Source organism: Allobosea sp. 10N428 (genome assembly GCF_056394545.1).
This window is the reverse complement of record NZ_JBFTIC010000013.1, coordinates 1-56,204: the sequence shown is the minus strand read 5'-3', so window position 1 is coordinate 56,204 and position 56,204 is coordinate 1. Positions and strand designations below refer to the sequence as shown.

The 56,204-nt window shown below is 62.6% G+C and carries 50 protein-coding genes and 9 pseudogenes; 26 read left to right on the top strand and 33 right to left on the bottom strand.

The features are described from left to right. The first annotated feature begins 28 nt into the window (after positions 1–28). A pseudogene (locus tag AC1DDA_RS25220) lies at positions 29–918 on the top strand (DUF1259 domain-containing protein). An 83-nt stretch (positions 919–1,001) separates the two neighbouring features. After that, positions 1,002–2,056, top strand: a pseudogene (locus AC1DDA_RS25215) (Cj0069 family protein). Positions 2,057–2,400: 344 nt separating this feature from the next. Here the strand turns inward: AC1DDA_RS25215 and AC1DDA_RS25210 are convergent. The 4 genes and pseudogenes from AC1DDA_RS25210 to AC1DDA_RS25195 all read right to left on the bottom strand — a co-directional run bounded on the left by AC1DDA_RS25210 (position 2,401) and on the right by AC1DDA_RS25195 (position 6,553). Then, entirely contained in the window at positions 2,401–2,877 is a 477-nt protein-coding gene (locus AC1DDA_RS25210; RefSeq protein ID WP_476797824.1) for a DUF411 domain-containing protein, read from the bottom strand. A gap of 5 nt (positions 2,878–2,882) precedes the next feature. Beyond that, positions 2,883–3,098 carry a heavy-metal-associated domain-containing protein gene (locus AC1DDA_RS25205; protein WP_441514020.1) on the bottom strand — a complete coding sequence of 72 codons (216 nt, stop codon included), beginning with the start codon at positions 3,096–3,098 and terminating at the stop codon, positions 2,883–2,885. Positions 3,099–3,252: 154 nt separating this feature from the next. After that, entirely contained in the window at positions 3,253–3,666 is a 414-nt protein-coding gene (locus AC1DDA_RS25200; protein ID WP_476797823.1) for a Spy/CpxP family protein refolding chaperone, read from the bottom strand. Positions 3,667–4,155: 489 nt separating this feature from the next. Next, positions 4,156–6,553 (bottom strand): annotated as a pseudogene (locus AC1DDA_RS25195) (heavy metal translocating P-type ATPase). Between AC1DDA_RS25195 and AC1DDA_RS25190 the strand changes: the two are divergent. Beyond that, positions 6,537–6,731, top strand: coding sequence for a hypothetical protein (locus tag AC1DDA_RS25190; protein ID WP_441514022.1), 195 nt, complete (start codon positions 6,537–6,539; stop codon positions 6,729–6,731). The pseudogene AC1DDA_RS25195 and the gene AC1DDA_RS25190 overlap by 17 nt on opposite strands. A gap of 29 nt (positions 6,732–6,760) precedes the next feature. Here AC1DDA_RS25190 and AC1DDA_RS25185 read toward each other — a convergent pair whose 3' ends face one another. The 5 genes from AC1DDA_RS25185 to AC1DDA_RS25165 form a co-directional block, all read right to left on the bottom strand. Then, complete coding sequence (locus AC1DDA_RS25185; RefSeq protein ID WP_476797839.1) at positions 6,761–6,955, bottom strand: copper-binding protein; 195 nt, start codon at positions 6,953–6,955, stop codon at positions 6,761–6,763. Positions 6,956–7,374: 419 nt separating this feature from the next. Then, complete coding sequence (locus AC1DDA_RS25180; RefSeq protein WP_476797822.1) at positions 7,375–7,530, bottom strand: hypothetical protein; 156 nt, start codon at positions 7,528–7,530, stop codon at positions 7,375–7,377. Positions 7,531–7,538: 8 nt separating this feature from the next. Continuing rightward, the gene (locus tag AC1DDA_RS25175; RefSeq protein WP_476797838.1) at positions 7,539–9,098 is read right to left on the bottom strand and encodes a DHA2 family efflux MFS transporter permease subunit; all 1,560 of its coding nucleotides are present in this window, start codon (positions 9,096–9,098) and stop codon (positions 7,539–7,541) included. Beyond that, positions 9,082–9,588: an isoprenylcysteine carboxyl methyltransferase family protein gene (locus tag AC1DDA_RS25170; RefSeq protein ID WP_476797821.1), complete on the bottom strand. Its 507-nt coding sequence runs from the start codon at positions 9,586–9,588 to the stop codon at positions 9,082–9,084. Before AC1DDA_RS25170 ends, AC1DDA_RS25175 begins: the two co-directional genes overlap by 17 nt. Beyond that, complete coding sequence (locus AC1DDA_RS25165; RefSeq protein WP_476797820.1) at positions 9,585–10,637, bottom strand: type III polyketide synthase; 1,053 nt, start codon at positions 10,635–10,637, stop codon at positions 9,585–9,587. The genes AC1DDA_RS25170 and AC1DDA_RS25165 overlap by 4 nt, the downstream gene beginning before the upstream one ends. A gap of 904 nt (positions 10,638–11,541) precedes the next feature. Here AC1DDA_RS25165 and AC1DDA_RS25160 point away from each other — a divergent pair. Continuing rightward, on the top strand, positions 11,542–11,892 hold the full coding sequence (locus AC1DDA_RS25160) for an antitoxin Xre/MbcA/ParS toxin-binding domain-containing protein (protein ID WP_441514040.1): 351 nt from the start codon (positions 11,542–11,544) through the stop codon (positions 11,890–11,892). Positions 11,893–11,900: 8 nt separating this feature from the next. Continuing rightward, positions 11,901–12,398 (top strand): RES family NAD+ phosphorylase, encoded by a 498-nt coding sequence (locus tag AC1DDA_RS25155; RefSeq protein WP_476781021.1) that lies wholly within the window; start codon positions 11,901–11,903, stop codon positions 12,396–12,398. A gap of 113 nt (positions 12,399–12,511) precedes the next feature. Here the strand turns inward: AC1DDA_RS25155 and AC1DDA_RS25150 are convergent. The 6 genes and pseudogenes from AC1DDA_RS25150 to AC1DDA_RS25125 form a co-directional block, all read right to left on the bottom strand. Then, a pseudogene (locus AC1DDA_RS25150) lies at positions 12,512–13,162 on the bottom strand (IS30 family transposase); the annotation flags it as partial. Between the two features lie 108 nt (positions 13,163–13,270). Beyond that, complete coding sequence (gene melA, locus AC1DDA_RS25145) at positions 13,271–14,569, bottom strand: alpha-glucosidase/alpha-galactosidase (RefSeq protein ID WP_441514041.1); 1,299 nt, start codon at positions 14,567–14,569, stop codon at positions 13,271–13,273. Between the two features lie 54 nt (positions 14,570–14,623). After that, positions 14,624–15,469 (bottom strand): carbohydrate ABC transporter permease, encoded by an 846-nt coding sequence (locus AC1DDA_RS25140; RefSeq protein ID WP_476781017.1) that lies wholly within the window; start codon positions 15,467–15,469, stop codon positions 14,624–14,626. Positions 15,470–15,479: 10 nt separating this feature from the next. Next, positions 15,480–16,424 (bottom strand): carbohydrate ABC transporter permease, encoded by a 945-nt coding sequence (locus tag AC1DDA_RS25135; protein ID WP_476781018.1) that lies wholly within the window; start codon positions 16,422–16,424, stop codon positions 15,480–15,482. Between the two features lie 10 nt (positions 16,425–16,434). Further along, positions 16,435–17,718: an ABC transporter substrate-binding protein gene (locus AC1DDA_RS25130; protein ID WP_476797819.1), complete on the bottom strand. Its 1,284-nt coding sequence runs from the start codon at positions 17,716–17,718 to the stop codon at positions 16,435–16,437. A 50-nt stretch (positions 17,719–17,768) separates the two neighbouring features. After that, complete coding sequence (locus tag AC1DDA_RS25125) at positions 17,769–18,833, bottom strand: LacI family DNA-binding transcriptional regulator (RefSeq protein WP_441514045.1); 1,065 nt, start codon at positions 18,831–18,833, stop codon at positions 17,769–17,771. 254 nt (positions 18,834–19,087) lie between these two features. Between AC1DDA_RS25125 and AC1DDA_RS25120 the strand changes: the two genes are divergently transcribed. From AC1DDA_RS25120 to AC1DDA_RS25110, 3 genes and pseudogenes are all read left to right on the top strand, one after another. Further along, entirely contained in the window at positions 19,088–20,014 is a 927-nt protein-coding gene (locus AC1DDA_RS25120; RefSeq protein WP_476797818.1) for a Gfo/Idh/MocA family protein, read from the top strand. After that, a pseudogene (locus tag AC1DDA_RS25115) lies at positions 19,965–21,033 on the top strand (aldose epimerase family protein). Before AC1DDA_RS25120 ends, AC1DDA_RS25115 begins: the two are co-directional and overlap by 50 nt. A 287-nt stretch (positions 21,034–21,320) precedes the next feature. Then, entirely contained in the window at positions 21,321–21,452 is a 132-nt protein-coding gene (locus tag AC1DDA_RS25110; protein WP_476797817.1) for a hypothetical protein, read from the top strand. Between the two features lie 803 nt (positions 21,453–22,255). On the opposite strand, the gene AC1DDA_RS25105 is transcribed toward AC1DDA_RS25110, so the two are convergent. Both AC1DDA_RS25105 and AC1DDA_RS25100 read right to left on the bottom strand, forming a co-directional pair. Further along, positions 22,256–22,408, bottom strand: a complete 153-nt coding sequence (locus AC1DDA_RS25105) for a DUF6894 family protein (protein ID WP_441514050.1) — start codon at positions 22,406–22,408, stop codon at positions 22,256–22,258. Positions 22,409–22,967: 559 nt separating this feature from the next. Next, positions 22,968–23,381, bottom strand: coding sequence for a hypothetical protein (locus AC1DDA_RS25100; RefSeq protein WP_476797816.1), 414 nt, complete (start codon positions 23,379–23,381; stop codon positions 22,968–22,970). Between AC1DDA_RS25100 and AC1DDA_RS25095 the strand changes: the two genes are divergently transcribed. From AC1DDA_RS25095 to AC1DDA_RS25085, 3 genes and pseudogenes are all read left to right on the top strand, one after another. Next, complete coding sequence (locus AC1DDA_RS25095) at positions 23,380–23,874, top strand: YciE/YciF ferroxidase family protein (RefSeq protein ID WP_441514052.1); 495 nt, start codon at positions 23,380–23,382, stop codon at positions 23,872–23,874. The genes AC1DDA_RS25100 and AC1DDA_RS25095 overlap by 2 nt on opposite strands. A 47-nt stretch (positions 23,875–23,921) precedes the next feature. Further along, entirely contained in the window at positions 23,922–24,332 is a 411-nt protein-coding gene (locus AC1DDA_RS25090; RefSeq protein WP_476797815.1) for a low affinity iron permease family protein, read from the top strand. A 178-nt stretch (positions 24,333–24,510) separates the two neighbouring features. Beyond that, a pseudogene (locus AC1DDA_RS25085) lies at positions 24,511–24,806 on the top strand (DDE-type integrase/transposase/recombinase); the annotation flags it as partial. A gap of 315 nt (positions 24,807–25,121) precedes the next feature. Here the strand turns inward: AC1DDA_RS25085 and AC1DDA_RS25080 are convergent. Further along, positions 25,122–26,105 carry an AraC-like ligand-binding domain-containing protein gene (locus tag AC1DDA_RS25080; protein ID WP_476797814.1) on the bottom strand — a complete coding sequence of 328 codons (984 nt, stop codon included), beginning with the start codon at positions 26,103–26,105 and terminating at the stop codon, positions 25,122–25,124. A 111-nt stretch (positions 26,106–26,216) separates the two neighbouring features. Here AC1DDA_RS25080 and AC1DDA_RS25075 point away from each other — a divergent pair, with 111 nt between their 5' ends. Continuing rightward, the gene (locus AC1DDA_RS25075; RefSeq protein WP_441514055.1) at positions 26,217–27,953 is read left to right on the top strand and encodes a putative bifunctional diguanylate cyclase/phosphodiesterase; all 1,737 of its coding nucleotides are present in this window, start codon (positions 26,217–26,219) and stop codon (positions 27,951–27,953) included. Between the two features lie 210 nt (positions 27,954–28,163). Here the strand turns inward: AC1DDA_RS25075 and AC1DDA_RS25070 are convergent, their stop codons facing one another. The 3 genes from AC1DDA_RS25070 to AC1DDA_RS25060 all read right to left on the bottom strand — a co-directional run bounded on the left by AC1DDA_RS25070 (position 28,164) and on the right by AC1DDA_RS25060 (position 30,701). Continuing rightward, positions 28,164–29,600 (bottom strand): NAD(P)/FAD-dependent oxidoreductase, encoded by a 1,437-nt coding sequence (locus AC1DDA_RS25070; protein WP_476797813.1) that lies wholly within the window; start codon positions 29,598–29,600, stop codon positions 28,164–28,166. Positions 29,601–29,681: 81 nt separating this feature from the next. After that, complete coding sequence (locus tag AC1DDA_RS25065) at positions 29,682–30,026, bottom strand: RidA family protein (RefSeq protein WP_441514057.1); 345 nt, start codon at positions 30,024–30,026, stop codon at positions 29,682–29,684. Between the two features lie 57 nt (positions 30,027–30,083). Next, entirely contained in the window at positions 30,084–30,701 is a 618-nt protein-coding gene (locus AC1DDA_RS25060; RefSeq protein WP_441514058.1) for a helix-turn-helix domain-containing protein, read from the bottom strand. Positions 30,702–31,002: 301 nt separating this feature from the next. Between AC1DDA_RS25060 and AC1DDA_RS25055 the strand changes: the two genes are divergently transcribed. From AC1DDA_RS25055 to AC1DDA_RS25045, 3 genes are read left to right on the top strand one after another with little or no spacing between them, the layout of a single operon-like run. Beyond that, positions 31,003–32,679: a peptide ABC transporter substrate-binding protein gene (locus AC1DDA_RS25055; protein ID WP_476797837.1), complete on the top strand. Its 1,677-nt coding sequence runs from the start codon at positions 31,003–31,005 to the stop codon at positions 32,677–32,679. Positions 32,680–32,709: 30 nt separating this feature from the next. Continuing rightward, entirely contained in the window at positions 32,710–33,663 is a 954-nt protein-coding gene (locus AC1DDA_RS25050; RefSeq protein WP_476797812.1) for an ABC transporter permease, read from the top strand. Further along, positions 33,663–34,547 carry an ABC transporter permease gene (locus AC1DDA_RS25045; protein ID WP_476797811.1) on the top strand — a complete coding sequence of 295 codons (885 nt, stop codon included), beginning with the start codon at positions 33,663–33,665 and terminating at the stop codon, positions 34,545–34,547. Before AC1DDA_RS25050 ends, AC1DDA_RS25045 begins: the two co-directional genes overlap by 1 nt. 470 nt (positions 34,548–35,017) lie before the next feature. Here AC1DDA_RS25045 and htpG read toward each other — a convergent pair whose 3' ends face one another. The 5 genes from htpG to groES all read right to left on the bottom strand — a co-directional run bounded on the left by htpG (position 35,018) and on the right by groES (position 39,618). Further along, complete coding sequence (gene htpG, locus AC1DDA_RS25040; protein WP_476797810.1) at positions 35,018–36,907, bottom strand: molecular chaperone HtpG; 1,890 nt, start codon at positions 36,905–36,907, stop codon at positions 35,018–35,020. Positions 36,908–37,012: 105 nt separating this feature from the next. Continuing rightward, the gene (locus AC1DDA_RS25035) at positions 37,013–37,279 is read right to left on the bottom strand and encodes a hypothetical protein (protein WP_441514062.1); all 267 of its coding nucleotides are present in this window, start codon (positions 37,277–37,279) and stop codon (positions 37,013–37,015) included. Positions 37,280–37,335: 56 nt separating this feature from the next. Beyond that, on the bottom strand, positions 37,336–37,536 hold the full coding sequence (locus AC1DDA_RS25030) for a hypothetical protein (RefSeq protein WP_441514063.1): 201 nt from the start codon (positions 37,534–37,536) through the stop codon (positions 37,336–37,338). Between the two features lie 85 nt (positions 37,537–37,621). Further along, positions 37,622–39,247, bottom strand: coding sequence for a chaperonin GroEL (gene groL / locus AC1DDA_RS25025; protein WP_476797809.1), 1,626 nt, complete (start codon positions 39,245–39,247; stop codon positions 37,622–37,624). Positions 39,248–39,303: 56 nt separating this feature from the next. Continuing rightward, a complete protein-coding gene (gene groES / locus AC1DDA_RS25020; protein ID WP_112765056.1) occupies positions 39,304–39,618 on the bottom strand; it encodes a co-chaperone GroES in 315 nt (104 codons plus the stop codon). 262 nt (positions 39,619–39,880) lie between these two features. On the opposite strand from groES, the gene AC1DDA_RS25015 reads away from it, so the two are divergent. Both AC1DDA_RS25015 and AC1DDA_RS25010 read left to right on the top strand, forming a co-directional pair. Then, positions 39,881–40,150, top strand: coding sequence for an usg protein (locus tag AC1DDA_RS25015; RefSeq protein WP_441514065.1), 270 nt, complete (start codon positions 39,881–39,883; stop codon positions 40,148–40,150). A gap of 84 nt (positions 40,151–40,234) precedes the next feature. After that, positions 40,235–40,642 carry a DUF982 domain-containing protein gene (locus AC1DDA_RS25010; RefSeq protein WP_476797808.1) on the top strand — a complete coding sequence of 136 codons (408 nt, stop codon included), beginning with the start codon at positions 40,235–40,237 and terminating at the stop codon, positions 40,640–40,642. A 320-nt stretch (positions 40,643–40,962) separates the two neighbouring features. Here AC1DDA_RS25010 and AC1DDA_RS25005 read toward each other — a convergent pair. Further along, a pseudogene (locus AC1DDA_RS25005) lies at positions 40,963–41,432 on the bottom strand (transposase); the annotation flags it as partial. Between the two features lie 317 nt (positions 41,433–41,749). Between AC1DDA_RS25005 and AC1DDA_RS25000 the strand changes: the two are divergent. Together AC1DDA_RS25000 and AC1DDA_RS24995 are read left to right on the top strand one after the other, a co-directional pair. Next, positions 41,750–42,736, top strand: coding sequence for a GlxA family transcriptional regulator (locus AC1DDA_RS25000; RefSeq protein ID WP_476797807.1), 987 nt, complete (start codon positions 41,750–41,752; stop codon positions 42,734–42,736). 66 nt (positions 42,737–42,802) lie between these two features. Beyond that, positions 42,803–44,644 carry a putative bifunctional diguanylate cyclase/phosphodiesterase gene (locus AC1DDA_RS24995; RefSeq protein WP_476797806.1) on the top strand — a complete coding sequence of 614 codons (1,842 nt, stop codon included), beginning with the start codon at positions 42,803–42,805 and terminating at the stop codon, positions 44,642–44,644. Positions 44,645–44,691: 47 nt separating this feature from the next. Here the strand turns inward: AC1DDA_RS24995 and AC1DDA_RS24990 are convergent, their stop codons facing one another. Further along, entirely contained in the window at positions 44,692–45,645 is a 954-nt protein-coding gene (locus tag AC1DDA_RS24990; RefSeq protein ID WP_476797805.1) for an NAD-dependent epimerase/dehydratase family protein, read from the bottom strand. Between the two features lie 92 nt (positions 45,646–45,737). Between AC1DDA_RS24990 and AC1DDA_RS24985 the strand changes: the two genes are divergently transcribed. After that, positions 45,738–46,658: a LysR family transcriptional regulator gene (locus AC1DDA_RS24985; protein WP_476797804.1), complete on the top strand. Its 921-nt coding sequence runs from the start codon at positions 45,738–45,740 to the stop codon at positions 46,656–46,658. Between the two features lie 185 nt (positions 46,659–46,843). Here the strand turns inward: AC1DDA_RS24985 and AC1DDA_RS24980 are convergent, their stop codons facing one another. Then, the gene (locus tag AC1DDA_RS24980; RefSeq protein ID WP_476797803.1) at positions 46,844–47,419 is read right to left on the bottom strand and encodes a mechanosensitive ion channel family protein; all 576 of its coding nucleotides are present in this window, start codon (positions 47,417–47,419) and stop codon (positions 46,844–46,846) included. Between the two features lie 58 nt (positions 47,420–47,477). Here AC1DDA_RS24980 and AC1DDA_RS24975 point away from each other — a divergent pair, with 58 nt between their 5' ends. After that, positions 47,478–47,663 (top strand): response regulator transcription factor, encoded by a 186-nt coding sequence (locus AC1DDA_RS24975; protein ID WP_476797802.1) that lies wholly within the window; start codon positions 47,478–47,480, stop codon positions 47,661–47,663. Between the two features lie 367 nt (positions 47,664–48,030). Here the strand turns inward: AC1DDA_RS24975 and glnQ are convergent. Next, a pseudogene (glnQ, locus tag AC1DDA_RS24970) lies at positions 48,031–48,130 on the bottom strand (glutamine ABC transporter ATP-binding protein GlnQ); the annotation flags it as partial. A 156-nt stretch (positions 48,131–48,286) separates the two neighbouring features. On the opposite strand from glnQ, the gene AC1DDA_RS24965 reads away from it, so the two are divergent. The 5 genes and pseudogenes from AC1DDA_RS24965 (at position 48,287) to AC1DDA_RS24945 (ending at position 52,092) form a co-directional block, all read left to right on the top strand. Beyond that, complete coding sequence (locus tag AC1DDA_RS24965) at positions 48,287–48,460, top strand: hypothetical protein (protein ID WP_476797801.1); 174 nt, start codon at positions 48,287–48,289, stop codon at positions 48,458–48,460. A 799-nt stretch (positions 48,461–49,259) separates the two neighbouring features. After that, entirely contained in the window at positions 49,260–49,682 is a 423-nt protein-coding gene (locus tag AC1DDA_RS24960) for an ester cyclase (RefSeq protein ID WP_476797800.1), read from the top strand. A 19-nt stretch (positions 49,683–49,701) separates the two neighbouring features. After that, positions 49,702–50,133 (top strand): MarR family winged helix-turn-helix transcriptional regulator, encoded by a 432-nt coding sequence (locus AC1DDA_RS24955; RefSeq protein ID WP_476797799.1) that lies wholly within the window; start codon positions 49,702–49,704, stop codon positions 50,131–50,133. 25 nt (positions 50,134–50,158) lie between these two features. Further along, positions 50,159–50,855 (top strand): annotated as a pseudogene (locus tag AC1DDA_RS24950) (aldehyde dehydrogenase family protein). A 652-nt stretch (positions 50,856–51,507) separates the two neighbouring features. Further along, on the top strand, positions 51,508–52,092 hold the full coding sequence (locus tag AC1DDA_RS24945) for a DUF6647 family protein (RefSeq protein WP_476797798.1): 585 nt from the start codon (positions 51,508–51,510) through the stop codon (positions 52,090–52,092). 371 nt (positions 52,093–52,463) lie between these two features. On the opposite strand, the gene AC1DDA_RS24940 is transcribed toward AC1DDA_RS24945, so the two are convergent. Genes AC1DDA_RS24940 through AC1DDA_RS24930 form a run of 3 tightly spaced genes read right to left on the bottom strand, consistent with a single transcriptional unit; the run spans position 52,464 to position 55,947 of the window. After that, entirely contained in the window at positions 52,464–54,302 is a 1,839-nt protein-coding gene (locus AC1DDA_RS24940; protein WP_476797797.1) for a TniQ family protein, read from the bottom strand. After that, positions 54,299–55,369 (bottom strand): TniB family NTP-binding protein, encoded by a 1,071-nt coding sequence (locus AC1DDA_RS24935; protein WP_476797796.1) that lies wholly within the window; start codon positions 55,367–55,369, stop codon positions 54,299–54,301. The genes AC1DDA_RS24940 and AC1DDA_RS24935 overlap by 4 nt, the downstream gene beginning before the upstream one ends. Before the next feature lie 2 nt (positions 55,370–55,371). Then, positions 55,372–55,947, bottom strand: coding sequence for a Mu transposase C-terminal domain-containing protein (locus AC1DDA_RS24930; protein WP_476797836.1), 576 nt, complete (start codon positions 55,945–55,947; stop codon positions 55,372–55,374). Positions 55,948–56,204 lie beyond the last annotated feature (257 nt).

Here is a 56,204-nt window from a genome sequence, read left to right as displayed (position 1 = left end):
GCGGGGGCGATGGAAATGGAGCATCGTGATGCGAGCATACTTTGCAATTGGAATTGGAATGGCGTTGGCGATCTCAGCGCCCGCGCATGCTGAACCGGATTGGGCCGCAGTCGGTAAGGCGCTCGGGAAGTCCGGTGCGCAGGCTCCGGGCCACATCTATCGCGTCGGGCTCCCTCGATCTGACCTGAAGGTCAGGCTGGACGGAGTGGAGCTGAAACCCGCGCTGGCGTTGGGCTCATGGTTGGCGTTCCTGCCGATGGGCGATCACGACGCCATGGTGATGGCGACCTCGTCCTGACCCAGCCGGAAGTGAACCCGGTCATGAAGAAGCTTGTCGAGGGCGGCCTCGAGGTGACGGCACTTCACAACCATCTCCTGAGGTCGGAGCCCGCGACCATGTACCTGCATGTCAGCGGCCATGGCGATGCCGTGAAGTTGGCGGGAGCGCTGCATGCTGGCTTGCAGGAAAGCGGCACGCCTCTCGGTGAGACGCCACCGGCACCCGCCGCCGCTTCCGCGATCGATCTCGACACGTCGGCCATCGACCAGGCGCTCGGATACAAGGGCAAGGTGAACGGCGGCGTCTATCAGGTCGGCGTCCCGCGTACGGAAAAGATCCGCGATGGCGGCATGGAAGTTCCGGAGGCCATGGGCTCGGCCATCGCCATCAACTTCCAGCCGACGGGGAACGGCAAGGCGGCGATCACCGGGGACTTCGTCCTGATCGCATCGGAAGTGAATCCGGTCCTTCGCACCCTTCGGGAGAATGGGATCGAGGTAACCGCGGTCCACAACCACATGCTCGAGGACACGCCACGGCTGTTCTTCATGCACTTCTGGGCGAATGACGACGCCCTGAAACTGGCCAAGGGCCTGAAGGCCGGGCTCGACAAGACTGCGAGCAGCAAGAAGTCCTAGCGCCCCGTGCGCGCCGATCGATCCCGGCCATCGATCGGCGTCTAGCTCCTCGGGGCCATCCCAATCAGCATCGAGGTGAGATGATGACTACCGCAATGCCCAAGATTGCCGTGGTTTGGCGAGGGGACAGGGAAGCGAGAACCACCGCGACGCCGCAGAACAATCGCTTCCATCTGATCTTCGAGGAGTTGAGCGCGATCGGCATCCAAGCCGAGCCCGCAGTGTATGACGAGGCCTTCTCGGGGGAAGTTCGTGATCAGCTCCTCACTGCGGACGGGGTCCTTGTCTGGGTGGATCCGCTGCATGCGGGCAAGACGCGGCATCAGCTTGATGCCTTGCTTCGAGATGTTGCGGCGAGTGGGCCGTGGGTCAGCGCCCATCCTGACACCATCCTCAAGATGGGGGTGAAGGAGATCCTGCACCGCACGAAACATCTCGGCTGGGGTACCGACAGCCACCTCTACCGGTCCGTGGCTTCCTTCCGGGAGGAGTTCCCGGAGCGATTGCGGACGGCGGGGCCGCGCGTCCTGAAGCAGAACCGCGGCAACGGCGGCCAGGGTGTGTGGAAGGTCGAGGGTCTCGGCGGATCGAATGGCGCGGAGATGGTGTGGATCCTCCACGCACAGAGAGGCAGTATGTCGGAAGAGGTCGCTCTCGCGGACTTCATGGCGAGCTGCGAAGACTACTTCGCTGGCGGGGGCTGCATTGTCGACCAGCCATTCCAGCCTCGTCTGCCCGACGGGATGATCGCTGCTACATGGGCGCGGACAAGGTCGTCGGGTTCGGCCACCAGCTCATTAAGGCACTCATTCCTCCGCCACCCCAGGGGCCGGACTCGGAGGCGGCGCAGCCCGGCCCTCGGATCATGCACGGGCCGTCGGCCGAGGCTTTTCAGAAGTTGCGGACTCTGATGGAAACGGAGTGGACGCCGCAGATGATGGACGTCCTCGGCCTCGACATCGCCTCCTTGCCGATCATCTGGGACGCCGACTTTCTCTATGGCCCGCGTACCGCCGCCGGCGACGACACCTACGTGCTCTGCGAGATCAACGTCAGCTCGGTCTTCGCCATTCCGGATGAGGCGCCGGCCGCCATTGCGGGACTTGTTGCCGCGCGATTGAGGGCCGGCCATCGGTGAGTGAGTAGATGGCGCGATGGGGCGACGCTATTGCCGAGGCGTGGATCGACGTTTCTCCGTCGGCGAAACCACCGTCCGCTGGTACGTGGAATATTGTACGGCCGACATCAGATCCACCTTTGCGGACCGGAGGACCGAGGACGAGGCAGTATCGACAGCGCTGGAGTGGGATCTGCCGTTCATTCCAGTAACTCACTGCCCCTTTTGCCGGAAGCGGTCCCGTCGCGGTGGTATCTCGATCTAGGGAACGATTTCACCGCCCAATGATGGCTTTGGCTCGTATCGATTGCAGAGGAAGCGTTGACGCGGGTCAACCCGCAACCTGAACAAGCTCGCTCCCGAGATCAGACGCGGTTCACACCGCGGTAGCGAGCGAAGGTAGTCTGGCCCGAAGGTCCGAACAGGACGACTTCGTAGCTGTCCGGCGCCTTGCCGGCCACCTCCATGCCGGGAGAGCCCATCGGCATTCCCGGAACGGCGAGGCCTCGAGCCCGAGGCATCTCGGCCAGCAGACGATTGACGGCGTCAGCGGGCACATGGCCCTCGATGACGTAACCGGCCACCTCTGCCGTGTGGCAGGAGGCAAGCTCGTCCGGCACGCCAAGGCGGAGTTTCACTTGGTCGACATTGGAGGATGTAACGACCTCCACGGGAAATCCGGCGGCCTTCATGTGCTCCACCCAGCCGCCGCAGCAGCCGCAGTTCGGATCCTTGATCACGACGACCTTCGGCAGGGCAGACGCAAAGACTTGTCCGGCCATGAGGGCCGCGCCGGAGGTTCCTAGGACAGCGAGGAAGCGGCGGCGGTTGAGCATGAGCATCTCCTTCAGGCGGCGACCGGGGTGTAGCCCGCCTTGGTGACGAGAGCCGAAATGGACGCAAGGTCGCGGCTCCCGCGGACGGATACCAGCTTGGAAGTCGGGTCGGCTTCGACTTGGGTGCCGGGCAGTCCCGTCTCGATCGCGTTCTTGATCGTGCCGGCGCAATGTCCGCAGGTCATGTCCTCGACCCGCAAGGTCAGGGCATTCGGATCACGCTCCACTGCCTGACTCGGTTGGGAGGGGTGATTGTTGCATCCGCACATGGAATTGATCTCCATTTCCTGTCGATGATGCGAGCAGGCTGCACCTTCCCATAAGGGCAAGGTCAAGCGGCGATTTCACCCCGGCGCGCCAATCACCATCCGGGATGGCGTGTCAGTGCTTGTTCGGGGTGCCATTGTCAGCGCCGTCGGATCCGTCGGGCATCATGGCGCCGCCGGAACCCATCATTCCCCGTTCCATCATGCCTTGGCTGCCCATTCGGACGAGTATCGGAAGCCGCCGCTTCTGGGCCTCGTCGAGGGTCGCGTGGAGAGGCGCAGCAGCGTCTGCGAGCTTGCGCATGGCCTCAGCTCCTTGGCTCATATGATCGGCCATGGTGCGGAGCATGCCCACCGGATCGTTTGCCGTCATCCCTTGGGTCTGGCGCATGGCCCGCATATGGCTGAGGTGAAGGGTCGCCAGGTTGCTGAGCGCAGCCTCGACAGGCGGCCATAGCTTTTCCTGGTCGGCGGACAGCTTCAGCCCGGCGTGGATTGCCGCGACGTGGGCATCGATGAAGGCGCTCATCCTCGGACGAGAATCGGCCGATCATTCCCTCGCTCATCATGCCGCCGGGCATGCCTTGACCTTGCATCATCTGACCCATTGGCATCGGCACTCCGGATTGGCCGGGCATTGCCAGAGGTTTTGCCGGAGCTGCGGGTTGGGCCTGCGCCGTGGTGGCGCCACCCGGATGATGCTGATCATGGGAAGTCGGTGCCTGGGCCAAACCGGGTCCAGCAAGGGCAATCAGAATGGTCGCGAGAACGGACGTCTTCATGGCAGGCTCTCCTTTGCGGATCAGTCCAAAAAGGGCGACGGACGGCGTCGACGCTGCTTTCGGGTTATGGGCGAACCATCGCAGCAGCCGAGCATGGTCGCCGGCGTAGACGGGGATTCTTCCCGACGCCACTTCATTGGAAGAAGCCTACCCGGTTTGGCGGACCGAAACATTGCGCCGCATCAAACTGCGGGAAGGGCCGGGTGGCTCCCGATGGGAGCGGCCCAGCCCAACGATCACAGCCGTACCGCCCGCAGGCGGATCGCATTGCCAATCACGCTGACCGAGGACAATGCCATCGCGGCCGCCGCGATGATCGGCGATAGCAGAATCCCGAAGAACGGGAAGAGCACCCCCGCCGCCACCGGCACGCCGAGCGCATTGTAGATGAAGGCGAAGAACAGGTTCTGCCGGATGTTGCGCATCACAGCCTGGGACAGCCGCCGCGCCCGCACGATTCCGGTCAGGTCGCCTTTCAGCAGGGTCACGCCCGCGCTTTCCATCGCCACATCGGTGCCGGTACCCATGGCGATGCCGACATCCGCTGCCGCCAGTGCCGGCGCGTCGTTGACGCCGTCGCCCGCCATGGCGACTACCCGGCCGTCCGCCTTGTACCGCTGGACGACGGCACTCTTCTGGTCGGGTAGAACCTCGGCCTCGACCTCGTCGATTCCGAGCCGCCTGGCGACCGCCCTCGCGGTCGTCCAGTTGTCGCCGGTGAGCATCACGACTCGGATGCCCTCCGCCCTGAGCCCGGCGAGTGCCTCGGGGGTCGAGCTTTTGACCGGATCGGCGATGGCGATGGCACCCGCCACCTTCCCGTCGATGCCGGCGAAGATCACCGTGGCGCCGTCCTCGCGCAACCTGTCCGCTTGCTCTGCCAGGGGGGCGGCGTCGATGCCATGCTCGGCCAGGAAGGCTGTGTTGCCGAGCACGACGCGCCGCCCCTCGACGGTACCCCGCGCGCCCTTTCCGGTAGGCGAGTCGAAATCGGCGACCGGTGCGGTGGCGAGGCCCCGGGCATCGGCGGCCGCGACGATGGCCACGGCCAACGGATGCTCGCTCGCCCGCTCGACGCTGGCTGACAGGCGCAGGATCTCGGTTTCAGCGAAGCCCGGCGCTGGAAGCACGGCAGTCACGGACGGCTTGCCCGCGGTGAGGGTTCCGGTCTTGTCGACCACGAGGGTGTCGACCTTCTCCATGTGTTCCAGTGCCTCGGCGTTCTTGATCAGAACGCCCGCCTGGGCGCCGCGCCCGACTCCCACCATGATCGACATCGGCGTGGCGAGACCGAGCGCGCAGGGGCAGGCGATGATGAGGACCGCGACGGCTGCAACGAGGCCGTAGGAGAGCCGCGGCTCGGGACCCCAGACGGCCCATGCGAAGAAGGCGAGCGCCGCCACACCGATCACGGCGGGCACGAAGTAACCCGAGACCTGGTCGGCCAATCGCTGGATTGGGGCGCGGCTGCGCTGGGCCTCAGCCACGAGCTGGACGATCCGCGACAGCATGGTGTCGTACCCGACCTTCTGCGCCTCGATCACGAGGCCGCCGGACTGGTTCATCGTCCCTCCGATCGCAGTCGCCCCGACTTCCTTGGTAACCGGCATCGACTCGCCCGTGACCATCGACTCGTCGACCGCGCTGTGCCCCTCGACGACGACGCCGTCGACCGGGACCTTCTCGCCCGGCCGCACCCGCAGGCGGTCGCCGACCTGCACGGTGTCGAGCTGGACTTCCTGCTCGGTGCCGTCGGACATGATCCTGCGGGCGGTCTTGGGCGCGAGGTCGAGCAGGGCGCGAATGGCCCCGCTGGTGCTCTCCCTTGCCCGCAATTCGAGCACCTGCCCGAGCAGGACGAGAACCGTGATGACGGAGGCCGCTTCGAAGTACACGGCTACCGATCCGTCATGGCCGTGGATTGCGGCCGGGAAAATCCCGGGCGCCAGCGTCGCCACCATACTGTAGACCCCAGGCCACGCCCGTACCCATGGCGATGAGCGTGAACATGTTGAGGTTGCGCGAAACCAGCGATTGCCCGCCGCGCACGAAGAACGGCCAGCCAGCCCACAGCACGACCGGCGTCGCGAGCAGCATCTGGATCCAGTTCGAGGTCTGCTGGCCGATGTAGTGGCCCAGGCCCGTCAGGTGCCCACCCATTTCCAACGCGACCACGGGCAGGGAGAGCGCCAGTCCGATCCAGAACCGGCGCGTCATGTCGATCAGTTCGTGGCTGGGGCCGGTTTCCGCCGTCGCGAGCACGGGTTCGAGCGCCATCCCGCAGATCGGGCAGGAACCGGGTCCCACCTGCCTGATCTGGGGGTGCATCGGGCAGGTATAGATCGTGCCTTCCGGCGGGGAGGCCGCCTTCCGGGCCGCCGCCCGCTCGACGTAGTAGGCTGGCTCGGCCATGAATTTTGACTGGCAGCCGGAGGAGCAAAAGTAATACGGCTTGCCCTCGTACTGCGCCCGATGCGCGGTTGCGTGCGGGTCGACCGTCATGCCGCAGACCGGATCCTTTACCTTGCCGGCCTCCTCGGCGTGTTCATGATGATCTCCCCCATGGGCGCCATGGTCGTGATGATGGCCATGGCCCTTGCTGGTCGGGGTGTCGGTCATGACGATTCTCCGCATACGCATCGATGAGCTGCGGCAAGACTGGGGCTTCCCATCATGGGAAGGTCAAGCGTTTGCGCTGGAGCCTCTATCCTTCGATGCGATCGAGGCGGCGTTCGATCTTGATGGACCATCCAAACGCTTGTTCTTCCCCAGCGTTCCGAGTGGCCGACCCGGTGCAAACAGTCAGGAATGATATTTACCATCCGGATCGGCCGGGAAGGGCTACTTCGCTTTCTGAAGCTTGGTCACCGTGATCTGCCCGTTGACGCGGTCGGCGTCGAATTTGATCTTGTCGCCGGCCTTCAGCCCTTTGAGCATGGCGGGATCGCCCGCTCGGAACACCATGGTCATCGCGTCCATGTCGAGGAGGCGTGCCCTGGTGAGGTTCACCTTTGGGGCAGTCGCGGGCCGCCACAGCGTCGCCGAGGATGGCCCGGCGCGCGTCCGGACTGTGAGTAGCAAGTCAGATCTGCTGCTGCGACGAAGCCATTGCTTGCTGTTATCGGAGGCGACTCAATTCGCCCGTGACAGGTTGATGGATGCTTCAAGCAGGGAGCCCCGAGCAATTTTTTATCGTGGCGAGGACATCCAAACCGCCATACGACTGCCTTCTCCCGGGCCTGACTTCCTCTCCGGTCCCTAAGCGCACTCCTGGCGTTAGCGATGAGCAACGGCGGCAAGGTCCGCTCCCTCAACTTGATCAGTAGGTAAGGTCAGCCAATGCAACGAGACGTTGGCCGAATGCCAGCGGAACGGACGGCTCGGCGCTTCCCCGGTCGCAAGTCGATTATCCGAGCCGGGATTTCCCGCGCTCGGACACGCTCTCAAGTTTGTGCTCATCGCGCCAGCCGGCCCTGGAACTCGATGTCGATCTGGTCGTCGACGATGTTGACGTCACGACCGATATCGTAGGCAGGGCGTAGGAAGCTGCCGCTGGCGCGGAAGGGCAAATGCGTCGCCGCGCCGGGCTTTTCCGACATATAGCTCGGCACCAAGCCCCTCAGACGCGAAGCTGATCGCCGATGGGCACCTTCCTGGCGAAGGGAACAAATGCCAATGCTGCGATTGTGAGGACAGCAACCAGTCCCCAGGCCTCGTTGATCGACAGGACCAGAGCTGCCTTCTCGACCAGTGGCTGAAGCAGCGCCTGCGCCTGCGCGTCGAGCGGCCCGGGCGGGCGCATTGCCATGAGTCCCACAGGCACGCCGATGAACTTCGCCGTCTCGACATCACCTCTTTGCAGCCGCTCCATGATCGCCGTGCCGTGCAAAGGCGAGCGGCTGTAGATGACGGTGTCGATCAGGGCGAGACCGATCGCGCCGCCAAGGTTTCGCATCAGGTTGAACAGGCCGCTGGCGTCTGGAACGCGCATCGGGGGAAGCTGTCCCAATGCAAGGCGCGTTGGTGGTAGAAGGCAAAACATGATTGACAGGCCACGGACGACCTGCGGCCAGAACATCGCGTCGTAGTCGGTCTGCGGGGTCTGAAGTGCACTCAGTCCCAAGCCGATGGCGAAGAGGGCGAAGCCGATGCCGGTCAACAAGCGGACTTCGACACGACGCTCCAGAGCGACGGCAACCGGCGCGATGGCAAGTTGGGCGACGCCGGTCACCAGCATGATCTTGCCGATCTCAAGGGCGTTGTGATCGCGCACGAAGGCCAGGAAGATCGGCATCAAATAGACCGATCCAAACAGCCCGATGCCGAGAACAAAGCTTAGGATGCTGCCGATCATGAAATTCCGGTCGGCAAACCTTCTGAGATCAACGATCGGATTGTCGGCTTGCAACGTCCGCTTGATGAAGCAGAAACCACTTGCCAGGCTTAGTGCCATGAGCCCCAGGATCAGGCCCGAAATCCATCCACGCTGAGGCGCCTCCTTCACTGCGATCTCGATCGCGGCCAGCGCGATCGCCATCATCACCAGAGACAGGGCATCGAGCTTGCGCGCTTCGGTGAAGTTCGGCTTGTCACGTGGCAGGAGGAAACCAGCAAGTCCTGCTGAGAGGATACCGGGAATGACGTTGATCAAGAACAGCCAATGCCAGGAATAGGTCTGCGTGATCCAACCGCCGACGATCGGCCCGACCGTAGGCGCCAGCACGGCAAAGACGCCAGCCAACGTCGTCGCGATGGGCTGCCTGCTCGGGGGAAAGAGCAAAAAAACAGCCGAAAAAACCGCGGGAATCAGAGTACCACCTGAAAACCCCTGGAGGACGCGCCAAGCGATCAGGGCTGGGAACGACTGACTCGCCGCACAGCCGATGGAAGCTACGGTAAAGATGGCGAGCGCCACGACGAACAGCCAGCGCATCGAGAGAAAGCGCGTCAGGAAACCGGTCAGCGGAATCGCGATGACCTCGGCGATCAAATAGGCGGTCTGGACCCAACTCATCTGGTCGGGCGGAAGGTCCAGTGCGCTCTGGATCGTCGGCAGGGACGTCACGACAACCTGCACGTCGAGGATCGCCATGAACATGCCGATGCACATGGCGGCAAAGCCGATCCATGTCGCCACGCTGACGCGCCTTTCGCCCATCACATCATCCCGGGGCGGCATGACGAACCTCTTCAAGTGCCGTATTCTCCGCGCGAATGCGGATCGTCAGGACGAGGCCGTTGGCGATCGAAAAGACAAGGGCGAACCATGGCAGGCCAAGGCACAGCGGCAAGACAGCGATCTCGCCAATGACGACGATGTAGTTCGGGTGCGACACGAACCGGTAAGGGCCCCGCGCCACGAGCCTTTCGCGGGGTGTTACGATGATGCGAGTCGTCCAACGACCGCCCAGCGTCGCCAGAACCCAAAAGCGCAGCCCTTGAAGCAGGTAGAAAACCGCGAGCCAGCCGAAATGGAGCGCGTGTGCCCAACCAAGCCCCCAGAGCCCGATCAGCCAGGTTGCGTGCAGCAGGACTATCAGCGGATAGTGGCCGGCAGCCTTCTCCACGGCGCCCTTGGCGAGCAAGGCAGACGTGTTTCTCTTCGCGAGCCAGAGTTCTCCGATCCGCTCGGCAGTCACCAGGGCCAGCAAGACGATGGCCGGTGTCATGTCCCTTGCCGCAGCGAGGCGCAGCTCACGGTGAAGCCCGGCCCCATCGCCGTCAGAAGCGTGCGCGAGGGCAGGCCTGCCGCGATCGCACGCTGGAGGACGAAGAGGGCGGTCGGAGCCGACATGTTGCCATAGTCGGAAAGGACGGCACGTTCGTGGTCGAGCGCTCCTTGCCCGAGTGACAACGCGATCTCCAGGGCCTCGATCACCTTCTTCCCGCCGGGATGACAGGCAAATAGATCGACGTCGGAAAGCGATAGCCTTTCACGCTTCAGCATGCCTGTGATGGCCGGGTTGAGCCGCTCCTCCACGAAGGGCGGGATCGCCCGGTCGAAGATCACGCCGAAGCCCTCGGGATCGACAGTCCATCCCATGATATCCAGCGTATCGGGCCACATGTGCTGCCCGGTCATCTCGACCGCGGCGATACCATCCGGTCCTGCCTTCAGGATGCAGGCTGCGGCGCCGTCGCCGAACAAGGCGGTCGCAACAATGTTGGCCTTCGTCAAAACATCAAGTCGGAAAGCCAGCGAGCAGATCTCGACAGCCACGAGGAGGATTGTCGAACCCGGGCGGGACGCGGCCAATCGAGACGCGATCGAGAAACCCGATACGCCGCCGGCACATCCCAGGCCAAACACCGGCACACGTTCGACGTCGCTTCGGAATCCAAGTCTCTCGGCGACACGGGCATCGAGGCTGGGGGTCGCTATGCCCGTCGATGAGACCGTCACGATCGTATCGATCTCGGATGCCTGAAGGCTGGCGACGCCCAGCGCCTTTGTCGTTGCCTCCACGAACAGGTCGCAAGCGCCAGCAATATAGGCGGCGCTGCGCTCGGGCCATCCTAATGGCTGCAAATACCACTCAATCGGCCGGACTGCATATCGGCGGCTGATGCCCGAACTTTCGAAAACGGCCGCAAGGCGCTCGAAATCGGGATAGCGGTCAGCAAAATTCCGATGGGCGGCGGCTGCAACATCGCATTGGCTCAATTCCTGGGGCGGGACAGCCGTCGCGATGGAAACGAGCTTGACCGGGTGAGCCATAGCCACTTCCTGCCATGGCGCGCGGTACCGCCCGATGCGGGCGGACCTGCAACACCATCCCAACTACGTGTCAGTGAGCCCATAAGTTCCTGGACAGGCTGCGTGATTACGGCGCGTGCCCGCGGACTGCTGGCTCGGTCTCGTGCTCACATTCTTCGCCGCCCTATTCTCAGCGTGATGGACCGACGTTGCGACGGCTGCCACGGTCGCGGGAACCTGGGCCTGGCCCTTGCTCCTGGTTACCTGGCTGCTGCTTGGCACCGGATATTCGGGGGTACAGACCCCAACCGGCAGATTGCTGCGGCGTTCCGCCCAGGCTGCCGACAGAACCGCCGTATTCGCGGCGCAGTTCGCGCTCTCATATGCCTGCTGGCTCTTAACCTACCCGCTTGCAGGCTGGCTCGGGGCGACGCTTCCGCTCTCGGTGCGTTGGTCTTCGCTGTGCTAACCTTCGCTGCGCTCGCCACGGCCACTCAGGTCTGGCGGGCGGAGGACGCCGAGAGCCCGGCGCACAGCCATGAAGACCTGCCTCCCGAACATCCGCACCTGGCCGAAGCCAACGGTCAGCCGCTTGATCGCCTTCCTCAAGAAGCCGGTCATCGCTGCCAAAAAGAAAGCCTGCCGCGAGTGCGGTGCGTTGATGCGCCAATAAGGCAAACTATGGTTCCACTCACAACGAGCCCGCCGCTGGTCAGCGGCGGGCTCTTTCTTGGGTGAGGCAGACAAGTACCAATGCGCTGTAGTGTCAAACTCAGCGTCTCTTGAGTCGAGTGAGGCGACGGCTCGGACCGCGTGACCAGATCGCTAAGCACTTCGCGTATGCCTGCTCGTTCAGCCCCTTGCAATGCGCTCATACTGACGCGATATAGCGTCAGTATGAGTGGCGGGCTCGAGGGAGGATATCATGGGTCTCGCGCAATATGCTGATGACGGCATCTTCGCTCCTCGCAAAATCGCGGACGCTTTCCGCACCACCAGCGAAGAGGTCGCCCGGACGGCTGGCCTCGGCAAGGACGCCGTCCAGCGGCGGGATCGGGTTCAGTCGGAGCGGACGCAGCGCCGACTGCGGGAGATGGTCGAGGTAATCAACAAAGTTGAATCGCGCTTCGGATCAGCGCTGATTGCTTATGCTTGGTATCGGTCGGAGCCGCTACCCGGCTTTTCCGGCCAAACTGCTATGCAGCTTGTACGCGCGGGCCGTGCCGAAGATGTGCTCGACTACGTAGACGCAGTTGATGCCGGCGTTCATGCCTGACCATGGCGATCAGCTACCAAGGGAAGCTTTATCGCGCGCTCAATCCGGTTTTTGCCCGCGAGCCGCTCTCAGGGCGCGGAGCTGAGCTGTATGGAGGGCGGTTCAATGCGAAGGGCATGCCGGCGCTTTACACCTCCCTGACTGTCCTGACAGCGCTGCGCGAGGCGAACCAAGTCGGCAACCTCCAGCCGACCACGCTCGTCTCTTATGAAGCGGAGATCGAGCAGATCTTCGACACGCGCGACGTCGACGCAATTGCTGCAGAGGGCATGGACACGGATTTGCTCATGGCGCCAACTTGGCGCGACGAGATGAAGGCGAATGGCGTATCCCAAACGCAATCCTTCGCCCGGCGATTAATGGGAAGCGGTTATCACGGCCTTTTGGTCCGCAGCTTCGCTCCGGGAGCAGGATTGGGTGATCTAAACCTGGTACTCTGGACTTGGAGTGATGCTCCGCCTGCCCGCCTGATCCTGATCGACGACGAGGGGAGGCTGTCGATATAAGTCGAACAATTGCAAGTGTGAGTTCTCGCTGAAGCGCGACTTGCGGCCGTGTGATCCGATCCAACCGACCGCATCTGGGCCCGGAAGACCTCGGCCGGTGTCCTGTAGCCCATTCATTTTCGCGGCGTGGTGTTCAAGCGCTCGCAAATGTCCTTGAGCTCTTGGTCGGCGAGGGAGAGGGGATCGACGTCGCGCGAGAGCCATTTCCTGGCCCGGCCGTTCGTGTTCTCGACGGGACCCTTCTGCCAGGGCGATTGCGGGTCGCAGAACCAGGTCTGAGACCCGATCCCGGCCTGGAGATAGGGCCAGTCGGTGAACTCGGTGCCGTGGTCGAAAGTGATCGAGCGGCGGCGCGATGGGGCAGGGCCTGCAGCACGCCGACGAGCCGCTCTATGATCGGCCGCGATTGCCGATCATTGTTGCGCAAGAGGACGGCGACGCGGCTGACCACCTCGACCAGCGATGTCACATTGGCCTTGCCGAACTTCTGACGGAACTGGATGAGATCGCATTCCCAGTGCCCGAACTGCTTGCGGTCGGCGACGACGTCCGGGCGGCGCAGGATGTTCAGTTCCGGGCTGAAGCGCTGGCCATGCCGGCGCCTGGCGCGGGCGGCGGCGCGCGCGGTGTTCCGGCAGATGCCGCCAGAGCTTGAGGGCCTGACCATCGGCCGAATAGGCGAACTTGTAGATCGTCTCGTGGCTGACCGAGATTGGAGGGCGCTCGAGCCGCATCCGGCCGGCGATCTGCTGTGGCGACCAGCCGTGCTGGATCCGTTCGATCACCGATTGGCCCAAGCGATCAGCCCGCCTTGAAGAGGCTCTTGCCCTGGCGCGCGCTTGGCGTCGGTCCGCTCCGGAAGAGCCGCGCCATCAGGCGGCGTTTCTCCATCTGGGCATGGCGTCGCCGTGAGCAGCCAGGAGTTCGTCGACCATCGCGCGCGTCTCCTTCAGCGACAGGACGCTCGCCGCATGTCGATCGAGAGCGGCGGCGCGGTGTACCCGTTCGCGGTCGCCCTCGAGCGCTGCGCGCACAGTCAGATCCTGAACGAAGACATGCGGGGCGCAATGGGCCGCCAGTTCGGGCGGAAGCGCTCCGGCGTGGCAGGGACGCAGGCCGTTCCGATCGACGATGATCGGCACCTCGACGCAGCAGCCTTCCGGCAAATTGTCGATCAGGTGCTTATTCTCGACATTCCCGTAGATCACGGTCGGCTCGCCGGTGACCATGGCCCGGATGATCAGCGATCCGTATTCGTCGCTGCGCTCCAGCGGGAAGGTCTCGTCGGCCAGAAGCTTGCGACGCGTCTCGGAATAGCGATCGAGATTGCGCAGGCTCCTGCGGACATATTCATCGACCGGCACGTCGTATTCGGCAATCTGGTCGTCGCGACGCAGGAAGTACGGCGTGTACTCGGCATTGTGCTCGCTCGACTCGCTGACGAACCAGCCGAGCGTACGCATCAGCTCGAAGCGAACCTTGTCCTTGGCGTAGATGTTCGGGTCCGCCATCGCCTGCCGCAGGGCTGGGTAGGCATCCCGGCCGTCGATTTGGAGCTTGAGGAACCAGGTCATGTGGTTGATGCCGGCGCAATCATAGCTCAGCTGCGGAAGCTCGACCCCGAGATAGGATGCGAGATCACGCGCCGTGTGCTGGACGTTGTGGCACAGCCCGACGACGCACTGTTCGGGGAAGGCGCGGTAGACCGCCCAGGTCAGGATGCTCATCGGATTGGTGTAGTTCAGCAGCACAGCATCCGGGCAGAGTTCGCGCATCTCCCCGACGAGATCGAGCATGAACGGGATCGTGCGCAATCCGCGGAAGATGCCGCCTATGCCGACGGTGTCGGCGATGGTCTGCTTTAGCCCGTATTTCCGCGGGATGTCGAAGTCGATCATGGTCGCTTCGTGCATGCCGATCTGGACCATGTTGATGACGAAGTCGCAGCCCGCGAGCGCACGCTTGCGGTCGAGATGCTCTTCGATGACGGCATCGGCGCCGAACTGCCTGGCGGTCCAGCGCGCCATCATGCCGCCGGTCTCGAGGCGCTCGGGATCGATGTCGTGCAGTGAGATCACGACGCGCCCGAGCTCGGTGAAGTTCAGGATGTCGGTCAGCAGGTTCTTGACGAAAACGGCGCTGCCCGCACCGATCATGGCAATCTTGACCACCGGACTTTCCTTTTCGACACGTCGGTTTGACTGCGCCCGCCGGCGGCGGACGGTTCACTTGAGCCCGGAGCCGGAAATGCCCTGGACGAAATAGCGCTGGAAGAACATGAAGATGATCAGCATCGGCACCAGCGAAAGCAGCGCGATGGCCATGATCATGGTCCATTCGGTATTGAACTGGCCGCGCAGCAGGTTCAGCCCGAGCTGGACGGTGTACATGTCCTGCTTGATCAGCACGATCAGCGGCAGTGCGAAGTCGTTCCAGCGCCACATGAAGGTGAAGATCACGAGCACCGCGATGATCGGCTTCGAGAGCGGCACGACGATCTTGAAGAAGATCGTCAGTTCGCTTGCGCCGTCGATCCGCGCGGCCTCGATGAGCTCGTCGGGGATCGAGACCATGAACTGGCGCACCATGAAAATGCCGAAGGCCTCTGCCGCGCGCGGCAGGATGACGCCCCAATAATCGCTGAGCAGACCGAATTCGGAGACCACCAGGAAGAGCGGCACGATGATGACCTGGAACGGGATCATCAGCGCGGAGAGCACCGCCAGGAACATGATGTCGCGGCCGACGAAGCGAAATTTCGCGAAGGCATAGCCGCAGAGGAGGTTGATGATCACGGTGATCACCACGGCGATCACCGTGATCACCAGCGAGTTCATCGCCCAATGAAGGAAGGGCACGCGCTCGATCGCCTCGGCGAAGTTGCTCCAGACGAAGCGCGAGGGCACCAGGCCGGCGGCGCCACTGAAGACCTCGTCCTTCGGCCGCACGGCGGTGGCGAACATCCAGTAGACCGGAAAGGCCATGACGCCGGCGCCGGCGACCAGGAGCAGCCAGATGCCCGTGGCCTCGAGGCGCCGGGGCAGGGCGCGCGGGTTCGTTCCTGCGATCATGCCCGGGCCCTCATGCGACATCTTCGACCCGCCGGTTCACCCGCCATTGCAGCAGGGTGAAAAGCAGGATCACGACGAAAAGGACCACGCCCATCGCGCTGGCATAGCCCATCTCGGAACTGACGAACGCGGCCTGATAGATGTACTGGACGATCATCGTCGTCGAAAAGCCGGGGCCGCCGCCGGTCATGACGTAGATCAGGTCGAAGACCTGGAAGGAGTGGATGACGCCCAGGATCAGCAGGAGGAAGGTGGCCGGGCGCAGCAGCGGCCAGGTCACGAAGCGGAACTGCTGCCACCGGCTGGCGCCATCCATCCGCGCCGCATCGTAATAGGTCGGTGAGATCGACTGGAGCGCCGCCAGGTAGACCAGCATGCAGAAGCCGATCCGGGTCCAGAGCGTGGTGACGATCAGGGAAAACAGCGCCCAGCGGGGCGATGACAGCCAGGCCACCGGCCTCAGACCGACATGCTGCAGCAGCATGTTGATTACGCCGTAATTGTCGTTGAAGAGCCAGGCGGCGATGACCGCCGTCGCGACATTGGAGATCACGACGGGCAGAAAGAAGATGCTGCGCAGGATCGTGCGGCCGAGGAGGTCGCGATTGAGCGCGACGGCGAGCAAAAGGCCGATGGCGAGGCTCATCGGCACCGTCGCGATCGAATAGACCACGGTGTTCTGCAGCGACTGCCAGAACAGCGCGTCATTGGCCAGGCGCCCGTAGTTCTCGAGCCCGACGTAGCGCGGCGTGTCGATCAGGCTCCATTCCCGCAGGCTGATGTAGAAGGCGTAGAGCAGCGGGAAGAAGACGAAGACCGAAAACAGCGCCATGTTCGGGGCGATGAACATGTACGGCGTCAGCTGGCTCCGCTTGGCCTGGAGCCAGTAGCGCAGGGGCGCGGCCGTCGCGGGCTGGGCTCGGTCCAGTCCGTTCAGCCTTTCCGCGACAGCCATCCTCCTGCCCTCAGACGAGTAGCGCCGAACGGACATGCCGCTCGATATTCGCGACCGTCGCGGCCGGGTCCTGGCCGGAGGTGAAGGCGAGTTCCAGCTCATCCGCCAGCCTGGCATTGAACCTGTCCCAGCTCGGCATAACGATGGTGCTGACGAGGTGTTCGGGCACGGTTGCCGACTGCTCGAGAAAGACCTTCATCTCCTCGTTGCGCAGGTCGTAGTTCAAGCCCTTGTCCTTCAGCGATTTGCGCACCGGCAGGAACTGGGCCTTCGTTACGAAGCTGCGCATCGCCTCTTCCTCGACCATGAACTTGACGAAGTCGGCCGCCGTATCGGCGCTCTTGGAGTCGCGGGAAACCGCGAGAGCGTTCCCGCCGAGATCGGCCGCCATGGCGACGTCGCGCGGCAGATAGGTGACGCCCCATTTGAACTTGGCCTGGTCTTGGATGAACGGAATCTGCCAGTCGCCATGCAGCAGCATGCCGATCTTCCCGGTGGCGAACAGATTCTGGACCGGCTCGGAGCTCTTCAGCGAGGTGTTGGGCGGCACCAGGGCCTCCTTGAACCAGCTCTGGGTCCAGGCGACGGTCTCGGTCGCTTCCTTGGTGTTGATCTGCGGAGCTTTGAGATCGGAGTCGAGTAGCTGGCCGCCATGCTGGTAGAGATACATCAGCCAGCGATAGGCGTTGGAGTTCTGCCAGTTCATGGCGAAGGCGTAGTTCAGCCCGGCCTTTTCCTTGATCAGCTTGGCGGCGGCGATGAATTGCTGCCAGGTCATCGCCCTGTCGAGGCTCTTCGGCGCGTCGATCCCGAGCTTCTCGAAGATCTCGGCGTTGTAGAACAGCGCGAAGGTATCGGTGTGATGCGGCAGTGCGTGAGGCTTTCCCTTGAAAGTCGAGGCGCGCCAGACCGAGGCGAGGAAATCCTGCCCGTACCCGGCATCGAGATATTGCGAGAGGTCGGTGGCAGCGCCGCTCTGCGCGTAGCGGCCGATCCGCTGATACTGCGCGCGGAAGATGTCGGGCGCCTGTTTGCCGGCGAAGCGGGTGTCGAGTTGCTGGTAGTATTGCCCGCTCGGCACGACCTCCAGCTTGATCGAGACATTGGGCTTCCGCGCCTTGTATTGCTCGATCAGCGCGTTGAACGCTGCGATTTCCGCATTCGAGCCCCAGGACGTCATGGTCAGGTTGACGGCACTCTGGGCGCTGGCTGCGCCCCAATACATGCCTGTGCTCGCGCCGGCCGCTGCTCCGAGGCCGGACAAGACGAAGTCACGTCTATTGATGCTTTTCATTGTCTTCTACCCTCCCTTGATTTTGTCGTGCACGGCTTCTGCGCGCGCTTTCAGGCACTCTCCTGGCGAAGCCCTCCATTCAGCATTCGGCCGCATGATTCCCGGACCAGGAGGCGCACCGGCAGGATCTGCTCGCGCGCAGCCTCCATGCGGCCTTCCAGGCGCTCGATCACCGCCTCGACCGACAGCCGGCCGATATCGGCGCGGGAATAGTCGACCGTCGTCAGCTCCGGCGTGACGAAGCCGCCCAGCCCGATGCCGTCGAAGCCGACGATCGCCATCTCCTCCGGGACGCGTATTCCGCGCTTGCGCAAAGCGTGCAGCGCGCCGATCGCCATCTGATCGCTGTAGACGAAGACGCCGGTGGGGGGGCTGCGCAGGGCCAGCAGCTCCTCCATTCCCGCGAAACCTCCGGCCAGGCTGGGCTCGGCCATGACCATGAGCTCCGGATCGACGGGCAGCCCGGCTTCGGCGAGCGCCCGCGCATAGCCGTCCGAGCGCTCCTTGCGTTTCAGCAGGCGCTGCGAGGCGCTCCCGATATGGCCGATCCGGCGATGGCCGAGCGCGATCAGATGGCGCGTCGCAACATGCCCTCCCATCTCCAGATCGACGCGCACGGCCTGAATGGCAGCATCAGGGCTGTGGTGCTGCATCACCACGATCGGCATGCCGATATCGGCAAGCCGCTTCAGATCGGCGGCGAGGTCGGCAGGCGGCGCGGCGACGATGACGCCGTCGGCGATGCCGCCCGACAGCAGGGAATAGGCGCGGCGCTGCACCTCGTCGAACTTGGCCGACATGATGTTCAGCGAGTAGCCGCGCTCCAGCGCTGCGGCATGGGCCGCGCCGATGATTTCGGCGTTGTAGAAGCTGTCGAGCGTGTAGAGCAGCAGCGCGATGACGTTCGTGCGCCAGCGCCGCAACGAGCGCGCCGCGTGGCTCGGCTGATAGCCGAGGCTGGTCGCGACATCGATGACGCGGGATCGCGTCTCGGGCGAGATGCCGATCTCGCCGCTGCGGTTGTTGAGAACGAGAGAAACCGTCGTCCGCGATACGCCGGCAAGCTTGGCGACTTCCGCGCTCGTCGTCCTCGCTCTGTCTCGCCGCGTCGCCACTCTGCGTCTTCACTCCCGCGAGTTTTTCTCTAAAATCGGAATCTAACACGAGTTAGTGAGAGGTTATTCGTGTTTCTGCCGGTGTCAATACGGCTCGTCGATCGTGCGCCGCCTGTGCGTTTGCGGTTGCGGTCACAGCCCGAAGCTCCCAGTGTCGCGCGCCTCATTCGGCATCCTCGGCAAGTGGGGGTGCCGGCGGCTGCCAAGGCCGGGCTGCCCCTGCGATCCGTTTCGATTGGGAGAGTGCCGAAGTGGTGACGCCGATACGCCTTGCGATCGTAGGTCTGGGCAAGATCGCCCAGGCGCAGCATCTGCCAGCCATCGCGGCGACAGCTGGCATCGAGGTGGTGGCCGTCGCCAGCCGCCATGCCAGTCTCAATGGCGTCGCGCATTTCGCGACGCTGGAGGAGCTTCTGGAGCGGGCTCCGGACATCGAGGCCGTCGCACTTTGCACGCCGCCGCAACCGCGTCGCGCTCAAGCGATTGCGGCGCTCGCCGCCGGCAAGCATGTGCTGCTCGAAAAGCCGCCCGGAGCCACGACGGGCGAGCTCGCCCCGATGCTGGCGAGGGCAGGCGAGAGCGGGCGGACGCTCTTCGCCATATGGCACTCGCGCTTTGCCCCGGCCGTCGTGCCGGCACGACGGCTGCTGACGCAGCACAAGGCACGCGCCGTGAAGATCACCTGGAAGGAGGACGTGCGGGTCTGGCATTCCGGGCAGGGCTGGATCTTCGAACCCGGCGGCCTCGGCGTCTTCGACCCCGGCATCAACGCGTTCTCGATCCTGACGGAAATTCTGCCGGAGCCGGTTTTCGCGACGGGAGCGGAGCTTTCGTTTCCGGCCAATCGACAGGCGCCGATCGCCGCCGACATCGAATTGGCGAGTCCCTCGAGCCTTCCGATCCGCGCCGCATTCGATTTCCGCCAGAGCGGCGAGCAAACCTGGTCGATCGAGATCGAGACAGATGCTGGGGTGCTGCTGCTCTCCTCGGGCGCAGCGAGGCTGAGTTTTGCAGGGGACCTGCTCGTCGACGAGCCTGAGCAGGAATATCGCGGCATCTATCGCCGTTTCGTCGAACTGATCCGCGCAGGCCGCAGCGAAGTCGACCTCACGCCGTTGGCGCTTGTTGCCGATGCCTTCATGCTCGGCCGCCGCCATATCGTGGAGCCGTTCGATGACTGAGCGCAGCCCGCCAATTCGCAGCGTGACGCTGCGCTCGCCCTCCGGCATGGAGGCCGAGATCATCGACAACGGCGCCAGCTTGCGCGATCTGCGCGTGCCGGCAGCGGATGGCTCTTGCCGGCGAGCGGTCCTTGGCTTGCAGAGCCTCGAGGATTATCCAGCACATTCGCCCCATATGGGCGCCGTCGCCGGCCGATTTGCCAATCGCATCGCGCATGGGCGCTTCTCACTGGGCGGCCAGGATTATCAGCTGCCCCTCAATGAGAATGGTCGTCACTCGCTGCACGGAGGCCATGACGGCTTCGGCAAGCAGCGCTGGACCTTCGTCGAAATCGGCGAGCGGTCCGCAACTGGCGCTGGTTTCGCCGGACGGCGATGCCGGATATCCGGGGACGGTCCGTGTCTGGTGTCGGTACAGCCTCAACGACGGCGCGACGCTGCGCATCGAATTTTCGGCCACGACCGATGCTCCGACGATCCTCAACCTGGCGCATCATCCCTATTTCAAGCTCGACGATGAGGCAGACGTGCTGAGCCATCGCCTGCAGATCGACAGCGATCTGGTCCTGACGACCGATGCCGAGCTCATCCCGGACGGATCGATTGCGTATGTGGGCGGCACGCCGTTCGATTTCCGGCAGTTCCGATCGATCGGAGCTGCATCTGCCGGGGCAGCGCAACCCCGCTACGATTGCTGCTTCCTGCTTCGGCGCGATGCCATGGAACGCGACGCCGCCTCGGGGCTGGAACTCGCGCGGGCAGCGACGCTGACCTCCGAGGTCAGCGGTGTGACGCTGGAAATCTGGACGACGCAGCCATGCCTGCAGCTCTATGACGGTGCCAAGCTCGCGCTCTCGGTGCCGGCACTTGGCGGGGCGAACTATGGCGCCTTCGCTGGCGTCGCGCTCGAACCGCAGCACGCGCCGAATTCGCCCAATCTGCGGCACTTGCCTTCGACCGTGCTTTCGCCGGGGATCGTTTACCGGCAAGTCAACGAGTACCGCCTGTTCCAACGCTAGCCACGCCGACCCGCGCCAGCCTGCGCTCTCTCGACGCGCGGGGGATGGCCGATGTCAGAACTCGTTAGACAAGTCTCTTTCTGTGCTCATTAGAAATGTCGCCTGCGGACTTAGGGTTGGAGGTCGCTCATCCGCGCTTCAGCGGGATATCGGTGGCGGCAGGCGGCACCGTCATCAAGACTAGCGGAAGCGAGATGAGAAGCTGGATGGCCGCGCGGCCGGAGCGATGTTGAACTCCCACGGCGAGAACAAGCTGACATGTCCCCAGACGATGGGCACCTGCCTCCTTGGCAGCCTCATATACCTCGGGCGGCGCCACCGGGGTTTGCGAGGACGGCACCGAGGTCCGCTTCGTCGTGACCCATTTCAGCGACCGCTACTTGGCAGTCTCCGGGCGTACCCAGGCGCTCGCGGCCTAAGAGCCTTTGATGTTTAGGCCAACGGCGTGGCTTGCTAGGAACATTAAAAGGTTCCGGGCGTTCCTTGACGTTGGAGCGCCGGGGTCATCGAATGTCCAGTGTGCTAAGCATACATCGCGTCGGCCTTGAATGGGCAGCACGAGATGTCACCGGCGCCAACTACGGACAGTCTCCCGAGCTGTTCGAGGCCATCGAGGCTGCAGAGCGCTTGGCAAGGCGTAACGGTGCTCAGGTGGTACTGAGCCGCGAAGCTCAGAACTACCTTCTCACGGAGCGGAAGGCGAAGCCCAAACGCTAAAAACCTCTGTCCCCCGCGCTTGATCGCGGTGGCTCCTCACTTCTCGCGTCGCACGCGAACGATTGGCCCTCAAGTGAAACCGACAGTCGAGACGTACACGGCAGTCTTGCCGTGGTACGAGCGCGCTGATTTTCAGCGCATGTGGGAGCTCGCCGACGATCATGACGACATGCCAAGCGATTATGAAGTCTGGTATGCGTCAGCGCTAGAAGTCATGAACGCCTGGCTCGCTCACGGGCGAGCGCTTCAGATTGTCACGATCCGTCCGGACGAATTTCTGGATTGGCTACGGGCTCGTGGGCTCCCGAACACCGCCGCGACCCGACTGAAGTACGTGGAGGAAAAAGCGAGAGGCGGCGCCGGCGATTTGGCGGGCTTGGCCGCGGCATCAGGAGCGAGCACGGCGTCTGAAGGAAATCCGCGCGCTTAGTCGCTCTCTTTTTTGAACTTCAGAGAGGCGCGGTAAACTTCCTGGCCGGCCTCATTCTCGACCCGCGCTCTCAGATCAAAGCGATTGCCATCCGGCAACTTGTCCTTGGCTATCGGCGAGGGCTCGCTGAGCATCCTCCTTGGCCGCTTTTTCATTCGGAAAATCCAGGGGCTTCTCGTCGCGGTCCACCCGGTTCCCCTCTTCGGTGGTGAAACGATATTTCGGCATGGGATTCCTCGCATTTTTGGAGGAATACAGAATCGGCCGGGGGTTCCTGTTCCCGACTCGCATATCATATAACGATGGCCAAGATTGCTGCGATGATAGAGCGGCACTGGAGCTTGGGAACTCCGCATGCACGCGGTCCGTACAGCGTCTAGCGTCCCTGTTGTGTGAGGCGTCTCATGGTTGCCGTGCGAAAGCCGGCCGAACTGCCGCCCCGCCGCCATAGCCCTATCAAGCGCGAGCTGTATCGGGAGATGCAAGGATAACGACGGCAACCGAGTGCTACTTCCTGATTGAGTCGGCCCGTCAATTGCTAACGCGGTGCGACGACTGACGTGCTTCGGTGCCTAGGAATTTTGCGCTCGCAGGATCGCGAGGCGCTTCGTGCGAACCATTTGCGACCGCCTCTTAAGCGCAGGGAACCATCATCCGCTTTGCCGGATTCTCGGGCTGGAGCGCATCGAGCAACTAACCGGCACCCCGGAAGGCATGCCCGAGGAGCGCGCTAATCCAGCTTGTTCTCGATGTCGAGATATGGCGGGCGACGCATCGTCTGTAAAGCTCAGGTTCGGCGGTAAGGCTTTTTCTGAAATCGTCGCATCACTCGATGCGCCAATTCGGTCGCATCATCTCCGCCATCAAGCGCAAGCGATATCACAACAAACTGCATACGCCGACGGTGCCACACTTTGTCAGCCGGTGCGATGCCTACTTCCACGTAGTTCCATGCAATTTCCAAAGCCATCTCCGCTCGCGATATAGCCTGCGTGTCTTCGAGAATGGCGAATGGGTCTGCATCGGGCATTTGTTCGCTTCGATTCGAGACTTTGCCTAAGCAGGACGCGCCACTGCGGAAGGCGCCATCAGTCATTAAAAAAAGACGGTTTGAGCTGTGATATTTCGTTAGAGACGGACTGCGGGAACTCGCGGTGCCCGAGATGGTTTGACGGCCATCATCAACCCGGAGGAAGATCATGGCCGCTCAAGAAAAGACCCTGGACGACCTGTTTTTGGACACGCTCAAGGACATCTATTACGCCGAGAAGCAGATCCTGAAGACGCTGCCAAAGATGGCGAAGGCAGCGCAGTCTCCGGAACTCAAGAAGGCGTTCGAAACTCATCGCGACGAGACCGAAGGGCATGTCGAGCGCCTCACCGAGGTATTCGATCTCATCGGCAAGGCTCCGCGCGGCAAGACCTGCGACGCCATCCTCGGCATCATCGAGGAAGGCAAGAGCATCATCGAGGAGTTTGAGGGCAGCCCGGCACTCGATGCCGGCCTGGTTGCCGCAGCCCAGGCGGTCGAGCACTACGAGATGGCCCGCTATGGAACGCTGAAGGCATGGGCGCAGCAGCTGGGCCACAAGGACGCGGTGACCTTGCTCGATCAGACGCTTAGCGAGGAAACGAAGACGGATAAGGTCCTCTCGCAGCTCGGCATCACGGCGACGAATAAAAAGGCCGCGTGAACGCGGAGGCGCCGGGCTCAGCGCGGCGCCTCTTTTCGGGGGTACTCATGACCACAAAGTATGAACATCGTCCCAGCAAGCACAATCGTGCTTCGCTCTTCACACGTTTAGCTCAGGCGGTTGCGACCTGGACCGGGAAACCTGTGACGTTCTTCGCTGCCGTCGCCATCATCTTGGTTTGGGCTGTCTCTGGCCCAATCTTCGGCTTCAACGACACCTGGCAGCTCGTCATCAACACCTCGACCACAATCATTACATTCCTGATGGTCTTCATCATACAGAACAGCCAAAACCGCGACACGGCGGCGATGCAGATCAAACTCGACGAGCTGATCATTCGGCTCGAAGGAGCGCGCGAGGAACTGCTGGACCTCGAGGAGCTTGATGAAAAGGACCTAGCCCTGATTCGCAAGGATTTCTGCGAGCGAGCATCAAAGGCCCGGAGCCGATCGGCTTAAGTGGCGGCTTCGGACCTATGGTGCAACCGGTATTCCAAGCCGAAGGCTGAGCTTCGACAAGCATGACGCATCCTGGCCTGCTGCCGGTCGTGGACACCGAGATTGGGTGTTTTATGAAGCGGGAGATGGCGTATGCGGCGAAGACAATTTGGGCGTGAGTTCAAGATCGAGGCGGTCCGCCTGGCCGCGTCGGCGCAGCCAGCCCAAGGATGACGGCCAGATGTCGACGTTCGCGCAGAATACGCTCGGCCGGGAGTTCCACGCCGAACGGCCCAACCAGCGCTGGATCGCCGACTTCACCTACATCTGGACCGCAGAGGGATGGCTTTACGTTGCAGCCGTCATCGACCTCTTCTCCCGCCGGGGGGTGGGCTGGTCGATGAAGGCCGCGATGACCGCCGGGCTCGTGACCGATGCGCTGATGATGACGATCTGGCGCCGGGAAAGCCGGATGCCCTGCTGCACCATTCGGACAGTAAATAGATCGAGGCCAGTTCCCGGGCGGTCTGTCTCAAATACCGATCGACCGTTTGGTAGGCTGGCGCCGCAAGGTGCCCCGTGCGGTCTGACCCGCATTCCGATCGACCCGCCAGTGTCTTTCCCTGGACCTGTCGGTGGGGAGACCATCGAATGTCGTTGCGCGCCAATTCCGGACATGGGGTGCCTGCCCGAAACCTGACATCAACCAAACGGCAACGAAAAGGCACCTCACGATCCAGGTGCTAAAAATAACGCGGGTGCGTTTTCCAGAACAGCGGCCGGTTTTTTTCCAAAACGCGATGGCGCGCCTCACGTCGCGTCGGTTGTCTTCGGCCCACCCGCCTCGCTCAACGAGCGGCGATATTCGCTGGGCAGTTGGCCAAAAGCTGCCTTGAACTTGCGGCCGAAATGGGTCATGTCCGAGAATCCCCAATTGTAAGCAATATCACTCACGGTCCGGTGCGATTGTGCAAGGTCTTCGAGGGCTTTCCTACAGCGCGCCAGCCGCCTTTCCTGGATGATGCGCGAGATCGACGTGTTTTCATCTGACAGCGCAGCATTGGCGTACCGCACGCTCACACCGGCCGCCGCCGCGACCGATGCCAGATCTATCTTCGGATCAGGCAGGCGCGCTTCAATTGCGGCACGTACTTTCATACGGACCAGCGCACGCGCTGACGAGGCGCTCCTCCCGTTCACGCCCCCCGCTTTTTCCAGCGACAGTGTCATCAGTTCCAGCGTCTGGTTCCGAATGGTTTCTTGGGCCAATGGGTTCAAGCTGGCGACGAACGATGGCAGCATTGCCAGAAAACTCGAGGTCAATCCGACCTCGGCTTCAACCGGCCGAAGGGTGCGGGCAGTGATCGCTCGTAAGGAGCCCAAGTGCGCTTCCAGTTGTCGCCTCGGCACTTTGACTACCAGCAGTCGCGAACCGGCCGAGAACTCCCCCGTGTAGGGCAGGCACGGATCGAGGACTGTTATGTCTCCAGGATGAAGCAAGGCATCTCGCCCCTCCTGTTCCAGGATCAAACGACCCGCGGCTTGGCGGCAGATCAGGACTTCATCGGAATTCGCATTTGCAGCGTGTGCGGCGCTGTGAACGACCGTCATCGCCGCATTGCTGAATTCGACTAAGCCGAGGTCAGCGAGAGCGCTCGACCGAAGCTCTGCATGAAATTCCGGCAGGCAGCGCGGCTTTGAATCGTGATGGATCACGTTCTGGCACGCGACGCTATGCCAGTAGTCAAACCGGTTGCGACGAGGAACGTCCGCCGTCGAGAATATCAACTCCACTTCAGCCTCCCGACTGGCGACGACGGCCGATCATTAATGCCCGCAGAGCCGATCGCCCGGCGTACAAATCGACTAAGGTTCTTGAAATCACAAACATGGCTTCAGTTCGACATGAACGAGATTCACGAACCAGACTTGGATAAATCCGACCTCCAGAATGAGCAGCGTGGATGTGGCTATGATCACATCGCCCTCAAACCGGATTTGACGAGCCTGCTTGACCTATCGACAGATGGAGTGCTCGTTGGCGATCTTCGGGAAAGGGATTGTCCACTGATATATGTAAATCCAGCGTTTGAGCGTATAACTGGGTATACCGAGAGCGAAGCAATTGGAAAAAACTGTCGCTACCTTCAGGGACGAGATAGGCTTCAGCCCGAAATTAAATATCTTCGAGAAGCGATAGATAGCGGACGCAGCGTTTGCGTAACGCTTAGAAATTATCGAAAAGACGGAGAAATGTTTTGGAATGAACTTAGGATCGAACCAATCAATATTGTTGATGGCCGGCCTGCTCACTACCTTGGCCTGATGCGTGACGTAACAGTGCGGAAATGCGCCCTGGATCGCGTCGAACAAAATGCACGTCTCGATCATTTAACCGGCGCGCTCAATCGCAATGCGTTCGCGGATGAGCTCAATCGTCTTGCAGTGGTGAAATCAGAGTCTCTGCTGGTCGCCAAGCTCGATGTTGCCGGGTTTCATGATATCAACTCTGGCTATGGTTACGATGCCGGTGATGAGGTTTTGACACAAATTGCCAAGCGCATCCGGAGCGTGGGTTTCTCGATCGTTTCACGAACGGGATCCAATGAATTCGCGATCGCGCAGCCGCTAGGGCACCAAAATAACACCCCAGAAACGATCAATTTGATCCGCTCTGCTCTAGCGCCAGAATTCCTCGTAGCGGGAGCGACAATCAATATTCGCTTTGCCATTGGCTTTGTCGTCGGCCTTTCGACTTTGGACGCGACGAAGCTGATGCGCCAGGCCGACTCCGCCCTGCGACGCTCCAAGTCCAGCAACTTTCTCGAGGCGTCTGAGTTCAAAGCCGAGGATGAGATGCGCAGTCGCAATCGCATCCGGATGACCAGCGAGATGCAGCATGCGCTGACAAACGACGAATTCGGATTTCAATATCAGCCCAAGATTGATCTCTCGACAGGGGCCATCGCGGGGGCCGAGGCCTTGCTGCGCTGGCGCCACGGCCTATTCGGCACGCAGATGCCCGGTAGCTTCATCACCCATGCGGAGGACACGGGGCTTATCCTCGAGATTAGCAGGCGTGGTCTCCACGCCGTAGCAGACTTCGCCGCCCGAATTAATCGAGCGCGCAGTCGTGCGCTCAACGTGTCAATCAACGTGTCAGCCATAGAGTTCAGGCATCGGGACATGCCTGGATTCGTGAACGAGGTTATTTCGGCGAGCGGCGTCGATCCTCGCTGGATCACGCTTGAGCTAACGGAGAGCAACATGGCGGAGAGCTCGCCCGCGATGATAGCTATCATGACGCGCCTGCGGGACCTTGGCGTTGGCCTCTCGATCGATGATTTTGGAACCGGATACGCCAATCTGCGCTATTTGGAGGAGTTTCCCATCACGGAACTCAAGATCGATCGCAGCTTCATCCGCGGACTTGAGCAGAGCCGATCGAAAACGATCATTATCGAAGCAATTGTTCGCCTGTCCAATGAGCTTGGTTTCCAGGTCGTTGCGGAAGGCATAGAGACGCCAGAGGAATGCGCGCGGCTGCAAGATCTGGGATGCCACTTGGGGCAGGGCTTCTTGTTCGGCAAGGCGATCGATCCGGAGGCTTTCGCAGAAGTCGTCGCGCAAGCGGTAGCATGAGCATTCGAGCCAAACCACGAGAGCGCAGAGTCCGAGAATGCCCCCTTCGCGCGTTGGCATCGCGCCCAGACTGCCCCCGGAACCGGACATTCTTGAGTTCAGGAAATGGCGCCAGACCTCGAACACCCTTGGGAAGGCTTGCTACCTGGCAGGCCCGGTTGGCAACGCCGACACCAGCCCTGCAGGGGGAGGTCGGGCTTCATTTGCGAGCTAACGCGTGCCGATCCGAAGGCCGAATACCTTCGGGACCGCGGCGGCCACGCGCATCATGACGCCTGCCCGATTGCCACGCTCCTCTGCCTCCTCGCAACCGATAATACCCCAGCGCACGAGCCTACCGCCAACAGCTCTGAAGGGTTCGGGTGGCAATTTAGGGACGTCGCGCGTGCACAGGGGCAGCGTCGACCATTCATCCTTCACGCCTAGTACAAGCGAGGCCAAGCATTGTCCGCCCATGTAGCTCGGGTTGACGCCGTGGCCGGAGTAGCCTGCTCCATAGTGGATGCGTGCACCTGCCACTGTCCGGAAGAAAGGCAGCCGGTCGGACGAAACGTCGATGCCGCCGCCCCACACCTTTTCAACGGGGACATCAGCCAAACCAGGCAACAGCCTGCGCAGTCCTTTCTCGGCTCGCGCCGCCGAACCGCGGTCAGTGGTCAATGCAGGATTCCTGGTGTTTCCGGCGAAGCTGATCGGCCCGGAACCGGATCCCATCAGGATGCGGCTATCTACGGTCTTTCGGAAGTAGTGGACGAACATGCGTAAGTCCGCGAGCCCCTGGTCGCGGTTCCAGCCCATCGCAGCTAGCTTCTCGGGCGCCGGCGCGGTCATCAGCGCGTAAGACGAGAACACGCTGACATGCGGGCTTACCTCTGGGCGCTTCGCCAATTCGATGTTCGTCGCGAGGACGACTTCGCGAGCGATGATCTCGCCGGCCGGCGTAGAGATCCGGTTTGGCGAACCGGGGTCGAGCCCGGTCATCGGCGTGTTCTCGTAAATTGCGACGCCAGCCTCAATGGCAGCTTTCCGCAGCGCCCGCGCCAACCGAGCAGGATGCACGTTAGCGCCTTCCGGCAGGTATAGGCCACCGCGGAATACCGGCGAGCGGCAATAGTCGGCCACCTGCTCTGGCGTCAGCGCCTGCGCGCTGTCGGGCACGCCGAGACGCTTTGCCGTTCCGACATAAAGCTGGATCTTCGCATCCTGCGCAGGGGCAGCTGACACACGAACATTGCCCGACTCGCGCCACCAGACATCGCGCCCGGGAGCTGTAGCAAAGGCCCGTATCGCGTCCTGGGCACGCGTACCGGCTCGTGCAACAGCAAGAGCGCCATCAGCGCCGATGTTGGCCGCCATGCCGGCAAGCGAGGCCCAGTATCCATGGACCTTCCCACCGTTCTTGCCGCTGGCGCCGGAGCCACAAAGAGAGGCCTCGATCAGCGCGATCGAGAGCTTCGGCGCGCGCTCGCGCAAAGCCAGAGCCGTCCAAAGCCCGGTGAACCCTCCGCCCACAATTGCGATGTCGACAGTGATCTGGCCGGAAAGCGAAGGCGAGGGCTTCTCGCCGCCCTCCGCGCGAAGCGCGTCGCTGAACCACCAGGAAGGATCCCCGGGGGAAACCGATGGATAGACGGATGGCTGCGACATGGCTGTGCACCGAATGGCGAGGCGAATTGAAGCGGAAGGTCGATGCCCTCCACCGTGCGACACGGCGAAGGGCTTATGAGCTCAGACGAGCGCCTGAACCTGGATTTCGACGAGGATGTCGTCGGCAGCCAGCTTCGACTCCACCGTGGCGCGAGCCGGGGGCTGCTTGGGGTCGACCCAGGCTTCCCATGCCGCGTTCATTTCATTGAAGGTGCTCACGTCCTTGAGCCAGATGTTGGCGACAACGATGCGCGTTTTGTCGGTGCCGGCCATCGCCAGGTAGTTGTCGATCTGGGCGAGGATGTCGGCGGTCTGTTCCTTGACGCCGCCGCTGCGGTCCTTGGCGGTCAGGCCGGACAGGAAAGCGAACCCGTTCGCAACCAGCACCTTGCTGAGGCGGCCGGTGACTTCGTGACGCGTAATCATGATTCCTCGTGACAGTTTAGAAGAATGGGCAGCCTCACGCGGCCCGACGCTATCGCCCTAAAGGTGCGATTCTCGGATGTTGATGATCCAAATCAGCCTTGCCTCACTGCCCGAGCGGTTGGTGAGGTAGTGTGGGATCGTGCTCGGAAACTGGAAGCTGTCGCCTTCTGCGAGCTGAAAGACTTCTTCTCCCACCGTCAGATCGACGTTGCCCGACGTCACGTAGCCGGCCTTGTCGCCCGGCCCAGTGAGCACATCCATGCTCTGGGCTCCGGGCGGCACAGTGAGGATCATGAAGCGGAGCTGATTGTTGTCGCGGGGCGAAAGCAGTTCTTTGGTGAAATGGCTCCCGCCGACGACGATCTTAGGTCGCTCGCCAGGACGTCGAACATAGGGGTTCTCGCGCGGAGCTTCGGCCTCGCTCTCAAGGAATGACCACAGCGTCACGCCAAGCGCGGCACGAAGCTTCTGCAATGTGCTGATTGAGGGGTTAGTTGCACCGCGCTCGATCTGGCTGATGCTGCCTGCCGAAACCCCAGCCTTCGCCGCCATCTCAAGAATGGTCATGCCACGCTCCGTGCGCAGAGCGCGAAGGCGGCGGCCGATCCTTTGATTTTCCAACTGCTCTTCGGTCTCGGATTCGAGGCTTTCGGCAGTCTGAATGGCATCCGACATGGGGGCTCACGGCTAAGAGTGATCAGAAGACGATATGATGAGGAGTGAACGGGCGCAACCATTATACTGAATTTATGCGACCTAGCGATTAAAGCTGTTTGGTATCATCACTTTAGAGATAATTCGGTCGCCTCACCGCCGCTGCGCTGCCCAGAATATGCTTGACGCCAGGCATCGATGATGAAAATTTTCGTCCAAAGTGAACCAGGTCGACAACGTTTTGGCCACTAGGTTCAGTATTCTGATGCTCGATCATCAGCCGGAAGCGACCGCCGGGCGCTTTGGAAGGGGAGATAAAAATATGACGATCAACCGGGCTGGCTGGCCATTTGACCTCAATCGCCGTGATCTATTCGGGCTTGGCGCCGGAGCACTCGCTGCTGCCACTAGCTTCGGCGCGCAGGCTCAGACTTCAGGCAAGCCCAATCCCCCGCCCCCCGCGAAGCCGAAAGGGGTGGTCGTCGTCGGCCTTTCGCAGGAGCCAGTCGCGTTCAATCCTCTGATGCCTGGCGTGGAAGTCGACGAGGTCGTCTGGACGAGCGTGTTCAACTCGCTCTGGGTCGCAGAGCCGGATGGCAGCCTCAAGCCGGATCTTGCGGTCGAAGTTCCGAGCGAAGCGAATGGCGGCATTGCTGAGGGCGGTCTCGCCTGGACGGTGAAACTACGCAATGACGTAAAGTGGCACGATGGCACGCCGTTTACCGCCGAGGACGTCAAGTACTCGCTCGAACTGATCAACACTCCCGGCTTCAAGGCCCGCACGCGCGTCGGCCACGCCTTCGTGAAGGACATCGTGGTCAAGGGGCCGCACGAGATCGCCTGGCGAATGGAGAAAGCCTACGCGCCATACCTGGCGATGCTCGCCAACACGCACATCGTGCCCAAGCATATTCTCGGGAAGGCAGGGGATCCGAACACGGCGGCGTTCAACAACGCCCCCGTAGGAACCGGCCCTTTTCGCTGGGGCACGCGCCAACCCGGCGACAACATCACGCTCGTCGCAAACGAGAGTTATCACGGCGACGGACCCTATCTCGAAAAGGCCGTACTGAAATACGTACCGGACATGACGGCGCTCTACGCCCAGTTCCGCACCGGTCAGGTCGACCTCGTCATCATCTCGGGCATTCCCGCCAACTTCTACCAGGAGGCGATCAAGCTTCCGGGGCGAAACGTGGCGGTCGCGCCCAGCGGCAACCTCGAAATCATCATGCCGAACCTCGGCAACAAGGCCTTTGCCGAGAAAGCGGTGCGCCAGGCGCTCTACGCTGCGATGGACAAACAGGCCATCATCGACGCGATCTATTACGGCGTTCCGAAGCCGACAGAGTCGTTCGCGCCGCGGGAGTCCTGGGCTTTCAACCCGAACCTGCCGGCTCAGAAGCGCGACCTCGACAAGGCCAACAAGCTTCTTGATGACGCGGGCTGGAAACGTTCCGGCTCGGGCACGCGGATGAAGAATGGCGTGCCACTCGAATTCGCCGTTTCGACGACGACGGGCAATCAGCTCCGTGAACAGTGCCAGCAGCTCATGCAGCAGGATTGGCAGCAGATCGGCGCCAAGATGACGATCAACAACATGCCCGCGGCCGTCATCTGGGGCGAGTTCTACGTTCGATCGAAGTTCGAGTCCTTGCTGGTCGGGACGACCTTCCGGACCGGCGTCGATCCCGACCCGGCCTCGCGCTTCGCTTCCGACGCCATCCCGGTCAAGGGCGGCAGCGGCGGCAACTACATGCAGTGGGAGAACGCCGAGGCCGACGCTCTGATGAAGCAGGGCCAGGAAACGTTCGATCAAGAGAAGCGCAAAGCAATCTACCTGAAGCTTCAGGAGATCGTCCGCGAGGAGCTGCCGATCCTGCCGATCTTCCAGTACGCGCCGATCGAGGGCGTCAAGGAAGGCCTCATCGGCTATCGCCCCAACATCAACCAACGCCAGAACGCCTGGAACATGGGCAGCTGGTACTGGGCGAAATGACCTGATGAGCAAAGCTGGGAGAGCGGTGTCTTGATCGGATTTCTCATCCGTCGCCTGGGCCAATCGCTGTTGCTGCTGCTCATCGTCTCGATGATCGGCTTCGCAATCTTGCATCTGGCGCCCGGTGGCCCGCTGTCCCAGTTCGCCGCAGGCGGCGAGATGACCCAGGCCGATCTGGACCGCATCGCGGAACAGCTCGGCCTGAACCGCCCTCTGCCGGTTCAATATGCGGAATGGCTATGGCGCATGCTGAGTGGCGATTGGGGGCGCTCTTACCGCGATCAGCAATCCGTGCTCCATGTGATCACCTCCCACCTGGGCGCGACGCTCGAATTGATGCTGACGTCAACGTTGCTCGCGATGGCGATCGGGGCCTGGGTCGGCATCCTTGGAGCGATCAAGCGCTATTCGTTGTTCGACGCGATGGCGACCGTCGGGGCGATGGTCGCCCTCTCGATCCCGACCTTCTGGTTCGGCCTCGTCGTGATCTACGTCTTTTCTGTCGGTCTCGGCTGGCTCCCGGCCGGCAACCGCTACACGGTCGGCGACGGCTCTCTGCTCAACCAGCTGCATCACCTGATCGGGCCCTGCATCGTGCTGGCCCTGGTTTCAACGGCGGTCTGGAGCCGATACATGCGCTCCTCGATGCTGGATGTCGTCAACCAGGACTACATCCGCACGGCTCGTGCCAAAGGCGTTCCCGAGCGTCAGATCCTGGTGCGGCACGCACTCCGGAACGCGTTGCTCCCGATGATCACCATCACCGGTCTGCACGTTCCAACGTTGCTATCAGGCGCCCTGGTGACGGAGACCGTCTTCGCCTGGCCTGGCATGGGGCGCCTGTTCCTCGATTCCATCAGCTATCGCGACTACCCCGTCGTAATGGGCATTCTGATGTTCTCAGCGGTTCTGGTGCTCCTGGGTTCATTGATCGCTGATCTGCTTTACGGGGTCGCTGACCCCCGTATTTCCGGGAGCCGGTGATGAGCGGCGCGCCATTCGTGAGCGAGGTTTCGCTCGGCCCGGCCCCGGGTTTCTGGACCAGCCCTGGTTTCCGGCGGTTCCGTCGTCACAAGCTGGCCGTCTTCGGTACCGTCACGATCGTCTTGCTGACGCTCGCCTGCGTGTTCGGTCCCATGCTTCTGCCTTATACGGACACCTTCATCGACATTCGCTCGCGCTTCGCAGTGCCTTTCTCAGGTCCGCACATTCTGGGAACCGACCCGCTCGGTCGCGACATTCTCGCCCGTCTCCTGATGGCAGGCCGCATCTCGCTCGCGGTCGGCTTCTCCGCCATGCTCATCGCAATGTGCATCGGCATTGTCGTCGGAATGGTCGCCGGCTTCTATGAGGGGGCCGTTGGCGCAGTCCTCATGCGCTTCGTCGACGCGATGCTGTGCTTTCCATCGATCTTCCTGCTGCTGGCGATTTCGGCGCTGGTCTCGCCTTCGGTGCCGTCAATCGTCCTCCTGATCGCCATGACATCCTGGATGGAGGTCGCGCGCGTCGTCGAGGCTCAGATCCGATCCCTCAAGACCCGCGAGTTCGCCCAGGCTGCCGTCTCCTTCGGCGCCAGCAGCCGGCGCATCATGCTGCGGGAGTTGCTGCCCAATGCCGTGGCGCCCATCGTCGTTGCAGCCACGCTGAATGTCGCACACGCGATCCTTGCCGAGAGCTATATCTCGTTTCTGGGCTTCGGCATCCAGCCGCCGACTCCGAGTTGGGGTAACATGCTTGAAAGCGCACAGAGCTATCTGACCAGCGCCCCTTGGCTCGCGATCATCCCCGGTGCCGCAATCACGCTCGCGGTGACATCGTTCAATTTTATTGGCGACGGACTACGGGACGCTTTGGATCCGAAACTTTAAGTTCGAACTCGCGCGGCCTGCCGACGCGGCTAACGTCCGCTTTCCAGCGGCAGCCCAATGTCAGGAAGCGGCGCAGCGTCGACATGACTTAAGCACGCCCCCTCTTCCGATGCTGTCGCGGTGCAACGCCGAAGCGCCTCAGACGTACGGGTCGATGATCGAATCCTCGTCGAGACAATCATCCGTCATTCCTTCCAGGGAAAGACGGACTGCTTCGGTCTCCTCTGCAGGCCAGCATTCGCCGCAGCTGCAGCAAAGACACCACGAGCGAGCAACTGCCACCAATCCTCGCTGGCAACTGCCAATGCCGCTAGGAGCTAGCCAGCACTCAGCGCCAAGAGCCGACTTCAACTCAGCGCCAGGAAGCGGACTATGCACGCGCTAGCAGCGCAGCGGAAAGCTCCCCCGCTCGCCGCGCTGCTAGACCGAAGAAAGTAGGTAGGACCTGTCCGCGCTCATCTCAAATTGCATCATTCAGCCTTTGCCGTGGCTCTCGCGACCACTCTGCCAACCCGTTCGGCGAAACCGCTCGCATCGGCGGGGGGCTCGCCATCGAGCACGCGGGCGGTGTCGAGGAGAAGATGAGCGATGTCAGCGCGCAGGGCACCATCTTCGATAGACGCGACGGCCGAGACCATCGCATGGCGCGGGTTGACCTCGAGGATCGGCTTGGCCGCGCTTTCGACACGGCCCGCGGCGCTGAGCAGGCGTTCGAATTGGCGATCCGGCCCCTTGTCCGACGCAACAAGGCAGACCGCGCTCTCGGTCAATCGGTCTGAGGATCGGACATCCGCGACCTCCTCGGCCAGAATCTCCTTCATCGACGTGAGAAGAGAGGTGATCTTCTCGTTCGTTTCTGCGGAAGGAGGCGCCGCGCCGTCGAGCAGCGGGATGAGACCGAGATCGGCGGCACCTTGCGTCACCGACTTGAACGGCTTGCCTTCGAAATCCGGCGCGGCCGACGCCCAGAAGCTGTCGATCGGATCGGAGAGAAGCAGCACCTCGATACCGCGCGCCCGGAAGCCTTCGAGCTGCGGGGAGCTGGCGATCCGGGAGGCATTGTCGCCGGCGATGTAATAGATCGCCGTCTGGTTCTCTTTCAGCGCACCGACATAGTCCTTCAGACTACGCCAGCTTTCACCTGAAGCCGTCGTGCGGAAGCGCGCGAGGCTTAGAATTTGATCCCGGCGAGCGAAATCCTCATAGAGCCCTTCCTTGATGACGACGCCGAAATTTTCCCAGATCAGCCGGAACGTGTCCGGATCCTGCTCGGCCAGCTTCGCGAGATCGGAGAGGACACGGTTGGTGACGCCCTTTTTGATCGCGCCGAGCAGCGGGCTGTCCTGGATCATCTCGCGGGAGACGTTGAGCGGCAGGTCGGCGGTGTCGACGATGCCGCGTACGAAGCGCAGGTAGCGCGGCAGGAGTTCGGCCTCGTCCGTGATGAAGACGCGCTTCACATAGAGCTTGATCCGCCCCTTGCGGTCGGCGTCGAAGAGGTCGAAGGGGCGCGCACCCGGGACGAAGGCCAGCGCTGTATATTCGTGCAGGCCTTCAGCGCGAAAATGGATCGTAGCGGCCGGCTCGTCATATTGCCCCGCAACGCTGCGGTAGAAATCGGCGTATTCGTCCTTGGTGATCTCGCTCTTGGGCTTGGTCCAAAGCGCGGCCCCGTCGGAGAGGGCGACGGCGTCTGCTCCCGGCTCCGTAATGAGTGAAATCGGGATGGGCACATGGCCGGACTGTTCTTTGACGATGCGCTCCAGCGTCCAGCGCTCGGCATAGGACTTGGCATCCTCCATCAGGTGAAGCGTCACGCGCGTCCCGCGAGACGGAGCCTCGTCCAGCGCCGCTGGCGCCACCGTGAACTCGCCCTTGCCGTCCGAGGACCAAGTCCAGGCTTCGGCGCTGTCGGCCCGGCGGCTGACGACCTCGACCTTCGCGGCGACCATGAAGGCGGAATAGAAGCCGACGCCGAACTGGCCGATGAGCTGCGCGCCGTCCTTGCCATCGGCGGTCGCGACCCGCTCCATGAAGCTACGCGTGCCGGAACGGGCGATCGTGCCGAGGGCCTCGATCATCTCGTCATGGCTCATGCCGATGCCGTTGTCGGCAATGGTCAGCTTGCCGGCCTCCGGTTCGGCCGAGATGGTGATCGCAAGCTTAGGCTCTTCTCCCAGAAGCTCGGGCTTGCCGATCGCTTCGTAGCGCAGCTTCTCGCAAGCGTCGGCTGCGTTCGAGATCAGCTCGCGCAGGAAAACGTCCCGGTCGGAATAGACCGAATGCACCATCATATGGAGCAGGCGAGAGACGTCGGCTTCGAAGCTGCGATGCTCGGCTGTGGTGGCGGTCGTTGTCATCGGGGTTTCTCGAAGAGACGGGGCGGCAGGGAGTTCCTGGCAGAGAGCGATATCCCGCGGAAACGCGGCAAGCTAGCCGGTCGGGGCGACGATTGGGAGCGGAACTCATCGGCTCCCCGACGCTTGTCGGTTGGAAAGCGTCCTGATCAGAGCAAGTATGGCGTTCAACCGCGCGGTCGCGAACTCGCCCGCGCCGGGCAATTGGGCCTCGACATGGGCGGCGACGGTCTGCCAACTTGCCGATCCATCCCGTGTCATGACGGCCAAGAGGTTATCCTTCAATCCATATGTCGCGCTTTCGGCGTTGGTGATGAGAGCCTTGAAGTGGTCGGAAGGGGCGATGTCCTTAGGTTGCTGCGGGCCGTCGGTCATGTCGGATGCCAGATGCGATTGAGACGAATGCAGGGGCTTTCCCGGGGGGCTCTCGACTAGGCTTTCTCGCGAAACCGATCGATCGCACGCTCTGCGAGATCATCCTCGTCGAGCGCCAGAGGAACCAGCGAAGCAACGATATATGCGAGGTTGTTTCGCTCGTGTTCGCGAGAGCCTTCCGGAAGCGACGGCTTGAGTTCGGCCCATGCCTTTTCGAGTGCGGCCTCGGCACGGGCCAGATCGACGGGATCGGTCAACGTTGAAAAGGGCATGGCTTTGCCTCGGCGTGCCGGGAGATCGCGGCGCTGGAAGAGGGCGCCGCCGAAGCGGCGCCCTCCATGCTCAATAGTCCATGCCACCGGCGGGCATGGCCGGCGCCGGATCCTTCTTCGGCGCCTCGGCGATCATCGCCTCGGTGGTGATCAGCAAGCCCGCGACCGATGCCGCATCCTGGATCGCCGTGCGCACGACCTTGGTCGGGTCGATGATGCCGGCTTTGACCAGATCGCCATATTCGCCGGTCTGGGCATCGTAGCCCCAGGCGTAATCCGTAGACTCCAGCAGCTTGCCGACCACGACCGCGCCATCCCCGCCGGCATTCTCGACGATCTGGCGGGCCGGGGCAGTGATCGCCTTGCGGACGATCTCGATGCCGGTCTTCTGGTCTTCATTGCTGGGCACGACACCTTCGAGCGCCTTGACCGCGCGCAGGAGCGCGACGCCGCCGCCGGGCAGAATGCCTTCTTCCACCGCAGCGCGGGTCGCGTTCAGGGCATCGTCGACGCGATCCTTCTTCTCCTTGACCTCGACCTCGGTCGCGCCGCCGACGCGGATCACCGCGACGCCGCCGGCGAGCTTGGCCAGACGCTCCTGCAGCTTTTCGCGGTCGTAGTCCGAGGTGGTATCCTCGATCTGGGCCTTGATCTGGGCTACGCGGGCGTCGATCTCGACCTTCGCGCCGGCCCCGTCAACGATGGTCGTGTTCTCCTTCTCGATGCGGACCTTCTTGGCCCGGCCGAGCATGTCGAGTGTGACGGTCTCCAGCTTGACGCCGAGATCCTCGCTGATCGCGGTGCCGCCGGTCAGGATCGCGATGTCCTCCAGCATGGCCTTGCGGCGGTCGCCGAAACCCGGAGCCTTGACGGCAGCGATCTTGAGGCCGCCGCGGAGCTTGTTGACGACGAGCGTGGCCAGGGCCTCGCCCTCGACATCCTCCGCCACGATCAGCAGCGGCTTGCCAGTCTGCACCACCGCTTCCAGTAGCGGCAGCATCGTCTGGAGTCCCGAGAGCTTCTTCTCGTGGATCAGGATGAAGGGGTCTTCCAGTTCCGCGACCATCTTCTCCGTGTTGGTCACGAAGTAAGGCGAGAGATAGCCGCGATCGAACTGCATGCCTTCGACGACGTCGAGCTCGGTCTCGGCTGTCTTGGCTTCCTCGACGGTGATGACACCCTCGCTGCCGACCTTCTTCATCGCCTCGGCGATCATCTCGCCGATCGTCCGGTCGCCATTGGCGGAGATGGTACCGACCTGCGCGACCTCCTCCGAACCGGTGATGGTCTTCGAGTGCTCGCCGAGCGACTTCGTAATCGCTTCGACGGCTAAATCGATGCCGCGCTTCAGGTCCATCGGATTGATGCCGGCGGCCACCGCCTTGGCGCCTTCGCGAACGATCGCCTGGGCGAGCACGGTCGCCGTCGTCGTGCCGTCGCCAGCCGCGTCGTTCTGCTTCGATGCCACCTCGCGGACCATCTGGGCGCCCATGTTTTCGAACTTGTCGGAAAGCTCGATCTCCTTGGCGACGGTGACGCCGTCCTTTGTGATCCGAGGCGCCCCGAACGACTTCTCGATCACGACGTTGCGGCCCTTGGGACCCAGCGTGACCTTCACGGCATTCGCCAGCGTGTCGACGCCGCGCAGCATCCGCTCGCGCGCGTCCTGCGAAAACTTCACGTCCTTCGCAGCCATGATTCCTCACTCCTTCAGACTTGAGGTTTCAGGTTGATGATGGGGATGAGGCCCCGTCAGGCGGCCTTCTTGAGGGCGGCAGTCGTCTCGACGACGCCCATGATGTCGGATTCCTTCATGATCAGAAGGTCCTGGCCATCGATCTTGACCTCGGTGCCGCTCCATTTGCCGAAGAGCACGCGGTCGCCGACCTTGACGTCGGGCGGCACGAGCTTGCCGGTCTCGTCGCGTGCGCCGGCGCCGACGGCGACGACCTCGCCCTCCTGCGGCTTCTCCTTGGCGGTGTCGGGGATGATGATCCCGCCCTTGGTCTTCTCCTCGGCGTCGATGCGCTTCACGACGACGCGGTCATGCAGTGGCCGAAACTTCATGAGTTCCTCCGGTTTCCATGTCGGTCACATGTCAAAGCGGGTCGGCCCTGTTCGGGTCTCGCGGCGAGGTTCCGCGCGCCCCTGAGGCGCCGTGCCCGCGCGATGATTTGGGTTGCCCGATTTTTGCCTTCAAGAGGCCGGCAGCACTTTTTTTGATTGAGTGCTAACAGGCTGAAAAGGCAGCGCAAACGCAACTTTTTGGCTTGCCAAGGCGTTGGAAACGCGCTGCCATCGGGACAGTGAAACCTGGGAGCTGAAAGGAATGGTTTCGACAGACTTCGCCCGCCAGATCGCCGGCTACGGATTGACCACCGCCGGGATCCTATACCGCTTGCCCGACCACCCTTCGATCCTGCAGGAGTACATCTGGCAGGACTACGACCTCGCCCCGCGCTTCCCCGAGCTCAACAAGTTCCTCGCCTTCTGGCAGACCAAGCTCGACGGCAAGCTGTTCCGCATCACCGTCGCGCACAAGGACCTGATCGGCCCGGCCGACCTCAGTGCGGTGAGCGGCGAATTCCGGCTCCAGTAGCGACGAGTTGCGCTTCGTCCCGATCGATCGCTGCAAGGGCTTGATCTGAGCAAAACCCTCACCAGAATCAGGGAGCCGCCGATCATGACAATCGGCTCGATGCGGGCGGCAATCAACCAAACCGGATCCATGTTGCTTCCAGGAGGATATGGCTATGGCAACGTTGGCAATCGCTCCTCGTTCGGGGAGGACTGCATGATGACATCAGACGACTTCGAGAGGCCGGTCGTGATCCTGACCGGGCTCGGGTATCCGGCGGCAATCGCCTCTGCGATGGAGGCCTACATGTTCCTGGCCGACTTGCCGATCAGCAGGCGAGATGCGGTCCACGGCTTTGCGCTGAAGGCTTGCCTGGCGGCGATCCGCGGCGAGATCGAACCGGATACGGCGCGCGGCTTGTTCGCGTCATGGGCGGAAAAGCACGAGCTTCTCGCGCCCGACGTCGCCGCATTCGCCGGCAGCCGGAGGGAAGGCTCGCGCGGCCACGCCTGATTAAGGGCCCGACCTCGCTTTAGCGAGGCCGGGCTCTTCGTAAGCTGGGTCTCCGCAGGCGCCCGCCGGTTTGTGTACGCCATGCGCCGATACCGTTCTCTAACGGGTCAAGGTCTGGCAGCTTTGTCATGAGCGGTTGATGCCGTTGGGTGCCTGCGTTCTCTGCGTACTCTTTGGCACTCGATGGGGTCAGCTGGGCGCAAAATTGGCTAGTTGAAAGCGCAGTCGGCCGACATTGGGCAGCGGCATGCTACGGAATCGGCGCCATCATCTGCTCCCTCCCTCGGACGTCGCTCCTTGGGAGCTCGTAGCGACTTAGCCTCGACATCGACGATGACGGCATGGTCGAGATCGATCAGATAGTTGGTGCATAGGCGAACCGTCCATTGCGCCGGCGGATCGGAGCGCGGAACTTCGGATCAGCCCTTCCGCGATGCAGCGCGGGACGGTCTTCTCGAACAGCTCGTTTAGGAGATCGTTCTCACGAAAGCGGCCATGCCGGTTCTTCGAGAAAGTTCGAGTGGTCGGGAACATCGCCCTCCAGCCCAAGTCGCCAAAACCAGCGATAGGCCAGGTTCAGATGGACCTCGTCACAGAGCCGACGCTCCGAGCGGATCCCGAAGCAGTGCCGATGAGCAGCATCCGGATCATCGGCTCGGGATCGACCGAAGGCCGGCCCATCTCGCTGTAGAACGGGCGCAGATGCGCGCGAATCTCCGAAAGTTCGACGAAGCGATCGATAGCGCGCACCCAATGCTCACGCGGCGTAAAACAGAGCTTCTTGCGCCACCCGCCGCTCGCCCCTCGTCGCGCCGCCCTCCGTTAGGACGACTGAATCAGGATTTCACAGCCGCAGCAAAGCCACCATTCCAAGTTTGCCGAAAGCGACAATTCCTGAGAGGATGACAGCATGACGGCAAGAGGATGATCACCTGCGTACGTGAGTGTCAATCGCGGGGGGGCCTCTGATTTTCTTGAGCAGCCCCGCTTAGCCGGAATTGGCCGGCGCCATCGCAGCATGCGTCAGAAGCCACCACGTAGACCGACTGGCTGCTGCGGGCTGGCATATCGCCATATCCCAGTCAGCGCTTCTCGAGGAATATCCACGTGCGGGTCATCATCTTCGCGCCTTCCGACGTTCACTCGCTGGAACTCGCGGGCTTGATGGACGTGTTTGCCGAAGCGAACGCGCGTGTTGCCGAAGGTTTCTACGAGGTCGGTATCGTTGCGGAAGAAAACCGCCCGCTCCGCTGCGGGTCGGGACTGAGAGTTTTGCCCGACTCAGACTACCTTATGTGTCCGAAGGATCCCGACACCCTTCTTGTGGCTGGAAGCGTGGGCATACCCAATGCCCCCGGCAAGGGCATGATCGACTGGCTCTCACGCGCAGCCCCGCAGACGCGACGTTACGGCTCGGTCTGCACGGGAGCTTTCCTGCTTGGTGACGCAGGACTTCTCGGCGGACGCCACGTCGCAACGCACTGGCAGTATGCGCCTCTCCTCGCCCAACGCTTCCCAGAAGCGAAGGTGGACGGAGACCGGGTCTTCATCCGGGATGGCCCCATGGTCACGTCCGCCGGATCGAGCGCGGCGATCGATCTCGGCCTTTCGCTCGTCGAAGAGGATCTTGGCCGGGACGTTGCGCTTTATGTCGCCCGCCGTCTGGTTGTGTTTCTGAAGAGGCCGGGGGATCAGTCTCAATTCAGCATGCATCTGGCGGCGCAAGGTGTCGACCGCAGTCGCCTCTACAAGGTCCTGCAGTACATCCTGAACCACCCGGCTGCTGATCTGTCCGTCAACGCCTTGGCGAAGATCGCGGCAATGAGCCCGCGCAACTTCACGCGGGTCTTCACCCAGGAAGTGGGAACCTCGCCGGCCGAGTATGTCGATCTCACACGGATCGATGTCGCGCGCTTTCTGCTCGAAGGCAGCCGATTATCGATCGATTCTATCGCCGCGAAATGCGGTTTCGGCTCGGCGCGGGCGATGCGTCGCGCCTTTCTTGCGCATCTCGGAGCGATGCCCTCGGACTACCGCGATCGGTTCCGGACATCTGGAGACGGGTCGAGACCCACTATGTCCGAAATCGGCTGACGGTTGTCTCGAAACCGCCGTGCCCGCGGATTGCCCGGCTACGGGCAACAGCGCCATTGCTTGGGTATGAAGGAGTTCAAGGGACTGAAGCCGTTGGAGTTCATGAAGTTCGCGCCGGGACCCTGCGCTGGGAATGGGGATCTCGGCTCGGACGCGCTGCTCCGCTCGATTCTGCCGCCGCTCGTCGAGGAATTCTCCGACGGTGTGGCGATCGCCCGGGTTTCCGGGGGGAACGGACCGCTTCTCTACGTCAACCGGGCCTTCGAACGTCTAACGGGGTATGCGCGTCACGAAGTGCTCGGGAAGGATTGCCGGTATCTACAGGGCAATGAACGCCATCAACCGGAAGTCGCCCGCATCGGAGAGGCCATCAGGGCCACCGAACCGGTGGACGTCACGCTTCGCAATCATCGTAAAGACGGGTCGGTCTTCTGGAACAACCTCAGCCTTAGACCTTTCACCGTCGGTGGCGAACTGCTCTACCTTGGTATTCTTCGCGACGTGTCGGCGACGCGCCAGACAGAGATCGCCCTCGATCGCGCTGCAAACCTCGACGTTGCAACAGGCTGCCTCAACCGTCAGTCGTTCATCGTTAGCGTAGAAAGGCACTTCGCGACATGTGCCGGCCCAGTGCTGTTCGTGAAGTGCGACATCATCGGCTTCCACGACATCAACGCCGGGTACGGCTATGACGTCGGGGACGCCCTGCTGATGGAAACCGGCCGCCGGCTGCGCGGGACCGGGGCTGCTCTGGTCGCTCGGATCGGCGCCAACGAATTCGTCCTGGCCTTCGAACTGACCGATGAGGCCAGCGGGCCACCGATCGTGGCCGAGGTTTGGGCCGCTCTCGCCCCCGATTTTGTGATCCCTGGGGCACATGTTTCCCTGCGTTTCGCCATCGGCTATGCGCTCGGCCAACCCGACGGCAACTTGATCACCTTGATCCGGAATGCCGGCGCAGCGCTGCACGCGGCAAAGGCAGCTCCGCTGAGCGGGCCTCGCCGGTTTCAGCACGCCGATGAAGAGGAGGCGCGCAATCGGGTCCGAATGACCCGCGAGTTGAGAGCCTCTCTCGCAAAGGATGAGTTCATCCATCACTTCCAGCCCCAGGTCGATCTCGCGACAGGCCAATACGTAGGTGCGGAAGCCTTGATAAGGTGGAATCACCCCCTGTTTGGTATCGTCCCGCCAGGCCGATTCATCGAAGCGGCGGAGCGCAGCGGCGTGTTGCTCGACCTCGGCGAACGTGGGCTTGCCGCCGTTGCCGCCTTTGCGCGCAGGATCAACGAACACCGGGATAAACCGCTGCGCTTTTCCGTGAATGTGTCCGCGACCGAGTTTTTGCATCGCGACATGGCGGAAGTTGTCGACCGTGTTTTACGACAGTCCGGCGTCCGGCCGGACTTGCTGACACTCGAAATCACCGAAAGTATGTTTCTCAATGACACGCCCGGCGTGCTGGAGGCGTTCCGCCGGCTGCGGAATCTCGGCGTCGGCCTCTCCGTCGATGATTTCGGGACCGGATATTCCAACCTTCGGTCCCTTGAGGCGTTTCCTGTGACCGAGATCAAGATCGACCGGAGCTTTGTCGGAGGCCTGACCGCCAGCCCTTCGAAGACGGTCATCGTCCGGGCCATCATTGACTTGGGGCGCGCCCTTGGACTCACCGTCGTAGCGGAGGGCGTAGAGACGGAAGCTCAGCGAGTGCTGTTGAAGGGCATGGGCTGTCCAATCGGCCAGGGCTTTTTATTCGGTCGCCCTGAGGGCGGCGAAGGTTTTGCCGCGAACCTGCGTCGGGAATCTCCCGACGACTCGACACATCGCGCAATGAGCGATGGCTCCTTTCGAGCCAAGACATCATTCGGCTCTCTGGGCACCCTTCATTCCCCACGCGGCGACAAATCCTGACGGAGCGCGCCAGGAGTAGACGTTGGCATGCTGCCCGAAACCGGACGTCAGCGCGGACCAGCCAATGCCTCCGAAAGGCAGCCTACAGCCACCAGTGTTGTGCGAAGAGCGTCTTCAAGTGGCGTGTGCGGCTCGGGGCCGATCGTCTCGATGAGGCTCTGGTTGTCGAGGCGCACGCCGTGTGTCCAGAAGGGGCGCATCTCGAACAGTTCGCGCATCGTGACATCGAACAGGCCCGCGATGGGAAGCACTGGCCACGGGAAGGGCCAGATCCGCGCCGAAGTCCTCCCTGCTGCGCGAAGTACCGCCCGAGCGAAGGAGCGGCCGTCGGCATCCCAGTACCCCGCGAAGTGGTAACGCGCGAAGGGCGGCAGCATGTCCTGCCGATGGAGAAGCCGCGCGAAGGTCTCCGCAACGTCCGGCAGATAGGCCCAGGCGTGCCCGGCACCGCGGCGCGAGGGTGTCATCACGCGATTGACCGGCTTGCCGGGCTGGATCATCCCCTGCGAGAGCCAACTGTTGCCGGGTCGAGGTCCGAAGAAGTCGCCAGCGCGCAGAATGAGCGCTCGCAGCCCCGGCGTCCTCCGCATCCGTTCCTCCATCTCGCGCCGGATCGCACCCTTGCGGGTCTGGGGCCGCTGCGGCGCATCCGGATAGGCGACCGGCATTTCGGCCGGATCATAGTTGTAGATCGTGCCCGGCAGGGTCAGCCGCGCGCCGTTGGCGAGGGCGGCGGCGATGCTGTTGTCGAGCATCGGCATGACCAACTTGTCCCAGTCACGATAGCCGGGCGGGTTTACGGCATGCACGATGGCCTCGACATCCTCGGCGGCCGCGAGAACGGTGGCCGGATCCAGCGCGTCGCCGACCCGCCAGTCGATCCCGTCGCCGTGACGGGGCGTGCGGCTGAGGCCGCGCACCTCCCAACCGTGGGCGATCAGGGCCCGTGCCGTCTCGCCGCCGATCCCGCCGCTTGCGCCGAGTACCAAAGCCTTCCGCATGGGTCATCTCCCTTCGAGTTCCGGAAGAGAGATGCGCTGTCTGAGGTCGGAAGGAAATTGCCGAACTTTGACGGTCAGCCTATCATAGTTTGATGAGCTGGGATGACGTGCAAGCCTTTCTCGCCGTGTTTCGAGAAGGCAGTTTGACGGGTGGAGCCCGCGCACTCGCGCTTGCTCAACCGACTGTACGACACAGGATCGAGGCGTTGGAGCGCCAGGTCGGCACGGCACTTTTCACCCGAACTCCTACAGGCCTGACGCCAACGGAGACCGCTTTGACGCTCTTTGGCCATGCCGAGGCGATGAGCCATGCAGCAGAAGCCCTGCTGCGCACCGCATCCGGCTCAGCCCGTGAGATAGCCGGCGTGGTGCGGGTCTCCGCCAGTGAGGTGATCGCGATTGAGGTGCTGCCACCTATCGTCGCCCGGTTGCGCGAGGCCTATCCGGAGCTGGTCATCGCGTTAAGCCCGAGTAACCGCAACGAGGACGTGCTGCGGCGAGAGGCCGATATCGCCGTGCGGATGGCGCCGACGGCGCAGGACGGCCTGGTCGCCCGTCGCATTGGGGCCATCGCGATCGGCTTGCACGCTCACCGCGACTATCTGGACCGGACCGGATGGCCACGCGACCTCGCCGATGTGATCGCGACCGGCCTGATCGGGCTTGAGCATGACGATGCCATCTTGAAAGCATTACGTGCTGCCGGCTCGCCGCTCGCGATGGCTAGAACCGTCTTTCGCAGTGACAATCATCTGGCGCATCTCGCAGCGATCCGGGCAGGCGTCGGCTACGGCTTGTGCCAGGTGCCGCTCGCGGCACGTGACGGCGCTCTCGTTCGCCTATTCCCTGACGACGCCACCTTCGACCTGGAGACCTGGATTGTCACGCACGAGGACCTTCGCTCAATCCCACGGATCAGCGCCGTGATGGAAGCAATACGGGATGGGTTGAGACACTACATCCGCGGCGGTGAGCCGGCGGCGTGCGTGTCGTCACGACCGACATGCCCGTAACCATATGTCTCGAACGTTGAAATGGCCCACGACCGCCCGCTTTCACCATGAAGCAACCGAGCCGCCGGATTGGGCGGCGTGCGCAGATCGGGCGAAATTGCCTTGCGGCTGGCTGGGGCGCTGCCTGCGTCGGGCCGCGGCCGGATACGTACTGAGCTTCTCGGGCGCCTCCAGCCGCACCAAGATCAGTCTCTATCGACGACCGTTGAGCCAGACTCAGATCGCGGCATCGTGCCAAAGCCCTGCGTCGTAGCTGCCACTGCTCCGGCGGCGGCATCCGCATGACCCGTTGCGCCATGCACCACCACCGAGTGCGACGCAAAGGCGATGCCGCGCTCGCCGAACACTTTTACGATCCTCTTCAAGGCCTCTCGCTGGATCACGGTTGGTTTTCCCGGCCGAACCGTGAATTTGAAGCGCACCACAAGAGCCGCCTCCTGAATGTCGACGACACCCTGCATCTTGAGCGGTTCGAGGAATTCGGGCGCGAACTCCGGATCGGCCAGCAGCTCTTCGCCGATCTTCTTGACGGTCTTGCGCACCACCTCGGGATCGACATCGCGTGCCAGGCGCAAATTGAATTTGACCATCAGCCAGTCGCGGCTGCTGTTCGTCACGGAGCCGAGCTGGCCGAACGGAACCGTATGCACCTGGCCGTGCTGGTGGCGGAGGCGGACGGATCGAAGTGAGATGCTCTCCACCGTCCCCTTGAGTTGTCCGGCCTGGATGTATTCGCCGATACGGAAGGCGTCATCCGCCATGTAGGTCCTGCGAGATGCCGGTCGCGCAACAAAGCTTGCTCGGACGCACGTTGCCCAAATGACGCATCGCGAGCGAGAGGTTATGCTCGGCTTGGTAGCTGGCGAGACGAACAAGGAAATCGCACGACGTCTGGGCATTAGCCCCCGGACAGTGGAAACTCACCGTGCACATGTCATGGAGCGGCTGGGCGCAAGAACTCTGTCGCAAGCGGTGTTGCTGGCTGCCTCCACCGGCCTCCTATAGGCACGAACCTCCAGATGAGGCCGATCTCCGTTTGCGCCCAACCGGGATAGCGACCTGATTTGCAAATGAAGCTCGCTACAGGTGCCCGTCCGTATTGCTGTGTTGACCTTCGTCTGGAACTCGATCCGACGCGGTTGTCGCGATCCATTCGGGACCGCGCGCGTATATCTCCGGACATCGAGGTTGGCCCCGCGCAAAACGCCTGCCTATCATGGCGGCCGCGCTTCACTTGAGTTCGGTCGACTTCGCTCGGCGAGCCTCGCTTATCGAACGGCGGTATTCGCTCGGCAATCTCGCGCTTCGACATCGGCACACTGGGCTATGTCTTCGACATCGTGCTCAATCGTCGTCCCTTCGGAGCAAAGCAGCCGCATGGTGTCCAGCACTTCGCCCACGAGCTGAGGGTCGAGAGCGGACGTCACTTCGTCGAGCGGCATATAGTCCGGCGACATGGCGAGCGCGCGTGCTCGTGAAATGTACATTTCAGTCAGGAAGAGGCCTTTTTCCGTCATTGTAAGAGAGCCCGTCATCAGGTCAGCGGCGATGAGGGCGCGCCCCCCTTCCGCTTCGCCCCTTGACCACGCGTCCAGCGTGCGCTCCGCTAGGGCATCTGGGAGGAATCGATGGCAGACGAGACCCCCGAACATCAGCTAGCCAGAATAATAGCTGGGCCGCTTACGCCAGCGATGCAAAAGGTCGTCGACGAGCAAAACGCGAAGATGCGGCAGCTGACGAAGGATGCGCTCGCGAAGACCGTCAAGGACATAGAGAAGCGCCCCAGCAGCAAGTTCAAATAACCGGCCCGCACCGCAGCCGGGCCGGGGGGTATGCGAGCGTCAGCGCGCGAATTGACCCGCGATCGAGCCAAGCAGTGCGAGCGCTCCAAGCGGGGACAGGCTTCTGCCTGTTGATTGGCGGATCGTAGGTATGGATCATGCGCCGCTCAGCCCGAAGCTGATGGGATCCCCCAGCGTCGGGCGGTGAATCCACACCTCGATGGCGCTTCGGGTTGGCGATGAGAAGTCGCCCGAGCCGGAATGGACGTTGCCGGAAGGCGCGTATGTCAGGACCAGGCCGAAGCGACACCCTTTGACCGCGCCGCAGCGGGGTTCGGCGTTCGTTCACGAAAATGACGTAACGTCATGGCGTTTCCTGGACGAAAAGCGCGACTCAGTGCCGCCCGCCGCGTCCTCTCCGTTGTACGCGGCGGGCAGTACTCCTACCAATCGTGCCGCTCGCCGCCGAACTGGGCTTGAAAGGCCCAAGCATGAGCCTCGTTGCGAAAGCTAGTGCGCACGCGGCGCGAGTGCGGGTCCATGGTAATGCGCACCTGGTGAGGAATCTTCCACTCGATCAGGTAGTCCAGTCCAGACCGGTCTCGTCATCAGGGCGATGCGGTCCGCACCGTTCACGCTTCCTCATACGCGGCCTTCACATGGGAGGCGCTGAAATAGCTGCAAATCCATTGCCGATGTCGCGTATGGCGGGATCACTGTCGCGAAAAATGACCTTTGTCGTTGGCCGGGCAAACCGGCGTCCCCAGCCTATTGCGATTATACAGTATATCTGTATAATTATGACATGCAGGAGGATCGCATGTTGCTGGATTATGCAAAGACTGTGGTGCGGCGCTTCAACGAGCAGGTGATAATGGGTGGGGATCGTCAGGTTTTTGAAGCACTGATCGCGCCTGCCTTCATAAACCGCTCCGCGCCTCCGGGCTCTCCGAACGGGCCAGAGAGCATGTGGAACACCTTCCAGAACATACTGCGCCCGGCATTGGCGGGACTTTCCGTCACGATCCACGATCAGGTTGCTGAGGGCGACAAGGTGACCACGCGCAAGACCATCTCAGGCACGCATGTCGGTCCGCTGCTGGGCGTCTTGGCGACAGGCAAAGAGGTCAGCATCGAGGTTATTGACATCGTGCGTGTCGAAGACGGCCGCTATGCCGAGCACTGGGGCATCAATAACCTTCCAGCAGTGCTCTCCAGTCTGAAGCAGGCGAGGACGGATTGAAAACTGTGGGAATGATGCGGTGAGCGAGACCGAGGCACACCGGTTAGCGGAAGAATTGCGGCGAAGCGTCGGTAGCTTTGTTCGCGCAATCCGTCAGGGGGCCGGAACCAGGAAATCGGCGCAGTCTGAGACACTCGACATGCTCGGCCGGCTCGGACCGATGAACGTCGCGAAACTAGCGGAGACGCGCGGTGTCACCCACCAAACGATGCGGATCGTCGTTGCGCAGTTGCAAGAGGCCGGGCTGGTGACCCTAGAATTCGATCCATCCGATCGCCGCAGCCGATTGGTGTCAGTGTCCTCCGTTGGCCGTGACGCACTCGTGGAGGAGAGGCGATCGCGCACATCGCATATCGCTGGTTTGATACAACGTCGTCTCTCTGCCGAAGAGCGCGACGTCCTTCGCGCCGCAACGGCGATCCTTAATCGCTTGGCTGCGCCTATGTCGTAAGTCGGTCCGTGAGCGACATTTCGCAATGAGTGGTGCTGCATCGCCTGGCCAGGGGCCACTTCGCGTGAGGCAGGTACTGAACATCGTCTGGGGCGAGCCGGCGGCCATCTCGGACGTGCTGATCCGGCATCCGCTGGTCAAGAAGATCTCCTTCACCGGCTCGGTCGCGGTGGGCAAGCAACTGGCTGCGCGGGCCGGCCAGTACATGAAACGCACGACGATGGAGTTGGGTGGCCGCGGCCGCGGCCGTTTTGGCTGCGCAGAAAGTTCGGAATGCCGGGCAGGTCTGCATCTCGCCGACACGGTTTTATGTGCAACGCAAGGTGCATGACCGCTTTCTGTCGCAGCTTGTCGACGGCATGGCGATGGCGAAGACACGTGTCGGAGCCGGCTTCGAGGACGGAACCCAGATGGGTCCGCTTTGCCATGAGCGCAGGCTGAACGAGATGGAGACGCTGGTCGAGGACGCGCGCCAGAAAGGCGCCACCATCGCGCTCGGCGGCGAGCGGACGAGCAATCGCGGCTTCTTCTTCGCGCCCACAATCGTGGCTGGAGAAACGGAAGACATCCGCCTGATGAAGGAGGAGCCCTTCGGGCCGATAGCGGTGGTGTTGCCGTTCGAGGATTTTGAGGACGTTATCTCGCGTGCGAACGGCCTTCCGTTCGGTCTGGCATCCTACGTCAACACCGGATCGCATGCCCATGGTGAGGTGGCCGCATGAGCCTCGTCGAGCGCTTCGCGCCGGGCGCGGCCCCGCGAAGCATCGTCGCCGTCAGGATCGACACCTCATGGCGATGGCGCCGCGGCGGCAACCTGAGGAAGCAATGCCGGTCTCTGCCAGAGAGCGGGCGATCCTGTTCGGCCCGATGGCGGAAAGGGAGATTGCGGCGGTCCCGGATCCATTCATGCCCAGCCAGCAGCCCGGCCCCGGGCATCTCGATCGGAGCATCGCGCCGCCGTCCCGCGCCTCGCACGATCCCGCAGACCACGCCGCGCCCCGAAATACCCATAGCACGGCCCCGGACCGCGGGTTCCCCCCCAGGAGGCTCTCAGACGCGGGCCCACGAGGCTCGCCATCAACGCTGCGCAAGGGCCCGCATCTGAGACCCTTCACGAGGGCGGACGTTGGCTCTCTGCCGGAGAGCGGACATTCCGTGAGCAAGGCTTCCGCCGCCGAACGCCGACCAGCCGACCAGTCGCCTGGCACAGAGGAGCCGAGGGCGTTTGCTTGGATGACGAACCAGGGGCACAAGTCAATAGGGTTCCCCAGCGAGCCATGTTACCTTACGAAACCGCCGGCTTTGCCCAAGCCGAGCATGTGGCGGTGTCGACGGGCAGTTCGCAATTGACGGCATTTGCTGCGGACGAATGCCATGAAGTTCATCAGTCAGCGTTCGGTCGCGGTTGCCGCGTTGCTCATGGTTGCCGTGATCTTTGAAGCGCAGGCACGCGACGAGACGATCGAACGCCTGCGCCTAGGCTCAGGCTTCGAGATCGTCATCGGTGAGAGGCAACCCGATCCGGAAGGACCGCTGCTGGAGGCTCTTGCAATCTGGGTCGGTGCGAAGCTGAGGCAACCGGTGCCCGCCGCCTTGCCTAGGCTCGTATTCAAACCGAATAGCCAGGTCGCAGCATTGCGTCTCAAGCAATATGCGTCCGAGCTCGTGCAGCAGCGGGGGCGGCCGAGCATCATCTCAATCTACGACGCTCGCGAGAAAATCATCTACCTCGAAGAGGCGTGGAGCGGCGCAACGGCAGCGGATTTGTCCGTTCTTGTTCACGAGTTGGTTCATCACTTTCAAGAGGCACAACAGACCAAATTTGAGTGTGATGCTGCGCGGGAGGCGAAGGCCTTCGAACTGCAGGAAAAGTGGCTGAGATTATTCGGGGAATCTCTTGAAGAGGCATTCCAGATCGATCCATTCACACTCCTAGTCAGGACTTCCTGCGGAATGTGAGGATGTTTCAACCGAGCCTGACGCCATCGATCGGCTTTGTCTCCATTCGGTTTCGCGCCAGGTGCGGAATCTCCGGGCTCTAGCCGGGTTTGATCCGCCCGGTCTCGTCCTGAACAATAGGAAAGAGCTTAGAGCGCCGCTCGCCCGTTCGTCAGCGGGGAGTGTGCCTGCACCCATAGTTTGCCGCAAAATGGAAAATCGACTTTGAAATCATTGATGAATTTCTAGACCATGACAACGGCGATACCGCGATTGACGCAACAGCCTGCCGCAGTTTCAGGGACACTCGGGAGCCTGGCGCGACGCCGAAACGAAAAATGCCCCGAGGGAGGTCCCTCGGGGCATTGGCTTCTTGAGCAGAGTGCGAACGGCTAGGTCGGCAAATCGGCGCGACGGTAGAAGTGCCCCTCGAGGATATCGGGATCGAAGGCGAACCCGACACCGGCTTCGCGCAGAATCCGCATCAGCCCGCGCGACGCCACTCCGCGGTCTTTCGCAAGCTGGCTCAGGCTGACGAAGGTCGACTGAAAATCAGCAAGGTCGCCGGGCATAACGATCGTCTGCGGGCATCGGTTCGTCGGGTTGATTGCTTCCCGGGCGGGCAGGTGGCCATCACGGAGGAGGGCCTTCACCGCGTTCGTCCCCGTCAGGAGACGCTTCTCGACCTGCCTGAGGGAAATGCCACCATGGTCATCGAGGCGGACGCAGCTCCTGACCTCGTCGACGTTGACGATGGCCGAGAGATAGCCGGTCTCGCCTTCCAGCTTGCCCACCCATCGCAACCTGCCGTCCAAGATCAGCTTCACGATCTCGGCCGCTGAGCAGCAAGCGTGCCGTCCGGCATCGGGAAGGTTCGCTTGGTCGGACGAGAGCACTGCGACGGGTTCCGCGCCATCCAGCAAGCGGGAGAGGAAGGTGTCGAGTTCGGCACGGGAAAACGCGTGAGTGTGGACCGTCTCGTTCCCGCCCTCCACGAACGGCTCGATGAAGCCCTGCTCGAAGAGCATGCGGATCTGTACCCGGGGTGCGTTCAGGTATTCACCGGCCGCCTTGAGTGACATTGAACTCGCCGCTTCGCCCAGCCAGTCGGCCGCGAGCTCGGCAGGAAAAACGATGCGGTCGTCCGTCAGAGCCAGATCGTCATCGTTGATCACGCCCAGCTTCCAAAGGAGCTTACGGAGGCGCTTCGGATGACATCCGGTTTCACGCCAGGCAGACCGGATCGAGTGGATCCGCCGAACGGCGACGGGTTCGCCGAAGATGACATCGCCGGGCCCCAGCGGCATCGTCTCGATGCAGCGTTCTCGAAAGATCGTCCGAAAGCGATCGTAGACCGGATCGTCGTCCTCGTGAGCGAGCCACTCGTAGAAGCGGCCATATGTGGCCCGCAGGCCCCAGTCATGAGCCGTTGACGCCCTCCGCAGGTCATCGATCAGATCGACGAACGTCGCGGCTCCGCCGATCAAGATCTCATAGCCCGCACCGCCGGCCTTCGACCATTCGCTGGCCGACATCGCTTCTGCGCGAAAGCGAGGACCGAACAGGGCTACGGCTCCGAGCATCTCGCTGATGCGCGCCGCCGCGTACCAGGGCAGGTCGTCCGCTGACGCTGTCGGCTCGCGGTCCTTCGCCCAGAGCCGCTCCAGCAGATAGCGCTCCAGAGGGGTCTCCGGCAGAGCCGGTGCGGTTTCAACCAATTGATCAAGATCCGGAGCGGTTTCAACGATCGCGCGGGCGAAGTCGTAAGCGCGAACTCCGGCGCGGGTCCCCTCAAGGCAGACGAGGGCAATCCCATGCCTCGAGCAGGACCGAACCGACGCGAGTGACCAAGCGGCCCGGGCGAACATCCGCAAGGCCGGCGGCCCACCATGCTGCGCGGCATCCTCCTGAAGGCAGGCGGGGCATACGTGAATCCGCTCGCGCCGCAAGCTCGCCTTGCGCAGCGTCTGACCGTTCAGGAAGAAATCATCCCTGGTGCGAACCAGGGCGTAGGGAGAGAGGGCCCCCTCCGGCAGGTCGCCCAATCGCTCGAGGCGGCTCAGCCCTTCCGGCTTGCCATGTGCGAGATCGTACACATCGAAGTTCATGTCGTGGCAGAAGTCACGGAGCGACGGGCAGCCATGGAGAGCCGCAAGGCGCGACGCAAAGCTGGTTGGCGTCTCAGCCTGGCCGAGAGGGAGATTCATCGCGAGTTGATGGTGCATGTTCATTTCGCCCTCCTTTTGCGGGTTTCAGACTGGTCGGGAACGTCTGCGGTGGAGTCGGCCGGGGCGGGCACGGCGATCCCCGTCGGCACGAATTCCCAGTCACGGACCAAGAAAATGTTGGCGTCGTCGGCGCAGCCGGTTGCCGCGCGGATCGCGAGCGCAAAGTGCTCCGAGCTGAGGCTGCGCGACTGAGAAACGATGGCCTCTTCCGCGGCCGAGCGGCAGATCTGCACGATGCGACCAAACTGTCCCTCTGCCGCCCGGCAGAGGCGAGCGAGGAACTCGTCGCTGTCCAGCCCTTCCGTCGGAAGGCAAGCGCCGTTCGTCGCGATCTTGTCGACGATGTAGCGCAGGCGCTTGACGCCCCGGGGGAAGGTCACGGCATCGAAGCTGTAGAAGCGGCAGCGCCTTCCGAGCTGGACGTCGCGGTGGGCGAATTGAACGAGAGAAGGGAGGCCGGACAGAACCAGGCAGACCGGCCAATCCGGTTGTTGCATGACGTTCTTGAACGTGTCGCTCAGCTTCTGAATATCGGGTTCATTCATGAGGTGCACGGCATGCTGCGCTTCATCGATGTGCACGATCCGGACCTTGCGAAGGCGAAGCTGCTCGCGAACCCTGTTCCACGCGACGTTTTCGCGGACGTCCCGCTCGATCGGATAGCCGAGCACCCGCAGCAGCTCGACGCCGAGCTGCTTCAGAGTACAGGGGGAGGGCGCGGTGATCGACACGATCGGCATCGACCTGCCGATAGGCAGGTTCTCCGGCAGCAGCTCACGTCGACCTTCGATGATCCTGCGGAGGGCTTGGCTTTTCCCCGCGCCGCTTTCGCCGACAAGGACGAGCGCGCGCCCTTCGGCGCGGCGACCGTTGAGCATGAGCGACGACGTGTCGATCAGGCGCTCGAACTCGGCCTCCAGGGCGGTGTCGCGCGCCGACCGCAGATAGCCGCGATGCAGCCGCTCGAGTGCGGCGAGGCGGCGTGCGCGCTGCTCGGCAGCGGAGTGCTGGGAGAGCGCGATGTCGTCGTCGGGAAAATCGTCGTCGATGTCCTCAAAGGAATCCGTCATGGTCAGTCCTCCAAATCCATGTCGCCGTCGTCGGCGAAGTCATCGTCCTGCTCGTCGCTCTCGCCGGGGTCGTCATGGCCGAGGGCGGAATCGGTGAAATCGCCATCACCGGCGACGCCGAGCACGTCGTCATCGGTTGCGGGGGGCGCGGCCTCTTCCCGGATCCGGAAAGTGCGGAGCAGGTTCTGTTCGGCCGTCTTGAAATCGCTTTCCGTGATGACGGTCGGCTTCAGCTTCGCAGACCGGTGCGCGTTGCGAGCGATTTCGCGGATCGCCACGATCGCCTCGATGAGCGCGGGACGGGCGATGGCCGCCTGCGCGGCGAAGCGCTGGCGCAGCCGGGTGTTGGCCGCGATCCATTCGTCCGCGCTCACGCCCTTGGCAAAGTCCTCGACGCACTTGACCGAAACCCAGCCCGCCTTGGTCTGGATCGAGATTTCCCCGAGATCCTGCGGGTCGACGCGGATCTGAGCCTCGCGCTGATTGATCGTCCGCCGAAGCTCCTGGACGTCCCGGGACTGGTAATGCAGGCCAAGGAAACGCACCCCGCGTCCGCTGATCCGGCGGGCGGTGCGGATGCCGAAGACATTGCGCGCTTCGCTGGGGCTGGGGGCAGGGCGGACCGAGCATTCGCGAGCCAGGCGCTTCCAGGCGTCGAGAGGCGTTTCCCGGCCGAGACTGTGTTTCGGCGTGCAAGTTTGGGTCTGACGCAGTTCTGCTGACGCTTTGGGTCAWTGCGCGCCGATCAGACGGGCTTGGAGAAGATCGATCTTGCCGCGGCCGTACATTTGGCGTTTGACGAGCTTGAGCCGGGTGATCTGGCCCCTGGCCCTCG

Excerpts from the sequence above, each read along its gene's own strand:
- AC1DDA_RS25210 (WP_476797824.1), bottom strand. The coding sequence starts at position 2,877 with ATGCTCATGCTCAACCGCCGCCGCTTCCTCGCTGTCCTAGGAACCTCC.
- AC1DDA_RS25200 (WP_476797823.1), bottom strand. The coding sequence starts at position 3,666 with ATGAGCGCCTTCATCGATGCCCACGTCGCGGCAATCCACGCCGGGCTG.
- AC1DDA_RS25190 (WP_441514022.1), top strand. The coding sequence starts at position 6,537 with ATGACGATTCTCCGCATACGCATCGATGAGCTGCGGCAAGACTGGGGC.
- AC1DDA_RS25175 (WP_476797838.1), bottom strand. The coding sequence starts at position 9,098 with ATGCCGCCCCGGGATGATGTGATGGGCGAAAGGCGCGTCAGCGTGGCG.
- AC1DDA_RS25170 (WP_476797821.1), bottom strand. The coding sequence starts at position 9,588 with ATGACACCGGCCATCGTCTTGCTGGCCCTGGTGACTGCCGAGCGGATC.
- AC1DDA_RS25165 (WP_476797820.1), bottom strand. The coding sequence starts at position 10,637 with ATGGCTCACCCGGTCAAGCTCGTTTCCATCGCGACGGCTGTCCCGCCC.
- AC1DDA_RS25160 (WP_441514040.1), top strand. The coding sequence starts at position 11,542 with ATGGGTCTCGCGCAATATGCTGATGACGGCATCTTCGCTCCTCGCAAA.
- AC1DDA_RS25140 (WP_476781017.1), bottom strand. The coding sequence starts at position 15,469 with ATGATCGCAGGAACGAACCCGCGCGCCCTGCCCCGGCGCCTCGAGGCC.
- AC1DDA_RS25135 (WP_476781018.1), bottom strand. The coding sequence starts at position 16,424 with ATGGCTGTCGCGGAAAGGCTGAACGGACTGGACCGAGCCCAGCCCGCG.
- AC1DDA_RS25130 (WP_476797819.1), bottom strand. The coding sequence starts at position 17,718 with ATGAAAAGCATCAATAGACGTGACTTCGTCTTGTCCGGCCTCGGAGCA.
- AC1DDA_RS25105 (WP_441514050.1), bottom strand. The coding sequence starts at position 22,408 with ATGCCGAAATATCGTTTCACCACCGAAGAGGGGAACCGGGTGGACCGC.
- AC1DDA_RS25095 (WP_441514052.1), top strand. The coding sequence starts at position 23,380 with ATGGCCGCTCAAGAAAAGACCCTGGACGACCTGTTTTTGGACACGCTC.
- AC1DDA_RS25100 (WP_476797816.1), bottom strand. The coding sequence starts at position 23,381 with ATGATCTTCCTCCGGGTTGATGATGGCCGTCAAACCATCTCGGGCACC.
- AC1DDA_RS25090 (WP_476797815.1), top strand. The coding sequence starts at position 23,922 with ATGACCACAAAGTATGAACATCGTCCCAGCAAGCACAATCGTGCTTCG.
- AC1DDA_RS25075 (WP_441514055.1), top strand. The coding sequence starts at position 26,217 with ATGAACGAGATTCACGAACCAGACTTGGATAAATCCGACCTCCAGAAT.
- AC1DDA_RS25070 (WP_476797813.1), bottom strand. The coding sequence starts at position 29,600 with ATGTCGCAGCCATCCGTCTATCCATCGGTTTCCCCCGGGGATCCTTCC.
- AC1DDA_RS25065 (WP_441514057.1), bottom strand. The coding sequence starts at position 30,026 with ATGATTACGCGTCACGAAGTCACCGGCCGCCTCAGCAAGGTGCTGGTT.
- AC1DDA_RS25060 (WP_441514058.1), bottom strand. The coding sequence starts at position 30,701 with ATGTCGGATGCCATTCAGACTGCCGAAAGCCTCGAATCCGAGACCGAA.
- AC1DDA_RS25055 (WP_476797837.1), top strand. The coding sequence starts at position 31,003 with ATGACGATCAACCGGGCTGGCTGGCCATTTGACCTCAATCGCCGTGAT.
- AC1DDA_RS25045 (WP_476797811.1), top strand. The coding sequence starts at position 33,663 with ATGAGCGGCGCGCCATTCGTGAGCGAGGTTTCGCTCGGCCCGGCCCCG.
- htpG (WP_476797810.1), bottom strand. The coding sequence starts at position 36,907 with ATGACAACGACCGCCACCACAGCCGAGCATCGCAGCTTCGAAGCCGAC.
- AC1DDA_RS25035 (WP_441514062.1), bottom strand. The coding sequence starts at position 37,279 with ATGACCGACGGCCCGCAGCAACCTAAGGACATCGCCCCTTCCGACCAC.
- groL (WP_476797809.1), bottom strand. The coding sequence starts at position 39,247 with ATGGCTGCGAAGGACGTGAAGTTTTCGCAGGACGCGCGCGAGCGGATG.
- groES (WP_112765056.1), bottom strand. The coding sequence starts at position 39,618 with ATGAAGTTTCGGCCACTGCATGACCGCGTCGTCGTGAAGCGCATCGAC.
- AC1DDA_RS25015 (WP_441514065.1), top strand. The coding sequence starts at position 39,881 with ATGGTTTCGACAGACTTCGCCCGCCAGATCGCCGGCTACGGATTGACC.
- AC1DDA_RS25010 (WP_476797808.1), top strand. The coding sequence starts at position 40,235 with ATGACAATCGGCTCGATGCGGGCGGCAATCAACCAAACCGGATCCATG.
- AC1DDA_RS24995 (WP_476797806.1), top strand. The coding sequence starts at position 42,803 with ATGAAGGAGTTCAAGGGACTGAAGCCGTTGGAGTTCATGAAGTTCGCG.
- AC1DDA_RS24990 (WP_476797805.1), bottom strand. The coding sequence starts at position 45,645 with ATGCGGAAGGCTTTGGTACTCGGCGCAAGCGGCGGGATCGGCGGCGAG.
- AC1DDA_RS24985 (WP_476797804.1), top strand. The coding sequence starts at position 45,738 with ATGAGCTGGGATGACGTGCAAGCCTTTCTCGCCGTGTTTCGAGAAGGC.
- AC1DDA_RS24980 (WP_476797803.1), bottom strand. The coding sequence starts at position 47,419 with ATGGCGGATGACGCCTTCCGTATCGGCGAATACATCCAGGCCGGACAA.
- AC1DDA_RS24975 (WP_476797802.1), top strand. The coding sequence starts at position 47,478 with ATGACGCATCGCGAGCGAGAGGTTATGCTCGGCTTGGTAGCTGGCGAG.
- AC1DDA_RS24965 (WP_476797801.1), top strand. The coding sequence starts at position 48,287 with ATGGCAGACGAGACCCCCGAACATCAGCTAGCCAGAATAATAGCTGGG.
- AC1DDA_RS24960 (WP_476797800.1), top strand. The coding sequence starts at position 49,260 with ATGTTGCTGGATTATGCAAAGACTGTGGTGCGGCGCTTCAACGAGCAG.
- AC1DDA_RS24945 (WP_476797798.1), top strand. The coding sequence starts at position 51,508 with ATGAAGTTCATCAGTCAGCGTTCGGTCGCGGTTGCCGCGTTGCTCATG.
- AC1DDA_RS24940 (WP_476797797.1), bottom strand. The coding sequence starts at position 54,302 with ATGAACATGCACCATCAACTCGCGATGAATCTCCCTCTCGGCCAGGCT.
- AC1DDA_RS24935 (WP_476797796.1), bottom strand. The coding sequence starts at position 55,369 with ATGACGGATTCCTTTGAGGACATCGACGACGATTTTCCCGACGACGAC.